Annotated in this window: 52 protein-coding genes (1 of these 52 running past the window's edge); 16 read left to right on the top strand and 36 right to left on the bottom strand. The window is 49.9% G+C overall.

The window, feature by feature from the left end; translation table 11 throughout:
- Positions 1-43: 43 nt before the first annotated feature.
- Positions 44-925, top strand: a complete 882-nt coding sequence (locus tag FDX19_RS12820; protein WP_137383008.1) for an integrase domain-containing protein — start codon at positions 44-46, stop codon at positions 923-925.
- Positions 926-1,086: 161 nt separating this feature from the next.
- Here the strand turns inward: FDX19_RS12820 and FDX19_RS12825 are convergent, their stop codons facing one another.
- The 5 genes from FDX19_RS12825 to nac all read right to left on the bottom strand — a co-directional run bounded on the left by FDX19_RS12825 (position 1,087) and on the right by nac (position 6,955).
- Complete coding sequence (locus tag FDX19_RS12825; RefSeq protein ID WP_137383009.1) at positions 1,087-3,117, bottom strand: hypothetical protein; 2,031 nt, start codon at positions 3,115-3,117, stop codon at positions 1,087-1,089.
- A gap of 2 nt (positions 3,118-3,119) precedes the next feature.
- Positions 3,120-3,596 carry a serine/threonine protein kinase gene (locus tag FDX19_RS12830; protein WP_249357552.1) on the bottom strand — a complete coding sequence of 159 codons (477 nt, stop codon included), beginning with the start codon at positions 3,594-3,596 and terminating at the stop codon, positions 3,120-3,122.
- Between the two features lies 1 nt (position 3,597).
- Positions 3,598-4,653 carry a hypothetical protein gene (locus tag FDX19_RS12835; RefSeq protein WP_249357553.1) on the bottom strand — a complete coding sequence of 352 codons (1,056 nt, stop codon included), beginning with the start codon at positions 4,651-4,653 and terminating at the stop codon, positions 3,598-3,600.
- A 332-nt stretch (positions 4,654-4,985) separates the two neighbouring features.
- Complete coding sequence (gene cbl / locus FDX19_RS12840) at positions 4,986-5,936, bottom strand: HTH-type transcriptional regulator Cbl (protein ID WP_005127780.1); 951 nt, start codon at positions 5,934-5,936, stop codon at positions 4,986-4,988.
- A 101-nt stretch (positions 5,937-6,037) separates the two neighbouring features.
- The gene (nac, locus tag FDX19_RS12845) at positions 6,038-6,955 is read right to left on the bottom strand and encodes a nitrogen assimilation transcriptional regulator NAC (RefSeq protein ID WP_137383010.1); all 918 of its coding nucleotides are present in this window, start codon (positions 6,953-6,955) and stop codon (positions 6,038-6,040) included.
- 1,503 nt (positions 6,956-8,458) lie between these two features.
- Here nac and FDX19_RS25475 point away from each other — a divergent pair.
- Positions 8,459-8,683, top strand: coding sequence for a hypothetical protein (locus FDX19_RS25475; RefSeq protein ID WP_249357554.1), 225 nt, complete (start codon positions 8,459-8,461; stop codon positions 8,681-8,683).
- Between the two features lie 154 nt (positions 8,684-8,837).
- Here FDX19_RS25475 and FDX19_RS12855 read toward each other — a convergent pair whose 3' ends face one another.
- A complete protein-coding gene (locus FDX19_RS12855; RefSeq protein WP_137383045.1) occupies positions 8,838-9,953 on the bottom strand; it encodes a cytoplasmic protein in 1,116 nt (371 codons plus the stop codon).
- A 131-nt stretch (positions 9,954-10,084) separates the two neighbouring features.
- Between FDX19_RS12855 and FDX19_RS12860 the strand changes: the two genes are divergently transcribed.
- The 8 genes from FDX19_RS12860 to FDX19_RS12895 all read left to right on the top strand — a co-directional run bounded on the left by FDX19_RS12860 (position 10,085) and on the right by FDX19_RS12895 (position 22,313).
- Positions 10,085-11,641, top strand: coding sequence for a bifunctional UDP-sugar hydrolase/5'-nucleotidase (locus FDX19_RS12860; RefSeq protein ID WP_137383011.1), 1,557 nt, complete (start codon positions 10,085-10,087; stop codon positions 11,639-11,641).
- A gap of 141 nt (positions 11,642-11,782) precedes the next feature.
- On the top strand, positions 11,783-13,345 hold the full coding sequence (locus FDX19_RS12865) for a bifunctional UDP-sugar hydrolase/5'-nucleotidase (RefSeq protein ID WP_137383012.1): 1,563 nt from the start codon (positions 11,783-11,785) through the stop codon (positions 13,343-13,345).
- Between the two features lie 70 nt (positions 13,346-13,415).
- Positions 13,416-14,297 carry a nucleoside-specific channel-forming protein Tsx gene (locus FDX19_RS12870; protein WP_137383013.1) on the top strand — a complete coding sequence of 294 codons (882 nt, stop codon included), beginning with the start codon at positions 13,416-13,418 and terminating at the stop codon, positions 14,295-14,297.
- A gap of 22 nt (positions 14,298-14,319) precedes the next feature.
- Entirely contained in the window at positions 14,320-15,933 is a 1,614-nt protein-coding gene (locus FDX19_RS12875) for a bifunctional UDP-sugar hydrolase/5'-nucleotidase (RefSeq protein WP_137383014.1), read from the top strand.
- 117 nt (positions 15,934-16,050) lie between these two features.
- Positions 16,051-17,175 (top strand): SPASM domain-containing protein, encoded by a 1,125-nt coding sequence (locus FDX19_RS12880; protein WP_368666075.1) that lies wholly within the window; start codon positions 16,051-16,053, stop codon positions 17,173-17,175.
- Between the two features lie 454 nt (positions 17,176-17,629).
- Positions 17,630-18,946 carry a shikimate transporter gene (gene shiA / locus FDX19_RS12885; protein WP_137383016.1) on the top strand — a complete coding sequence of 439 codons (1,317 nt, stop codon included), beginning with the start codon at positions 17,630-17,632 and terminating at the stop codon, positions 18,944-18,946.
- Between the two features lie 118 nt (positions 18,947-19,064).
- Positions 19,065-20,519 carry an AMP nucleosidase gene (locus FDX19_RS12890; RefSeq protein ID WP_005128994.1) on the top strand — a complete coding sequence of 485 codons (1,455 nt, stop codon included), beginning with the start codon at positions 19,065-19,067 and terminating at the stop codon, positions 20,517-20,519.
- A gap of 15 nt (positions 20,520-20,534) precedes the next feature.
- The gene (locus tag FDX19_RS12895; protein WP_137383017.1) at positions 20,535-22,313 is read left to right on the top strand and encodes an aminopeptidase P family protein; all 1,779 of its coding nucleotides are present in this window, start codon (positions 20,535-20,537) and stop codon (positions 22,311-22,313) included.
- 54 nt (positions 22,314-22,367) lie between these two features.
- Here the strand turns inward: FDX19_RS12895 and ptsG are convergent, their stop codons facing one another.
- The 14 genes from ptsG to yceD form a co-directional block, all read right to left on the bottom strand.
- Positions 22,368-23,801, bottom strand: a complete 1,434-nt coding sequence (gene ptsG, locus FDX19_RS12900) for a PTS glucose transporter subunit IIBC (RefSeq protein WP_137383018.1) — start codon at positions 23,799-23,801, stop codon at positions 22,368-22,370.
- 409 nt (positions 23,802-24,210) lie between these two features.
- Positions 24,211-25,008, bottom strand: a complete 798-nt coding sequence (locus FDX19_RS12905; protein ID WP_137383019.1) for a metal-dependent hydrolase — start codon at positions 25,006-25,008, stop codon at positions 24,211-24,213.
- Positions 25,009-25,018: 10 nt separating this feature from the next.
- The gene (holB, locus tag FDX19_RS12910; RefSeq protein WP_137383020.1) at positions 25,019-26,023 is read right to left on the bottom strand and encodes a DNA polymerase III subunit delta'; all 1,005 of its coding nucleotides are present in this window, start codon (positions 26,021-26,023) and stop codon (positions 25,019-25,021) included.
- Positions 26,020-26,661 carry a dTMP kinase gene (tmk, locus tag FDX19_RS12915; protein ID WP_137383021.1) on the bottom strand — a complete coding sequence of 214 codons (642 nt, stop codon included), beginning with the start codon at positions 26,659-26,661 and terminating at the stop codon, positions 26,020-26,022. The genes holB and tmk overlap by 4 nt, the downstream gene beginning before the upstream one ends.
- Positions 26,651-27,673, bottom strand: a complete 1,023-nt coding sequence (gene yceG / locus FDX19_RS12920; RefSeq protein ID WP_137383022.1) for a cell division protein YceG — start codon at positions 27,671-27,673, stop codon at positions 26,651-26,653. Before yceG ends, tmk begins: the two co-directional genes overlap by 11 nt.
- 2 nt (positions 27,674-27,675) lie before the next feature.
- Entirely contained in the window at positions 27,676-28,485 is an 810-nt protein-coding gene (pabC, locus tag FDX19_RS12925) for an aminodeoxychorismate lyase (protein WP_137383023.1), read from the bottom strand.
- Between the two features lie 130 nt (positions 28,486-28,615).
- Positions 28,616-29,857, bottom strand: a complete 1,242-nt coding sequence (gene fabF, locus FDX19_RS12930; RefSeq protein ID WP_005129014.1) for a beta-ketoacyl-ACP synthase II — start codon at positions 29,855-29,857, stop codon at positions 28,616-28,618.
- An 86-nt stretch (positions 29,858-29,943) separates the two neighbouring features.
- The gene (gene acpP / locus FDX19_RS12935; protein WP_000103754.1) at positions 29,944-30,180 is read right to left on the bottom strand and encodes an acyl carrier protein; all 237 of its coding nucleotides are present in this window, start codon (positions 30,178-30,180) and stop codon (positions 29,944-29,946) included.
- A 155-nt stretch (positions 30,181-30,335) separates the two neighbouring features.
- Positions 30,336-31,070, bottom strand: coding sequence for a 3-oxoacyl-ACP reductase FabG (gene fabG, locus FDX19_RS12940; protein WP_003036255.1), 735 nt, complete (start codon positions 31,068-31,070; stop codon positions 30,336-30,338).
- Between the two features lie 12 nt (positions 31,071-31,082).
- Positions 31,083-32,012: an ACP S-malonyltransferase gene (gene fabD, locus FDX19_RS12945; protein WP_137383024.1), complete on the bottom strand. Its 930-nt coding sequence runs from the start codon at positions 32,010-32,012 to the stop codon at positions 31,083-31,085.
- Positions 32,013-32,027: 15 nt separating this feature from the next.
- The gene (fabH, locus tag FDX19_RS12950; protein WP_005129019.1) at positions 32,028-32,981 is read right to left on the bottom strand and encodes a beta-ketoacyl-ACP synthase III; all 954 of its coding nucleotides are present in this window, start codon (positions 32,979-32,981) and stop codon (positions 32,028-32,030) included.
- 77 nt (positions 32,982-33,058) lie between these two features.
- Complete coding sequence (gene plsX / locus FDX19_RS12955) at positions 33,059-34,138, bottom strand: phosphate acyltransferase PlsX (RefSeq protein ID WP_137383025.1); 1,080 nt, start codon at positions 34,136-34,138, stop codon at positions 33,059-33,061.
- Positions 34,139-34,260: 122 nt separating this feature from the next.
- Complete coding sequence (gene rpmF / locus FDX19_RS12960) at positions 34,261-34,434, bottom strand: 50S ribosomal protein L32 (protein ID WP_003036242.1); 174 nt, start codon at positions 34,432-34,434, stop codon at positions 34,261-34,263.
- Between the two features lie 16 nt (positions 34,435-34,450).
- A complete protein-coding gene (gene yceD, locus FDX19_RS12965; RefSeq protein ID WP_137383026.1) occupies positions 34,451-34,972 on the bottom strand; it encodes a 23S rRNA accumulation protein YceD in 522 nt (173 codons plus the stop codon).
- 197 nt (positions 34,973-35,169) lie between these two features.
- On the opposite strand from yceD, the gene FDX19_RS12970 reads away from it, so the two are divergent.
- Positions 35,170-35,754: a nucleoside triphosphate pyrophosphatase gene (locus FDX19_RS12970; RefSeq protein ID WP_137383027.1), complete on the top strand. Its 585-nt coding sequence runs from the start codon at positions 35,170-35,172 to the stop codon at positions 35,752-35,754.
- 82 nt (positions 35,755-35,836) lie between these two features.
- On the opposite strand, the gene rluC is transcribed toward FDX19_RS12970, so the two are convergent.
- Positions 35,837-36,790 (bottom strand): 23S rRNA pseudouridine(955/2504/2580) synthase RluC, encoded by a 954-nt coding sequence (rluC, locus tag FDX19_RS12975; protein ID WP_170974373.1) that lies wholly within the window; start codon positions 36,788-36,790, stop codon positions 35,837-35,839.
- Positions 36,791-37,489: 699 nt separating this feature from the next.
- Here rluC and rne point away from each other — a divergent pair.
- Positions 37,490-40,777, top strand: a complete 3,288-nt coding sequence (gene rne / locus FDX19_RS12980) for a ribonuclease E (protein ID WP_137383029.1) — start codon at positions 37,490-37,492, stop codon at positions 40,775-40,777.
- A 41-nt stretch (positions 40,778-40,818) separates the two neighbouring features.
- On the opposite strand, the gene FDX19_RS12985 is transcribed toward rne, so the two are convergent.
- Entirely contained in the window at positions 40,819-41,754 is a 936-nt protein-coding gene (locus FDX19_RS12985; RefSeq protein ID WP_137383030.1) for a LysR family transcriptional regulator, read from the bottom strand.
- 111 nt (positions 41,755-41,865) lie between these two features.
- Between FDX19_RS12985 and FDX19_RS12990 the strand changes: the two genes are divergently transcribed.
- A complete protein-coding gene (locus FDX19_RS12990) occupies positions 41,866-43,065 on the top strand; it encodes an MFS transporter (protein WP_137383031.1) in 1,200 nt (399 codons plus the stop codon).
- A 78-nt stretch (positions 43,066-43,143) separates the two neighbouring features.
- On the opposite strand, the gene flgL is transcribed toward FDX19_RS12990, so the two are convergent.
- From flgL to flgB, 11 genes are all read right to left on the bottom strand, one after another.
- The gene (gene flgL / locus FDX19_RS12995) at positions 43,144-44,097 is read right to left on the bottom strand and encodes a flagellar hook-associated protein FlgL (protein WP_137383032.1); all 954 of its coding nucleotides are present in this window, start codon (positions 44,095-44,097) and stop codon (positions 43,144-43,146) included.
- Positions 44,098-44,111: 14 nt separating this feature from the next.
- Positions 44,112-45,770, bottom strand: a complete 1,659-nt coding sequence (gene flgK, locus FDX19_RS13000; protein ID WP_137383033.1) for a flagellar hook-associated protein FlgK — start codon at positions 45,768-45,770, stop codon at positions 44,112-44,114.
- A 64-nt stretch (positions 45,771-45,834) separates the two neighbouring features.
- Positions 45,835-46,785: a flagellar assembly peptidoglycan hydrolase FlgJ gene (flgJ, locus tag FDX19_RS13005; protein WP_137383034.1), complete on the bottom strand. Its 951-nt coding sequence runs from the start codon at positions 46,783-46,785 to the stop codon at positions 45,835-45,837.
- Positions 46,785-47,861 carry a flagellar basal body P-ring protein FlgI gene (locus tag FDX19_RS13010; RefSeq protein ID WP_137383046.1) on the bottom strand — a complete coding sequence of 359 codons (1,077 nt, stop codon included), beginning with the start codon at positions 47,859-47,861 and terminating at the stop codon, positions 46,785-46,787. Before FDX19_RS13010 ends, flgJ begins: the two co-directional genes overlap by 1 nt.
- Before the next feature lie 33 nt (positions 47,862-47,894).
- Entirely contained in the window at positions 47,895-48,593 is a 699-nt protein-coding gene (gene flgH, locus FDX19_RS13015; protein WP_003836756.1) for a flagellar basal body L-ring protein FlgH, read from the bottom strand.
- A 57-nt stretch (positions 48,594-48,650) separates the two neighbouring features.
- Positions 48,651-49,433 (bottom strand): flagellar basal-body rod protein FlgG, encoded by a 783-nt coding sequence (gene flgG / locus FDX19_RS13020; protein ID WP_005129045.1) that lies wholly within the window; start codon positions 49,431-49,433, stop codon positions 48,651-48,653.
- Between the two features lie 13 nt (positions 49,434-49,446).
- Positions 49,447-50,202: a flagellar basal body rod protein FlgF gene (locus tag FDX19_RS13025; RefSeq protein ID WP_048211227.1), complete on the bottom strand. Its 756-nt coding sequence runs from the start codon at positions 50,200-50,202 to the stop codon at positions 49,447-49,449.
- A gap of 20 nt (positions 50,203-50,222) precedes the next feature.
- On the bottom strand, positions 50,223-51,437 hold the full coding sequence (flgE, locus tag FDX19_RS13030) for a flagellar hook protein FlgE (protein WP_137376453.1): 1,215 nt from the start codon (positions 51,435-51,437) through the stop codon (positions 50,223-50,225).
- A gap of 26 nt (positions 51,438-51,463) precedes the next feature.
- Positions 51,464-52,162: a flagellar hook assembly protein FlgD gene (flgD, locus tag FDX19_RS13035; protein WP_137383035.1), complete on the bottom strand. Its 699-nt coding sequence runs from the start codon at positions 52,160-52,162 to the stop codon at positions 51,464-51,466.
- 11 nt (positions 52,163-52,173) lie between these two features.
- Entirely contained in the window at positions 52,174-52,578 is a 405-nt protein-coding gene (flgC, locus tag FDX19_RS13040) for a flagellar basal body rod protein FlgC (protein ID WP_045441655.1), read from the bottom strand.
- 2 nt (positions 52,579-52,580) lie between these two features.
- Positions 52,581-52,997 carry a flagellar basal body rod protein FlgB gene (flgB, locus tag FDX19_RS13045; protein WP_003036189.1) on the bottom strand — a complete coding sequence of 139 codons (417 nt, stop codon included), beginning with the start codon at positions 52,995-52,997 and terminating at the stop codon, positions 52,581-52,583.
- Between the two features lie 157 nt (positions 52,998-53,154).
- Here flgB and flgA point away from each other — a divergent pair, with 157 nt between their 5' ends.
- The 3 genes from flgA (at position 53,155) to flgN (ending at position 54,627) form a co-directional block, all read left to right on the top strand.
- Complete coding sequence (gene flgA, locus FDX19_RS13050; protein ID WP_137383036.1) at positions 53,155-53,814, top strand: flagellar basal body P-ring formation chaperone FlgA; 660 nt, start codon at positions 53,155-53,157, stop codon at positions 53,812-53,814.
- Between the two features lie 93 nt (positions 53,815-53,907).
- Positions 53,908-54,201 carry a flagellar biosynthesis anti-sigma factor FlgM gene (gene flgM / locus FDX19_RS13055; RefSeq protein ID WP_005129057.1) on the top strand — a complete coding sequence of 98 codons (294 nt, stop codon included), beginning with the start codon at positions 53,908-53,910 and terminating at the stop codon, positions 54,199-54,201.
- 3 nt (positions 54,202-54,204) lie between these two features.
- A complete protein-coding gene (gene flgN / locus FDX19_RS13060; protein ID WP_137383037.1) occupies positions 54,205-54,627 on the top strand; it encodes a flagella biosynthesis chaperone FlgN in 423 nt (140 codons plus the stop codon).
- An 88-nt stretch (positions 54,628-54,715) separates the two neighbouring features.
- Here flgN and murJ read toward each other — a convergent pair whose 3' ends face one another.
- The 3 genes from murJ to FDX19_RS13075 form a co-directional block, all read right to left on the bottom strand.
- The gene (gene murJ, locus FDX19_RS13065) at positions 54,716-56,251 is read right to left on the bottom strand and encodes a murein biosynthesis integral membrane protein MurJ (protein WP_137383038.1); all 1,536 of its coding nucleotides are present in this window, start codon (positions 56,249-56,251) and stop codon (positions 54,716-54,718) included.
- A gap of 221 nt (positions 56,252-56,472) precedes the next feature.
- On the bottom strand, positions 56,473-57,396 hold the full coding sequence (locus FDX19_RS13070; protein WP_137383039.1) for a Gfo/Idh/MocA family protein: 924 nt from the start codon (positions 57,394-57,396) through the stop codon (positions 56,473-56,475).
- Between the two features lies 1 nt (position 57,397).
- Positions 57,398-57,671: the end of a YceH family protein gene (locus tag FDX19_RS13075; protein ID WP_048211222.1), read on the bottom strand. It continues 374 nt past the right edge of the window; the window shows 274 of its 648 coding nt (coding positions 375-648); its start codon lies beyond the right edge, outside the window; its stop codon occupies positions 57,398-57,400.

Below are 57,671 nucleotides of genomic sequence, written 5' to 3' on the forward strand. Positions count from 1 at the left end.
CGCCGGAGACTGTTTGTGTTCTCAAAATCGGGGGGATAAGTGTATGGGCAAGTTAGGCGGTGAAATGACGGCGCTGGCAAAACATTGCGGCGGTAGCCATAAAACGGTGAACGATCGCATCCACATTGTGCAGCGTTTCGATCATCACTTGCGGGTGCTGAACGTCCAGATCCAGCGGGTGGCGCAAATTAAGGTTCGCCATATTGAAAGCTATATCCATGAAAGGCTGGCGCAGGGGATCGGCAAACGCACGCTACAGAATGAAATGGCCTCGCTGCGTGCGGTGCTGCAACAGGCCGGGCGTAAGCAGGTGGCAGGGCATGAGAGACTGACAAATAAATCCCTGGGGCTCTCTGGCGCATCCCGCAACGGTACGCGGCAGGCAATTACACCGGAGCATTACCATTATGTGCATGAGTGTGCCCAAATGAAAGATCCGGGGCTGGCTGCGGCGCTGGAGCTGGCGCGGCTGATGGGATTACGTTCGCAGGAAACGGTACAAAGCATGCAGTCGCTGAAAACGTGGAAACAGGCCGTTGAGCGCGGCGATACGCGCTTAACCGTAGTTTTCGGTACCAAAGGCGGACGCCCCCGCGAAACGGTGATTCTCGATGCTGGCGCAGTTAAAAAAGCGCTGAATAATGCATTAGCTGTCACAGAAAGTCGTAATGGCCGGTTGATTGACAAGCCGGATCTGAAAAGCGCGATGGACTACTGGCATAACCAGGCGGTAAGGATTGGCCTCACTGGCGCATATTCCCCGCATTCTCTGCGTTATGCCTGGGCGCAGGATGCCATCCGTCACTATCTGGCGCAGAGGTTCAGCAGGAAAGAGGCGCTGGCAATGGTAGCGATGGATCTGGGGCATGGTGATGGGCGCGGACGGTATGTGGCGCAGGTTTATGGGCAGCGGGAAGAGGAGTAATTTTCTGTTCTGGTGCAATCATGAAGCGAAAGACAAAGGTGCGCTAAGGATTGCAGCGCCAGACCGGAAAGAGCTACACCCCAAAGGGCCGGAACTGGCGCAACTTTATGTATTTTTTCAGTATTTGGTGCAGTCAGGAATTAAGGTGAAAACATGTGACTTTATGCAAATTTACGGATGAGTTTCCCATCAGCTTTTTTAAAAGCACACATCGTATATTTTTCGCCCACCAACGCTTGTACCAGTACATCTTCTTCCTCAGAAGTCGCAAATATAATTTGTCCACCATCAACGGAGGAACGTGCTGCATCCTTCAGAAGTTCGGAGAAACTAAATTTATTAGTTTCCTGCTGTCTTGGCTCATCAAATATGACAATACCGGGATGATTAGTTCCAAATTTTTTCCCAACCATAAACAGGCTTATTAGGTAACCCCATATCATTCTAATACCATCACTGGCCGACACCTCAAAGCCTATATCAAAACCTTCTCTCGTCGGTAAATAGTTCTCATCGGAAATTTCAATTTGTTCAACCTTAAAACTGGAGAAAGTATATTTTTCTAAACGACTTTTCAAGCTTTGATTTAAAAATTTAACTTTTTCAAAATCTTTGACAGAAAGAACGCTTGTTGGTAATTTTTTTCGTTCCCCGGTTAATTGCATATATCTTTTGAATAAAGTCTCCAAATCTAGTTTGATTTGTAATAATTCATTCAATGCTTCATCAATATCATTAATTCCATTCTCCAAGTTTATTTTTTTTCGCAAATAATCTTCTTGGATTGCAATGCTAGGGTTTTTATGACTCTTTAATCTTAGGATATTGCTTCTAAGATTGGCTATTTCAGTCTCTAATTGCTTTTGCTCTGCTTGTTTTATCTGAAGTTGTTTATCACTATCATTTAGTACGAACTCAAATGCTTTAATTTGCTCCTTAATAAAGGATAAGCTATCTTCATATGTCATTACATTATCTTTCGCTGAAAGTTCTAAAAGATTATCTGAAAAACCCGCTCCGCACGTAGGACACTCGTTTATTAGAATACTACTATTTTCAAATGTATTCGAGTCAGCAACTTTCCGAATATCTTCATATTTCCTTTTATCATCCAATAAATTTGAAATTCTTCTTTTCGTTGCAGATATCTGATAATGTATATAACTTCTTTCATCACTGACATTTTGCAACAATATTTCAAGATCTTTTATTTTATCAGTATGTTCACGTATTGACTCAAGAGTCGCCAACTCTAATGAATAATTATCACTAATAGTTTCCTCTAAAGGAGAATATTCTCGTAGTTCATTTTCAAGAGAAGATTTAACATCTATTATGGAAATAACTCTTTCTTCTGTTTTAATCACTATATCAATTTTATAATTATCAAACTTGCTTTCCGGTTGTTCAGGTATACCAGTAACAACTCCCGATACCTTTGCAGAGATAAGATCCGCCTTGCGTTTAATTAATTTCCACTGATATACTATATCGTCGATTTTCGATTTCAGTGAATTTCTTTTCTTAATATTTTCATTAACGTCAAGAGAGAGAACAAATTCGACAGCTCTTTTTTTAGGTTCTTTAATGTTAAAATATGTTGGAGTCGTAGCTTGAATAGAACTCCATCCTTTTTTTTGCTCAACAAACCATGTAGGGAAAATAACAGAAGGGTATAAAGGTGATTCACCTCCATTATGATTTGGAACTAAAGGAATATTCCATCCAGCGAATTTACCAAACCAATAATAAAACCCAAGATCCCGACTCGTATCCCCCTCTCTATGTAAGTAAAGAGGTTTAGGTGAATGTAATGGTACTAGATCAAGTGGAGCCTCAAATACATTTATAATATTATTATCAGTAGCTCCAACTATAGCCCTTTTTAAGGTAACCATATTTTTATCATTTTTTATTTGTAATAATACATATGAAGAAATAATTGAAACTTCTTTACCCTCCTTAGTTAATAACGATTTGGTTAATGATGCTGGAAATGGAGGTCTCGTCCCTGATTGACCCAATGCTCGTTCCATACCCAAAGCATAAGCAATAGCATTCATACATGTTGACTTTCCGTGGGTATTTTCGACCCTTAACAAGAACAATCCAGTTTTAAAAGGAATATCGACTCCATAAACACCATCATTTGTATTAGCAACAATTTTCAGCCTAACTATTTCGATACTCATATTTATCTCACTTGGAATATTTTATTAACATTGGCATCTGTTAATGATTTTTTAAATTTGAGGAGTACGATCTTTTCCAATTCAAAAGCATTAATTAATGTTAGTTTTTTGCTAACTTCCAAGCCCTTATCATTAATTGTAAACTTATCCTCATTCTTAGAAATCATCCCATCTGCTATTAATAACGCCAAGGCGCGATCTAATGTTGGATCCAACCTTACTTCTGGCTTTATACCATGTTGATTTAAAATCCAGAATTCAAACTCAGAAGAGTTCTTTTCAGATTTTATTATCCAATTGATGACATGTATTTTCTTTAAAGAACACGAACCCGCACGGCAAGCTAAATGAATAGAAAGTAATATGAGACTGCATTTCCATAGTGGTCTCATCTCGCACGGAAGTAAGTCAGGTCTACGAGTAAATGTAAAAGGCCGATCAAGAATATCAGAAAGTTGAATAGTTATTTTTTTATTCATTTTAGAAATCCAAAGGGCAACGAATAAGCCAATCAGAAATGACCCCCCATGTAATCTTATCAAGATCACTTTGTTTAAACGATGGTATCTCTTCTGATATCTCATCCTTTAAACCTTGTATTTCATCCTTTATAATCTTTGAAGGAATTGCATCTGGGGAAATCATAAACATGCCAACTAAGTTTTCCTCTCTTCTTTTTATGCTTTTATAGACCACTTGGTATATATCAACCCAATCACGTTTTAAAACATCAAGTAGATTCTGGTACTCAAGATATTTTTGGACCATATAACTCTTATAATGATCGTGTTGACCACTATTTGCATTAATTTTCGGTATTTTTAAGTTCAACTTTTCTAGAAAAACCAGATTGCCATCAATAAAATCTTTTGCTTTTTCATCGGTAATAGAGTCAAAATCAAAGCTTAGTTGAAATTTATCTCTACGTAAAATAGATGCTTCTTGAATATAGTCATGCTCAGTTTTGACCAAAATTTGAAAATCATCATCTATATAGGGAATATTCATCCCTCTGACTTCAAGCGTTTTCTTTGTGCAAAATTGAGCAAGCTTTGCAGATTTATTGTATGGCGTAGCGAGTATCCAGCGTGATATTTTCAACACGCCGAATAATTTTTTGAAATTATCAACATTATCTTCAGTGAATTTTTTAATATCTTTTGATATTTTATTTTTCTGTGCAGTGTATAATTTATCCACATCGCTATACTGCTCAGGTCTATAACACTGAAATACATGACCATTTAATGTATAGCACTCAATCCCGAAATCTCCACCATGTGTATCTGGAATATCACAATAGTTTTCAGTCTTATAATGGAGTTTCACAATATTCTTGAAATACTCTTCCCATGCTTTCGGGTCATTGTGCGGATCTAGTAACATATTTTTTCTCATCCAAGAAAAGCTATGCTCAAGAGTATAACTCTTTGTTCTTTCTGGAGTAAATATCAAAATTATGTGATGAATATCACACTTAACAAGCAGAAAGTATTTTAAGTCGTAATGTTCCACCCAGTTAATATTAGTAATCATTCACTAGCCTCATGAACTGTTTATTTATACAGTATAATCAAGGATAGTATTATCATGTCAACTCCAAAATATGATTATGCACCATAGTGTCGTTATGACAACGTCTGGCATTAAAGCCACCAGACTTGTCTGTTTACTGCCAAAACAACATACTAAAACATGACAAAAATCACATTTTCAATCAGCAATAATATGAGGGGCCTTATTGAGGGCCCCTGTTTAAATCCTAAAAATAAAACCAATATAATTCAATGTGATACCTTAAAATCCGCATCCAGTCAGAGGAGCCAAATTTAAGAAGCCTGCTTAGGAAACTAAGCAGGCTTCTTGCTTTATATCTGATAATCAATCATCACTTCATCAGGCTCCATTGCCTGGCGTTTAATCTCTTCCACAGATAAACCTGCGTTGCATAGCTCGATAAATCGCCAGACGTAATTGCGCTGCAACTGACCGCGCTTGAGTCCCAGCCAAACGGTGTTCGCATCAAATAAATGCCGGGTATCAAGGCGGGTTAACGTCCCCTCCTCCTGCTCGCCACTGGATTGCTCCGCCACCAGCCCGATTCCCAGCCCCAGCGCTACATACGTTTTAATCACATCCGAGTCCTGCGCACTGAGGATAATATCCGGCACCAACCCTTTACGCGCAAATGCCTCATCAATACGTGAGCGCCCCGTAATACCCTGCCGATAGGTAATGAGCGGCCAGTGAGCAATAGACTCAAGCGTAAGCGGGGAAGCCTTAACTAATGGATGATCGTGTGGAACGAGCAGGCTGTGCTGCCAACGAAACCAGGGAAACGCCACCAACAGCGGATCGCTGCTGAGTCGTTCACTGGCAATACCAATGTCAGCGCCACCATTTTGCAGGAGAACGTCAATTTCTTGCGGCGTCCCCTGAATAAGCTCCAGGCGAACCTCCGGGAAGAGCTCTCGAAATGCTTTGATCACCGCAGGCAGACTATAGCGTGCCTGCGTGTGCGTGGTCGCAATGGTCAGCACACCAGACGTGTCATTGGTAAACAGGTCCGCCAGTCGGCGAACATTGCTGGCTTCATTAAGAATACGCTCAGCGATCACCAGCAACGCCTTCCCCGGTTCGGTCATGCCAAGTAAACGCTTACCACGACGAATAAAAATTTCGATGCCAAGTTCATCTTCAAGTTCGCGAATATGCCGACTTACCCCCGACTGCGAGGTATAAAGAATATTCGCGACTTCCGTCAGGTTGTAATCCTGACGGGCCGCCTCGCGGATTATTTTAAGTTGCTGGAAATTCACTTTTCGCTCCGGGTACATCAGACATTACGCTATTGTTAAAGTCTGATGCCCGGCATAACAAATAATAAAAACCTGCATCTTATTCCTGGCTGGAATAAGGTCTAACTCACCAGCTGTAGCTCCCGATTTTCCAGAGCCGGACGGCTAACCAGCGACAACAGGATCTCTTTCACCGCCTGAGCCTGTGGTGTCAAACTGCCCCTGGCTGACATATTAAGCGAGAGGGGCAGATTCATGGAGGGCGTTGTAATCCGCGCCATCCAGCCATTCGCTGCATGACATAATGCCCGGGCTGCTGATTCAGGTAAGACTGTCACCCCCATACCACTGGCAATCGCGGCCGTTAAGGTGGAGATAGAATCAATTTCACCTATTACTTTCGCCGTTAAGCGGCGCAGTGAGAAGGCTTCGTCAACACGGAGACGAACCGCACTGTAATCCCGTGGCAGAAACAAATTCATCTGCGCGACTGCCGTTAAATCGACACTTGGCCCAGGACATTCACGCGTCCCCACCAGGAAAAGATCCTCTTTGAGTAACGGTTGACTGGAAATACCCGCGATCGGCGAGCGCTCGTAGAGCACCGCCATATCTAATTGACCACTGAGCAGTTTATCGTTCAGCACCGCCCCGCTGTTTTCATGCAAATAGACCAGTACATCGGGCAGCTCGGCGCGAACGGTCTGTAATAGCGGCATGGTAATTGATGATGCCGCCGTGCCAGGCGCCAGGCCAATAGCGACGTGTCCACTCAGGGTCTGCCCTACATTATTGACCGCAAGCTGCGCCTGCTCACACTGACGTAATATCGTCCGGGCGTGCGTATACAGCACTTTCCCCGCTTCCGTCGGCGTCACCCCGCGTTTGGTGCGGATCAACAACTGTTGATCCAGTTCCCCCTCCAGCGTAGCAACCTGCTGGCTCAGCGCGGGTTGAGCGATATGCAATACTTCCGCTGCCTGGGTCAGGCTACCAATATCGACGATTTTTACGAAGTATTTCAGTCGTCTGAAGTTCATTTTGCCTCCTGTCGGAATACCAGAACCCATGCTGGCAGTCATGAAACTCAGGATTGCAAGATGCTTGCCAGTTTCATCTGTAGACGAGTATTTAATGTTAAGCTCCCGTTAAGTAAGGGATGGCGCAGGAAAGTGATAGCGTCTACTGATTCCACCTTTTTCCAGGCTGCCCCACAAGAGGTAGACGCGCACCAGAATGGGGCAAATGTCTAAAAAGCATGAAAGATCGCCGCTTTGTTGAATTTGTCAGCAAACGAACACACAATTTCATTTACCCCTTTGACAACCCCCATCACCCTCGCTAATATGCGCCTCGTTCACACGATTCCTCTTCAAAGCAGTCATTCAATACTGATTTAACAAAATACTATGAGCGATTAATGCTTATACTGAACTAGTGATATGCCTGCGTAGCCACCGATGAGCGTGGTTACGGTGTACTCGTTCAGACCAAATCATCTGAAATGGGTTTGTTGGCTGGTAGGGATCAAAATTGGTGGTCATTTTGGTGGTCTTGACAAGCAGGGAATTCAGGTTTAGTTTACTTATTAGTCATTTATTGGCTAAGGCGATCCCAGTCAGAGGAGCCAAATTCCTGTTTTCAGGCGTGCTTATAAGTCCTTATTAACTTAGACTTCAATAAGTTAGCGTGAAAATCTTTCCCNTTTGCTTTCAGACTAACTTATGAATACTGATATGGTCAGTTTTCCATAAGTTAGCGTGAAAAATCTTCCCGCTTCTGATGGTCTGCAGCTACCTGCCAACCCAGCTGGGTTCACGCCTTCGGTATCTCAAAATAGCGCTTAATCAAAAAGAATCCCGTATTTCGCTAGACGAGTATCCGTAATCATCCGGCCGCAGATAATGTGACGCATGAGATTATCTGCGCTGATATGTCGTTCAGCGGTATGACTGCGTGGTGGAAACCCACAAGTACTGCAAAATCGTCACGGGTAATAGCGTTACGGTTACAGCATAATTCCCTTCTGAAACCCGGTAGTCGTTTTGCTAATGGATTACGCCCTCTCCCGCTTGCCCCTCTTATGCATTCTACTAATAAATAGAATTATCAACACCAATAACACATAGATATCATTTTCAACAAATCGATCGACAAAAGTTATTAATTACATTCCGCGTGACATCCATCACAAAATGGGGTCGCTCAACATTTATTATTTACTGCACAGCAAAAGCATATAGTTCTGTTAGGAAAAAACAATCTCATCGACTCTATGCACGACTAACAATAGTGCATTTGCAGAATATATCGATGCTACCGTTGGGAAATCTGTTTTATCTGTCTTTGATAATAGATTGTGTCTTGATACAGATGGAAATCCTATTGTCCGCCCGATCAATGACAATGCAACAACCGATACCTATGTAACAGCTCCAGCTCGCATGCTGTTCTATGCTGTAGACTTAGCAGCAAAAACGGCTGTGTAAATTCAGGCACCTATTGAACTCCCCACAACACCTATCGTCCAATGGACTGATTTTATGGGAAGTGTGTTTGACCATGATGATTATTTCGTTATTTTTACCTGCCATGCCCGTTCATTCTTTATCAGTGATGTGAACGGTAATATGATTGCCACTATTTACGATGTCATTTCTATACCTGATGGTGCGCCTCAATACCCTGGGGAGGGCTATTGTGCACGATTATTTAACGAAACAGAGCTGACTGAATTAATCACTACAGCCTCAATCACTGCAAATTAATATGTCACTATAAAATACAGAGCAATTAACTTAACTGCATATGTATAAAGGGTTCATGTAACTACATGAACCCTTTATAATATCGACCAGCTATGGAGGTCGTGACATCATGACTGGGAAGATTTAGCCGGTACTCATCGCCAGAAGCCGCTATTTAAAGTTTATCGTTATAGTCATGCGCCAGGGAAAGTAAAATTTGCATTACACGTCCTGCAGAGAATTGAGCACTGTGTATAAACTTCGTTTGCTTATATAGCCAGTGGGTAAAATGCCTGCTGGCCGTTAAAGAGAGCATTTTAGCATCACTGATATCACCACCTGTTAACGAGCAAACCATCTTACGGTTTTTTCCCTGTACCCAAAGCGACCACTGACTTTTCCACCAGCCATGGTGTGTTTTCCCCTGAAAATACCAAGGTGTATTCGTATCACTTTCGCTTATATCCTCCTCTACAAACCAAAGTTCAGCCTGTCGTTGGCGAAACAGCTCAGCCCAAACAGTAATAACTGCTCCCCGAAGAAAGCATTCGTGAGAAACAACATGTGTCTTTATATCAGGAAAGAGGATATTCAGTACCCGAAAATGCCCATGGGCCGCGATAACCGGACGCAGAATAACACCTTTGCCGTTACGTTTGAGTACAGCACTTCCATACTGAATTTCATCGAACTGACTGCGGCGTAGAAACTGCATTTCACGCATATCAACGTGTTTTACAATATCACGGCGGTCCAAATCAGGCTCGATATTTCCTCGCCAAAGATAACATAAGCTTTCCCCAACCGGATGCTGAGTAAAATTAGTAGATAAATGAAGAATATTACCTTGTATAGCATCGAAACTGAGCAGGACATACAATTTCTGCTCTGCTTCTCCACCCTGGAACGGCACAATTAAAGGAACCGTTTCAATCCATTCTGGCGATATTAGTTCTCGTGGTAATTGCTGTTTAGGTGTCCAGACTTTTTTGCAGGTGCGGCACTGAACACGCTGTGTACCTTGTGGATTATAACCATAACGAATGATATCTTTGTCATAACATACAGGACAAAAATGGCCACTTTCACAGGCATAAGTGCTTAAGTGAGCTGACAACCATTCATTAAATTGTTGCGCTTCAAATAGAGGGGGATAACTCCCGCATGCCCGGCAGTGCAATGCCGGATAACCCAACCTATAGTTCGGCCAACTGTAATCTTCAGATGTAGCCAACCCTAAATTGCGACACCCAAACGTCTTGCAGGTATTAATTGTAAATAAAGTCGACATGAGCCACCAACGATTTCTAAAGGTTGCTGATTTTGAACTATAACCTCGATTTGATTGTGTGAACAGACGCACATATCAATGCCTTTCGGAATGTAAAATACCCAAAAAAAATGTGAATAAAGGAACGAATTATGAAATTAAAAGTGATTGCTGCGGGTATTTTGTTGACATTGCCATTCTGGGCCTGTGCCAAGGATGTCACCATTATTTATACCAATGATCTCCATGCTCATGTGGAACCTTATAAAGTACCCTATATTGCAGACGGTAAACGAGATATCGGTGGCTGGGCGAATATCACCACCATGGTAAAAGAGGAGAAAGGGAAAAACAAAGCAACATGTTTTTTTGATGCCGGTGATTATTTTACCGGCCCATATATCAGTAGCCTGACAAAAGGCAAAGCAATAATTGACATCATGAATACCATGCAATTTGATGCTGTCACAATGGGAAATCACGAGTTCGATCATGGTTGGGACAATACGTTATTGCAACTTAGTCAGGCGAAATTCCCTATTGTGCAAGGTAATATATTCTATCAAAACAGCGACAAGGCATTCTGGGACAAGCCTTACACCATCATTGAGAAAGATGGTGTGAAAATCGGCGTTATAGGTTTACACGGTAAGTTTGCATTTAATGATACTGTTTCCGCAGCGATGCGCGTAGGTATTGAAGCGCGGGACGAAATTAAATGGTTGCAGAGCTATATTGATGAACTGAAGGGCAAAGTCGATTTGACCGTTCTGCTGGTCCATGAGGGAACGCCTGCCCGTCAGTCCAGCATAGGGGGCACCGATGTGCGTCGGGCGCTGGACAAGGATATTCAGACGGCAAGCCAGGTGAAAGGACTGGATATTCTGATTACCGGACATGCCCATGTTGGCACGCCGGAGCCGATTAAAGTAGGTAATACGCTAATTCTCTCCACCGACAGCGGCGGTATTGATGTGGGGAAATTGGTACTGGACTATAAAGAGAAACCACATCACTTCACTGTGAAAAACTTCGAGCTTAAAACCATTTATGCAGACGAGTGGAAACCAGATCCAAAAACGAAGTCGGTGATCGACAACTGGAATAAGAAACTTGATGAAGTGGTGCAACAAACAGTAGGACAGTCGCCAGTTGAATTGACACGCGCATATGGAGAATCGGCCCCACTGGGGAATCTGGCTGCGGATGCTTTGCTGGCGGCAGCAGGCAAAAATACACAACTGGCTTTAACTAATTCAGGTGGTATCCGCACTGAGTTACCAGCGGGCGCGATTACTATGGGTGGAGTCATCAGTGTGTACCCGTTCCCCAACGAGCTGGCAACGATGGATCTCACCGGTAAACAATTGCGTGGTTTGATGGAACATGGTGCAAGTTTAAGTAATGGAGTGTTGCAGGTCTCAAAAGGCCTGGAAATGAAATATGACAGCAGTAAACCCGTTGGACAGCGGGTCCTGGAACTGACACTTAATGGTAAAGCGATTGAGGATTCGGCGGTTTATCACATTGCTACCCAAAGCTTCCTTGCTGATGGTGGTGACGGCTTCACTACATTTACCGAGGGTAAAGCGCATAACACAACAGGTGGGTATTACGTTTACAACGCAGTGATCGATTACTTTAAAGCAGGTAACACCATCACCGATGAACAACTTAACGGTATGCGCGTTGCTGACGTAAAAAAATAATTTTTTTGCCGCATTGTGTTCTGTAACGTTGTCATCAGCCGAATATGGAGGCATTTGTGTAAATTAATAGAAACATGCAAACATCTGCATGAGCTCTTGACTGAAATATATAATTTTTCATAAAACTGAAAGGATTTTGTTATGAAGAGAAGAATAAAGTGTAGTTTGATTACATTGTGCTTGTCTGCAATGTTATCCCCATCAGTTACTGCAAAGGATGTGACGATCTATTACACCAATGATTTACATGCTCATGTATCTCCAGGGAAAATTCCGGCCGTCGACAAAGAACGTATGGTAGGTGGTTTTGCGAATATAGCAACCATCGTTAATGATGCTAAGAGAAAAAGCAAAGATGTATTTTTCTTTGATGCAGGCGATTATTTTACCGGGCCCTATATTAGCACCTTAACAAAAGGTGAAGCAATTATTGACATCATGAACACCATGCCATTTGATGCTGTCTCTGTGGGGAACCACGAATTTGACCATGGTGTTGATAATATGGTTAAGCAGTTATCCAAAGCGAAATTCCCCGTTTTACTGGGTAATGTTTTTTATACCAACAGTGACAAACCCGTCTGGAACAGACCATGGACGATTATCGAAAAAGATGGCATAAAAATTGGCGTAATAGGTATACATCAGAAATTTGCGTTTTATGACACTGTTGCTGCTAAGGCTTATGCGGGTTCAGAAGCCCGTGATGAAGTCCCTTATATTCAAAAAGGTCTTGATGCTTTAAAAGGTAAAGTGGATATCACTGTGCTGCTTATCCATGAAGGTACGCCAGCGCGTCAATCAAGTTATGGCAATAAAGACGTAGCCAGAATGCTGCAAGCCGATATCGATACCGCAAAGAAATTTAAGGGTATCGATGTGTTAATTACAGGACATGCTCATGTGGGCACACCTGAGCCAATTAAAGTTAATGACACGCTTATTGTTTCAACGGATGCGTATGGTACTGATATCGGTAAATTAGTATTGGATTTTAACCCGCAGACTAAAAAAATTGACGGCTATGACGGTAAATTAATCACTGTATTTGCAGACGAATATAAACCAGACCCTATAGTTCAAGCCAGGATTGATGAGTGGAATGCTAAGCTGAAAAATATCACCGATCAAATCATTGGGTCAACAACCGCACCCTTCACCCGCTCTTATGGTGAATCATCACCTGTTGGTAATTTAGTTATTGACGCTATGATGGCCAAAGCGCCGGACGCCGTCTTAGGATTACAAAATAGTGGAGGCTTGCGTGCTGATTTGCCACAAGGGAATTTACGATATGGTGATGTAATTACTACCTTCCCATTTAATAACGAACTTGTTGAAATGGATCTCACCGGTAAAGACCTCATCAATTTAATGATCCACGCAACTAATCTCACCAATGGGGTTTTGCAAGTGTCAAAAGGCGTTCATGTTGAATACGACAGTAAAAAACCCTTGGGTGAGCGAATCATTAACTTCACGATTAATAATCAAGAAGTAGTTCCAACCAAAACATATCGGGTTGTTACACACTCATTTTGTGCGACGGGTGGTGATGGATTTGACGCGTTCTTAAAAGGAACGAATGCCAAAACTATCAACAGCACCACCTCTGCCGAGTCAATTATTGATTATGTCAAGACTCATAACCCATTGGAACCCGACCTTGAAATGCGAGTGGTCGACGTAAGCACAGCTAAATAGTTTTAACTTTATATTTTAAATTGTATGAGTTGTCTTTATTAACAAATCTCTGTGGAAGGAATCCCTACGTATGAAAAAAATAACAAGTATACTATCTGGCGTATTTATGCTGTTACCCACGGTAACATTGGCAGACTCTTTAGATAATGACTATCTCTCAGACTGGTGGCACCAAAGTATTAATATTGTAGGCAGCAACTCAACTCGTTTTGGGCCGCTAAAAAGGGCCGACTTATATCCTGAGTATCGCGCATGGGCTCATGTAGATTGGTTTGATTTCTATGGCTACGCGGACTTGCCTAAGTTTTTTGGTATCGGCAATGATAATGATATCGGTATTTGGGACAACGGTTCTCCGTTTTTTATGGAGATAGAACCGCGCTTTAGCATCGACAAGTTAACGGGTCTCGACCTAAGCTTTGGTCCATTTAAAGAATGGTATTTTGCCCACAACTATATTTACGACGCGGGTACAAATTCCGGACAGCGTCAGAGCACCTGGTATATGGGACTAGGAACAGATATTGATACCGGGCTACCGATGACATTATCTGCTAACATCTATGCTAAATATCAAGGGAATAACTATAACGCTGCCAATGAAAACGAGTGGGATGGCTATCGCTTCAAAGTAAAATATGTCATACCTCTTACAACATTGTTTGGTGGAAAACTAATTTACGTCGGCTTTACCAATTTTGACTTTGGTTCAGACCTAAAAGAAGAATCAGGCGGAGAGCAACAATTTTACTCCCGTACAAATAGTTCGATAGTTTCCACCAACGTGCTCAGTCTGGTTTATTCTCACTGGAATTATGGTGCTACTCTTCGTTATTTCTATCATGGTGGGCAATTTGAGGAAGGTAGTAAAGCATTTAACAGCGATGGAAATATCACCACTATCGACTCAACGGGGTGGGCATACTATTTAACTGTTGGTTACACTTTTTAAATATAACTACAAGGAACTGGCCATGAAAATAAAATTGATTTCCGCAGGTATTCTGTTGACGTTACCTCTATGGACGAGCGCCAAAGATGTCACTATTATTTATACCAATGATCTTCATGCTCATGTTGATAGTTACAAACTCCCCTATGTCGCAGACGGTAAACGTGCAATTGGTGGATTCGCTAATATAACCACTTTAGTCAAGCAGGAAAAAGCACAGAATAAAGCCACATTTTATTTTGATGCCGGTGACTATTTTACTGGACCCTATATCAGCAGCCTGACTAAGGGTCAGGCCATTATTGATATTATGAATACCATGCCTTTTGATGCAGTATCAATAGGTAATCATGAATTTGACCATGGCTGGGATAATCTCTTGCGGCAGTTGAGCAAGGCGAACTTCCCTGTTCTGTTGGGGAATGTATACCATAAGGACAGCGAGATACCATTCTGGAACAAACCCTATACCATCCTGGAAAAGGATGGCGTAAAAATTGGCGTTATTGGGCTGCACGGTGTGTATGCGTTTAATGACACCATTTCAGAACTCTCGATCCAGGGGCTCGATAATGATAAAAATAACCGCTTTGATAAATCAGCCGCTGCCCTCAAGAACCAGGGGATTGAAGCTCGCGACGAGGTGAAATATCTGCAGCATTATCTGGATGAGTTGCGGGGTAAAGTTGATGTCACCGTTGCGCTCGTTCACGAAGGCGTTCCGGCACGTCAGTCCAGTATTGGTACGACAGACGTCAGGCGTGCACTGGATAAAGATATTCAGACCGCTAGTCAGGTCAAAGGGCTTGATATTCTCATCACCGGACATGCTCATGTTGGAACACCGGAACCTATCAAAGTGGGAAATACGCTAATCCTTTCTACTGACAGTGGTGGTATCGATATCGGAAAGTTGGTACTTGATGTTGAACCAGGGGCGAATACCAAAAAAGTAAAAAGCTTCGAGCTGAAAACACTTTTTGCTGATGAGTGGAAACCTGATCCAACAACACAAAAAGTTATCGATGGCTGGAATAAAAAACTCGCGGATATTGTGCGTCAGCCAGTTGGTGAGTCCCCGATCATGTTAACCCGTGCCTATGGCGAATCATCGCAACTCGGCAACTTATTTACAGATGCAATGCTCGTCGCTGCACCGGATGCACAGATCGCACTGATTAACTCCGGTAGTTTACGTGCTGATCTCAACGCGGGTCCCATTACCTTTGGTGACATTACCAGTACTTTCCCCTTTAAGAATGAGCTTACTGAGATGGATCTTAACGGTAAAGATCTGCGCAATCTCATGGAACATGGGGCATCTCTCACCAATGGCATACTTCAAATGTCAAAAGGTGCTGAAATGCGTTACATGCCGCAGAATCCAGTCGGGCAGCGCATAGTATCGTTCACAATCAATGGCAAAGCGATTGATGATACGCAGACTTACCATGTTGCAACCACGACCTTCCTTGCTTTGGGAGGCGATGGTTTTCTGGCATTTAAAGAAGGGAAAAATGTTCAAGTCCGCGCCGGGAATAATATGTCTGATGTCGTGATTAATTATCTGAAATCGGGGCACAAAATCGTTCCTCTGGAAGTTAACGAAATGCGTGTTGAAGTGAGTAAAAAATAAAAAATTCAGGTGACGCCATTTATTTTATAGATGGCATCACCTGCCTCTCACATATTACAAAGAAATAGCATAATAAATTTATGAGGGTAAATGATAATGAAAAGTTGCCATGTGAAGATGAAAAACACAATTCCATTATGTCATTTACATTGTAAGGGTTGTTTTTGCATTAATAACGCGGAACGCTCCCCAGAATGCAGTACGTACTGTATGGACGATACAACACTTCAGCAATTTATTCGTCGAAAAATTGATACTGATGAAGCTAGCGATGTGGTTTTTACCTGGCATGACGGTGAATCAATGCCTGGCAGACGTCATTTCTTTGAACGAGTCATCGAGCTACAACAGCAATATGCGCAAAGTAAAAACATTATTAATATATTTCAAACCAATGGAATTCTGTTAGATGACAACTGGTGTGAGTTCTTCAAGGAAAACCAGTTTATGATTTGTATTTCAGTGGATAGCGATGTTTCACTACATGACAATGTCCGCGAAACGATTTCTGGAAAATCAACAAACTATCAGATTGAAAGCACTGCGAGATTATTGCGAAAATATGATATTGAATTTAGCACACTGACGGTCGTTAGTGCCGTGAATAGCCAGTATCCGCTGAGGATTTACCATTATTTAAAAAGTCTGGGTAGCCGCCATATGCAGTTTATTCCCTTACTTAAACCGCTTGTACAAGGTGGTGTAGATGAACGAAGTCTTGGGCCCGCCGCACTGGGAATTTTTTTGAAAACAATTTTTTATACCTGGGTGCGTCTGGACATTGGGACGATTAAAATCCCCATCTTTGAGCATGTGTTTGCTGCATGGTGCGGGTTATCTGTGCCAACATGTGTTTATGCTTCATATGATGATAGCGCGTTAGCGCTGAAAATAAGCGATGATAATTATCATTGTGACCGTTTTGTTAATTCGAAATATTATATGAGTGACAGCAATCAGACTATTGCAACCACGATGCAGCAAAACTCAACGAACCAGAAAGTGGCACTATCCAAACCGACACTGTTAGAACCATGTGCGAGTTGCAAAGTAGAATTTGCCTGCCACGGCGGTTGTGCAAAAGATCGCATAGTACTTTCCCAATATGGTGTTCCGCAGCTTAATTATTTTTGCGAAAGTTATCAGGCTTTTTTTACTTATGTTGAACCCTATATGTTGATGATGAGGGCGTTGTGGGAACATAACTATGCGCCTTCCGATATTCGTCAGTATTTGACCTGACATAGTTCTCCGTACAAGCTAATGAATAAATTGGTCGCGCCGATTGTCGCTGAAATACCAAGACTATTTTAGTAGTCTGAGATTTGGACACAAAAATCAATAGATTCGTTGCACGACGCAGCTCGTTGCGCTTTACCTGGCATTAGCAGCATTCTTGAGATCTCGAGTAAGTCTCGTGAGCCACTGGGCATCGCGCTCAGTGCGCTTAACCTCTCATTCATACGCGCAAGCATTAGCGTACATTGACGGTAGAATGTGCCTTTCAAGGGCACTAAACAGGATTTTAAATTTCTTCAATCGTCTTATTTTTCATCTTGCCCTCCCGTAAGGGATAAAAACGTTTTATCTTCGCGTCTGTCGCGGTAGTCTCATTACAGTCGTTTATATCTCGACTGCAATGTGCGTAACCTAACTCCAATACTAATAATTAAAAAACAGTACAGACAGGATAACTATGGATTCCACCCTCACCTCCACGGGTCCCCAGCAGGACACCACATCGCTTAACCGTGCCCGACGCGCCGCTCTCGGCAGCTTCGCGGGTGCCGTGGTCGACTGGTATGATTTTCTGCTTTATGGCATCACCGCCGCGCTGGTTTTTAATCGCGAGTTCTTCCCGCAGGTCAGCCCGGCGATGGGTACACTTGCCGCATTTGCCACCTTTGGCGTCGGATTTTTGTTCCGTCCGTTAGGCGGGGTAATCTTCGGCCACTTTGGCGATCGCCTGGGCCGCAAACGTATGTTGATGCTTACCGTCTGGATGATGGGGATTGCCACTGCGCTGATTGGTATCATTCCCTCTTTCGATACCATCGGCTGGTGGGCACCTGTCCTGCTGGTGACGCTACGTGCCATCCAGGGTTTCGCCGTTGGCGGCGAGTGGGGTGGCGCGGCATTACTCTCTGTTGAAAGTGCCCCAAAAAATAAAAAAGCCTTCTACAGTAGCGGCGTTCAGGTCGGTTACGGCGTCGGGCTACTGCTCTCTACGGGGTTGGTGTCGTTGATTAGCTCGCAAACAACCGATGAACAGTTCCTGAGCTGGGGCTGGCGTATTCCGTTCCTGTTCAGCATTGTGCTGGTTCTGGGCGCGTTATGGATGCGCAACAGAATGGATGAATCGGCTGAATTCGAGCAGCAAAAACAGGAACCCCAACTGGTGAAAAAACGGCTGCCGGTTATCGAAGCACTCACCCGTCACCCGGGGGCATTTCTGAAAATTATCGCCCTGCGTCTGTGTGAGCTCCTGACGATGTACATCGTTACCGCGTTTGCTCTCAACTACTCCACGCAAAACCTGGGGCTGCCGCGCGAACTGTTTCTGAATATCGGGTTACTGGTGGGTGGGCTGAGTTGTTTGACCATCCCCTGTTTTGCCTGGCTTGCCGACCGCTTTGGCCGTCGGCGCGTCTATATTACCGGAGCGCTGGTCGGCACACTCAGCGCCTTCCCGTTCTTCATGGCCCTGGAAGCGCAGTCTATCTTCTGGATAGTCTTCTTCGCGATTATGCTGGCCAACATTGCGCACGATATGGTGGTCTGCGTACAACAGCCTATGTTTACCGGCCTGTTTGGCGCAAGCTATCGCTACAGTGGCGCGGGCGTGGGTTATCAGGTTGCCAGCGTTGTCGGCGGTGGCTTTACGCCTTTTATTGCCGCTGCATTGGTGACTTTCTCCGGTGGCGACTGGCACAGCGTTGCCATTTACCTGATGGCCGGATGCCTTATTTCGGCCGTCACCGCAATGCTGATGAGAGATAAGCAACACGCGTAAACCTTTATGCGAAGGCCATAGGGTCTTCGCATAATCTTCCTCAACGTCTGACTTTTGTTTCACATTCCTGTGACATACTATCGGGAGAGCAGTACATCTGTGGAACAAGGAGACAGACATGAACAATAAGGGCTCCAGCCTGACACCCGCTCAGGCGCTGGATAAACTGGACGCGCTGTACGAGCAGTCGGTAAAGGCTCTGCGTAGCGCCATTGGTAAGTATATTGAAACAGGGACGCTCCCTGACGACATCGCCCGCCAAAACGGTCTTTTTGTTTACCCATCGCTTTGTGTCACCTGGGATGGCAGCGCCACAAACCCACCGAAAACGCGCGCATACGGACGTTTTACCCATGCAGGCTGCTATACCACAACCATCACCCGCCCGTCGCTTTTTCGCCCTTATCTTGAAGAACAACTGACGCTGCTGTATCAGGATTATGATGCGCATATTTCTGTCGAGCCATCACAGCATGAAATCCCCTATCCGTATGTGATTGACGGTTCTGAGTTAACGCTTGATCGTTCGATGAGTGCCGGGCTAACGCGCCATTTCCCTACTACCGAACTCTCACAAATTGGTGACGAAACGGCAGATGGTACCTATCATCCGGCGGAATTTTCTCCGCTGTCGCACTTCGACGCCCGTCGGGTTGATTTCTCGCTGGCGCGACTGCGTCACTACACGGGAACGCCGGTTGAACACTTTCAGCCCTTTGTGCTGTTCACCAACTACACCCGCTACGTCGATGAGTTCGTACGCTGGGGCTGCAGCCAAATCCTCGACCCGGACAGCCCGTATATCGCGCTGTCATGCGCGGGTGGGATCTGGATCACTGCAGAAACCGAAGCACCGGAAGAGGCCATCTCCGATCTGGCGTGGAAAAAACACCAGATGCCCGCCTGGCATTTAATTACCGCCGACGGTCAGGGGATCACGCTGGTTAATATCGGCGTCGGCCCCTCTAACGCCAAAACCATTTGCGATCATCTGGCCGTGCTGCGTCCTGACGTCTGGTTAATGATTGGCCACTGTGGTGGCCTGCGCGAAAGTCAGGCAATTGGTGATTATGTTCTGGCTCATGCCTATCTGCGCGATGACCATGTACTGGATGCCGTACTGCCGCCGGATATTCCGATTCCCAGCATCGCCGAAGTTCAGCGCGCACTGTATGACGCCACCAAAGAAGTCAGCGGCATGCCAGGCGAAGAGGTTAAACAGCGGCTGCGTACCGGCACCGTCGTCACCACCGACGACCGTAACTGGGAATTGCGTTATTCCGCTTCTGCGCTTCGTTTTAACCTCAGTCGTGCCGTCGCTATTGATATGGAGAGTGCCACCATTGCAGCCCAGGGCTACCGCTTCCGCGTCCCATATGGCACGTTGCTGTGTGTTTCCGACAAACCACTGCATGGCGAGATCAAACTGCCAGGTCAGGCCAACCGTTTTTATGAAGGGGCCATTTCTGAGCACCTGCAAATTGGCATCCGGGCTATTGACCGACTGCGTGCCGAAGGCGATCGGCTGCACTCCCGCAAATTACGTACATTCAACGAACCGCCGTTCCGTTAAGGCCTGAAGGTAACTATGCACAACTCAACTCCCCTTTCCGCTCTGCGCAGTCTGCTGTTAGCGCAGGGACTGGATGGCATGATTGTCCCCCGCGCCGATGCGCATCAGAGCGAAGATTGCACACCGCACGACAATAAACTGGCCTGGCTCACCGGCTTTAGCGGTTCCGCGGGCCTTGCATTGGTACTTCGCGATCGCGCGCTGATGTTTGTCGATGGGCGCTATCAGGTCCAGGTGCGTAACGAAGTCTCTCTCGATGATTTTGAAATCCATCATTTGCACGATGAACCTCTGGCCGACTATTTGCAGACTTACGTCACCTCTGGTGCGCGTATCGGCTTTGAACCTCTGCTGATGGTCAACAGTCAATTTGAAGCTCTGTCGGCTACTCACTGCAAACTGGTTCCGATGGAACGCGATCCCTTCGACCAGATCTGGCTCGACCGTCCAGCTGCCCCCTGTGGTGTTATTCGTGAAATGCCCATTGAGATAAGCGGTGAAAGTAGCGCGCATAAGCGCGTACGAATAGTGGAGCAACTGACTCAGCATCAGGCCGACGTGCTGGCGATCACGCTACCGGATAACATCGCCTGGCTACTCAATATACGTGGAGCCGATCTTGCGATGGTTCCGGTTCCTTTTTCGTTTGCCCTGCTCCATCGCAGCGGCGAACTGGAGTGGTTTGTTGATAATAATAAGACGCAGCAGCTGCCTGCCTCATTGCTGGAGACGGTCACGCTGGCTCCGCAAGAAAACTTTCTCCCTCGCTGCCAGCAACTTGCCCAAGGAAAGCGTTTCCTGGTGGATAAAGACTATGCGCCAGTCGCGCTGCGGTTCGCCATTGAACAAAACGGGGGAGAGGTTATTTGGGCCCCCGATCCCATCACATTGATTAAAGCTCATAAAAATGATGTTGAACTGGCAGGGTATCGGGAATGCCATGAACAGGATGGCACCGCATGGGTAAACTTTCTGGCCTGGCTGGCGCATGAGGTCCCGCTGCGCGAGGCAGCAGGTAATCCCGTCACTGAACTGGAAGCCCAAGCCAAACAGCTGGCGTTTCGCCAGCAGCAGCCAGGATTTATAGAGCAGAGTTTCAGTACTATTTCCGCCTCTGCCAGCAATGCAGCGATGTGCCATTACCATTCCAGCGAGAAAACAAACACGCCCATCACCACACAGGCAATGTACCTGAATGATTCCGGCGGCCAGTATCAAAATGGTACTACGGATACAACAAGAACACTCGCCTTTGGTCCACAGGATCCGCAGCGACGACTGCATTACACCGCCGTGCTGAAAGGGTTTTTATCACTGATCTCATTGCAATTCCCCAGCGGCACGCAGGGTCATCAATTGGATGCGTTTAGCCGTCGGGCACTTTGGGAGTTGGGTCTGGATTTTGATCACGGCACAGGACACGGCGTGGGCCACCAGCTACTGATCCATGAACAACCCCATCGTATTGCCAAAAAAGTAAATCCCTGGCCTTTGGTAGCGGGTAACATTATCACCATCGAACCGGGCTATTATCTGGCTGGGCAATATGGGATCCGTATTGAAAATCAGGTGGAGATTATCAACAGCCGACCCGGTTTTTGCCGCTTCTCTAGCCTGACGCTGGTCCCCATCGATCTGAACCTTGTTGAATTGCATCTGCTGAGTGATGCAGAGAAACAGTGGATTGATGATTATCATCAACAAGTAAGAGAAACGCTATCGCCACGCGTGGGCAGCGACGCACGTCCGTGGCTGTTCGCTGCGACGGCGCCGATTCGCGTTCAGGCTAATTAAGGCATAAAAAAGGCAGCCCGCAGGCTGCCTTAGTTCTCCCCAACATCTTACTGCTTAGCTGTTACGGATGTACTCATCCATTTCAGTTTTCAGGTTATCGGACTTGGTACCGAAGATCGCCTGAACACCAGAACCCGCGACCACAACGCCCGCCGCACCCAGTTTCTTCAGGCCAGCCTGATCCACTTTGGCAACGTCAGCAACGCTGACGCGCAGACGCGTGATGCACGCATCGAGGTTAGTGATGTTTTCTTTACCGCCGAACGCGGCAACCAGGGCCGGAGCCATTTCGCCAGTCGCGCCCGCTTTGTTGTCTTCAGTCGCATCTTCACGGCCCGGCGTTTTCAGGTCCAGCGCTTTGATCAACACACGGAAAATGGTGTAGTACACGATCGCATAACCGATGCCGACAATCGGGAACAACCACAACTTGCTGCTGTTACCGGACAGAACGATAAAGTCGATCAGACCGTGGGAGAACGATGTACCGTCACGCATACCCAGCAGAATACAGATTGGGAATGCCAGGCCAGCCAGAATCGCGTGGATGATGTACAGGATCGGCGCCACGAACATGAAGGAGAACTCGATCGGCTCGGTGATACCGGTCAGGAACGAGGTCAACGCAGCGGAGATCATGATACCGCCCACTTTCGCGCGGTTTTCCGGTTTAGCAGAGTGCCAGATTGCAATAGCAGCAGCAGGCAGACCGTACATTTTAAACAGGAAGCCACCGGACAGTTTGCCCGCAGTCGGGTCACCTGCCATATAGCGAGGGATGTCGCCGTGGAATACCTGACCCGCAGCGTTGGTGTATTCACCGATCTGCATCTGGAATGGAACGTTCCAGATATGGTGCAGACCAAACGGCACCAGGCAGCGTTCGATGAAACCATAGATACCGAATGCAACGACTGGGTTCTGGTACGCCGCCCACTGGGAGAACGTCTGAATAGCAGTACCGATCGGCGGCCAAATGAAGGACAGGACCACACCCGTGAAAATGGCAGCCAGACCAGAAATAATAGGAACAAAGCGCTTACCGGCAAAGAAGCCGAGGTACTCAGGCAATTTGATTCGGTAGAAGCGGTTGAACATATACGCTGCGATCGCACCGGAGATAATCCCCCCGAGAACACCCGTATCTGCCAGGTGTTTCGCTGTGATCTCTTCAGCAGGTAAATGCAGAACCAGCGGCGCAACAACAGCCATGGTCTTGACCATGATGCCGTAGGCAACAACTGATGCCAGAGCAGATACGCCGTCGTTGTTGGTGAAGCCTAACGCAACACCGATAGCGAAAATCAGCGGCATGTTCGCAAAAACAGAACCGCCTGCTTCTGCCATTACGTGCGATACAACGGCTGGCAGCCAGCTGAAGTTAGCGGAACCGACACCCAGCAGGATACCTGCAATCGGGAGTACGGATACCGGCAGCATCAGCGATTTACCGACCTTTTGCAGGTTAGCAAATGCATTCTTAAACATAATTAGGAGTGCTCCTGAGTATTTGTGCTTTTATACACTTCATCCTGCAAACCGCCTCGGCGTTGGCTGCGTTCATTCACCCCAGTGACTTACCCTGGCGATTCACTCACTTGCCATCGTGACGCAGCTTGCATGATATTGTGTATTTCTACGTTCTCACGCATTGGCGAGGGGGGAGAACCTCGCCGTGGACAGGGTATCTAAGTACCCTTTATTTATTACACAGAGTAAAATAATTCAGCTCATTTTTGTTTGACGGCTATCACAATTCAGCTGCGGATGGCCGAAAAACTCGCACATTCCGATTAAATGAGTATCTGAATGTTTCCAACTGGTTATTCACCGCCCATTTAATGGCGGTGAACTTTACTCGCTTTATTTATTAATTACGAGCTTTAAAAAAACTCAGTTAGCGGACTGATTGCAGGCGAGAAGCGTCGATGTGAAACAGGCGGGCAAAGTTATCTGTGGTGATTTGCGCCAGTTCTTCAACGGCAACACCTTTCAATACGGCCATGTACTCTGCGACATCACGAACCATGGCTGGCTGATTCTCTTTTCCGCGATGCGGCACGGGCGCAAGGTATGGGGAATCAGTCTCAACTAACAAACGATCCAGCGGAACATAACGCGCAGCATCACGAAGCTGTTCGGCATTACGGAACGTGACGATGCCAGAAAAAGAGATATAAAATCCGAGATCCAGCAATTTACCCGCGGTTTCCCTGTCCTCTGTAAAACAGTGTAGTACGCCGCCACAATCCGTCACTTTTTCTTCGCGCAGAATCGACAGCGTATCGGCACGCGCATCGCGGGTATGAACGATAACTGGCTTGTGTAACTCACGGCCAATCTGGATATGGTGGATGAATGATTCCTGCTGGCGAACTTTCGTTTCCGGGGTGTAAAAATAGTCCAACCCCGTTTCACCCATCGCAACGACGCCCTCTTCGGCGGCAAAACGACGCAAATCCTCGACATCATAGGTTTCATCCTGGTTTAGCGGATGAACACCACATGAGAAAACCACATTGTTACGCTCACCAACCAGTTCGCGCATACTGCGGTATCCCGGTAGCGTGGTGGCAACGGCAAGACAGAACTTCACATCACGCGCGGCCGCTTTCGCCAGCACGTCATCCACGTCCTTATGCAGAGATTGATAATCCAGACCATCAAGATGGCAGTGTGAGTCGACTAAGAACATAATGTCTCTCTCAAAGATGGGGAACAGGCAGTATGGCGCCTGGTTGCAGATAATGCTCAGTACGGAGAATAAGATCGGTTAATACCAGTTCACGGTTTACGCCGGTCACGTTAAGCAATTGCTGACGACAGTGACAAACATCACCGAGTATCGCCTGTATCTGCGCGACGGATAACCGCTCAGCGATTGACGATATCAACGCCAGCGCATCAGGATTAGTTAAATGGGTCACACCATACGGGCGTTTGAGGGCATCTGTAAGCAGCGTTGCCAGCCAGTGTAAACGGGTCGCAGCTTGCTCATGATTGAGTGCCGCCAACAGGATATACCCGTCGTCGGATTGCAATGTGTTCGCCAGTGCCGTACAGAAGTCGGTTCGGTGCGCCCAGCTTTCGGCTTGTAGCAACGTTAATGCCGCACCAGGCGATCCGGCACTCAGCCGTAATGCGCTCAGTAGCGCCTCCTGAGATGCCGTCACTTCGCGGGCAAGCCAGGAAATGGCATACGTTTCAGGCGGGGGAGCAAGATGATGTAACCGACAACGGCTACGTAGCGTCGCTAACAATCTAGCCGGTTCTGTGCTGGCGAGGAAAAACCAGGTCTGCGCCGGTGGTTCTTCCAGCGTTTTTAGCAAGGCATTGGCGGCGGCATCGGTTAACTGAGCGGCATCCGGGATCCACACCACCTTTGCCCCTCCCAGACGTGAGTGCTCGTAGAGCTTCTCACTGACTTCACGTACCGCATCAACACCCAGCGTACTTTTGCCTTTTTCCGGCAGCAATGAATAGTAGTCAGGGTGTGTACCTGCCTGCATCAACTGACAGCCACGGCAGTGCCCGCAGCTTTTGTGTCCTTCCGGCTGCTGGCACATTAAATAACGGCTAAGCGCATAAATCAGCGCGTCGTCACCCATTCCGGGTAACGCCTGAATCAGTAGCGCATGGTGACCACGACCCGCCTGGTAGCTGGCTACCAGTTTTTCAAAATCCGGTCGTAACCATGGGTACCATTTCATGCGCCCTGCTCCTTCACCCACTCGGTGATGGTATTGCGGATATCCGCCATCACGACATCAAGCGGCTGTGTTGCATCAATTGTACGAATGCTGGCGTCTTTGGCAGCCAGTTCAAGGTAGCGTGCGCGGGTGCGATTGAAGAAATCGAAAGACTCCTGTTCAATACGATCCAGTTCGCCACGTGCTCGAGCGCGTTTTAACCCGACCTCAGGCGTCACATCCAGATACAGCGTCAGGTCAGGGCGAAAATCGCCGAGCACGGCATCACGCAGTGTTGCCAGCATGTTTTGATCGATGCCACGGCCGCCGCCCTGGTAGGCCTGGGTTGACAGATCGTGACGATCGCCAATAACCCAGCGGCCTTTTGCCAGCGCTGGCTTAATCACGGTTTCAACCAGTTGTACGCGTGCGGCATAAAACATCAGGACTTCGGCTTTATCGGTAATCACTTCATCGCCGACCGATTTGATGTCCAGCACCAGACTTCTTAATTTCTCCGCAAGCTGGGTCCCACCGGGTTCGCGGGTAAATACCATGTCGCGAATCCCGAGTTGCTCAAGTGTCTCAACCACTACGTCACGCGCAGTGGTTTTTCCGGCGCCTTCCAGGCCCTCGATGACGATGTAATTACTGCCCATTTTTTTCCTTAAGCACTTTCAGATAATCCTGCACGGAGCGGTTGTGGCTGACAAGATTAGTGTTAAACGTGTGACCGCCTTTACCGTCAGCCACGAAATAGAGATACGGGGTCTTTGCCGGATGTGCGGCCGCCTGCAGCGAAGCCTCACCAGGCATGGCAATCGGACCCGGTGGTAAACCTGTGATGGTATAAGTGTTATAGGCGGTCGGCATTTCCAGATCCGCACGCGACAATTTGCCATTATACCGTGTCCCCATACCGTAAATCACGGTCGGATCGGTCTGTAAGCGCATACCAATACGTAAGCGGTTAATAAAGACCGAGGCCACCTGGTCACGCTCGCTGGCAACGGCGGTCTCTTTCTCAATAATTGAGGCCATCGTCACCAGTTGATTTTTGTCTTTATACGGCAGGCCGTCAGCACGCCCTTCCCAGACCGTATCCACGGCTTTAACCATCTTTTGATTCGCACGCTTCAGCAACGCCACATCGGTAGTATTCGCGGTATACATCCAGGTATCTGGCCAGAACCAGCCTTCCACCCATTCCGGGTTTTCCAGCTTCAGTGCCCTGGCGACGGTTTCGTAGCTATCATCGCTCAGCGTATGCTTGATATACGGCGCATCGCGCAATTGTTTCAGGTAATCGCTCAGGCGCATCCCCTCGACCAGACGTAACGGAAACTGTGCTTCTTTGCCGCTTTCCAGCAATTGCAGCATCTCGCGCACGGTCATATCAGGCGTTAAACGGTAGGTTCCGGCTTTGAAATGCGAAAGTTCGGGTTCAACACGTAACAACCACTGGAATACCCGCGGACGATTAATAACCTTGTCCGTATACAGCTGTTCCCCCAGCGCCAGACGGCCCGTCCCCGCTTTCAGCGTAAAAATCGTCTCTTCTTTGATCAATAACTTACTGTCCGCCAGATGGCGAACTTTCCACATTCCCACTCCCGCGGCAATGCCCAGCACAACCAGCAATAACAGGACAACGAGTAACAATTTTTTCATGACTAATTTGGGTGCTCACAAAGTGGGGCTAAAAAATTGAATAACAAACGTGAAGACAACGGCCTGTCGTCACAGGTACGCACGGGGAGAACAGGCATTAATGCATTGCAGACGACGATTTCCTCAGCCTGCATAACCTCCTCCAACCCGGCATACACTTCGACAACCCGGAAAGGCGATTGTGCCAGCATACGTATACAGAATTGTCGCATAATGCCATTCACACCAGCCTGATCCAGCCGCGGCGTATAAACCACGTCGTTTTTTCGCCAGAACAAATTAGCCGCACAGCATTCCGTAACCCATCCCTCGCTGTCAAGAACCAGCGCCTCATCGGCGTCCGTCTGTTCAAGATGAGAGCGGATCAGCACCTGCTCCAGCCGATTCAGATGTTTAAGCCCGGCAAGCATCGGATTGCGCCCCAGACGAACAGGACTTAACGCCAGCACGATGCCTTGCTTTCGCCAGCTATCATAATGTGCAGGGTAAACAGAGACGGAGAGGATACGAGTCGGCTCATGACAGCTTGCCCCACTGTAACCACGACCGCCACTACCACGACTGATAATCACTTTCAGTACGCCACGTGCATGCCCTGCAGCCAGTTTTTCCATTTCAGCTTGCAGTTCTGACCACTTATCGAAGGGGATAAACAATGTTTGGCATGCGTCCTGTAAACGCTGGAGATGCGCTGCAAAAAAGCAAATTTTGCCATCGGTTATACGCGCAGTGGTAAAGCAGCCATCACCAAACTGCGTCGCCCGATCGCTTGCAGCCAGCATTTCCTGCTCACGGCCATTAATTAAGAACATAGTGGCTCCTTATTCGTGGTCCGCTAGTTTGGCAGGATGAGTCACCCAGGACAAGGACTGAAAACTGAATAAAAAAAGACCCGACAAGCGGGCCTTTTCTCTTAGAGCCTGGTAAGTCACCTGCTGGTGTTTAGATCTTTTTGAAGATCACCGAACCGTTGGTGCCACCGAAGCCGAAGGAGTTGCACAGTGCGTATTCCATGCCGCTAACCTGGCGCGCCTCGTGCGGAACGAAGTCCAGGTCACAACCTTCATCCGGGTTATCCAGGTTGATGGTTGGCGGAACTGCCTGATCGCGCAGCGCCAGAATAGAGAAAATAGACTCTACCGCGCCCGCAGCACCCAACAGGTGTCCGGTCATGGATTTGGTTGAACTGACCATCACGCTACGTGCAGCATCACCAAACACCGATTTCACGGCCTGGGTTTCTGCTTTATCACCTGCTGGAGTGGACGTCCCATGCGCATTGACATAGCCAATACGACCAGGTTCAATCGCCGCATCACGCAGAGCATTGACCATCGCCAGTGCAGCACCTGCACCATTTTCCGGAGGTGATGTCATATGGTAAGCATCGCTGCTCATACCAAAGCCAACCACTTCAGCATAGATTTTTGCGCCACGTGCTTTCGCATGCTCGTACTCTTCCAGTACCACCATACCAGCGCCGTCGCCCAGCACAAACCCGTCACGCTCTTTATCCCACGGACGGCTTGCCGCTTGCGGGTTATCGTTACGCGTAGACAGCGCACGTGCTGCGCCAAAACCACCCACACCCAGCGGTGTACTGGCTTTTTCTGCTCCACCCGCAACCATCGCGTCTGCATCGCCGTATGCAATGATACGCGCGGCATGACCGATGTTGTGCACGCCTGAAGTACAGGCCGTGGCGATGGAGATGCTTGGCCCTTGCAGGCCGTACATGATGGTCAGATGACCCGCCACCATGTTAACAATCGTCGACGGAACGAAGAACGGGCTGATCTTACGCGGTCCACCATTTACCAGAGAGGTATGGTTTTCTTCGATAAGACCGAGACCGCCAATACCGGAGCCGATAGCGGCGCCAACACGGTGAGCGTTCTCTTCCGTAATTTCGAGGCCAGAATCCTGCATGGCCTGAACGCCAGCGACAATTCCATATTGAATGAAGGCATCCATCTTGCGCTGTTCTTTGCGCGAGATAATGTCGTCACAGTTAAAATCCTTTACTAAGCCAGCAAATTTCGTTGCATAGGCGCTAGTATCGAAATGGTCGATCAGGCTGATGCCACTCTGACCGGCAAGGAGAGCTTTCCAGGTAGACTCTACGGTATTGCCGACAGGAGACAACATGCCCAGTCCGGTCACAACTACACGACGCTTAGACACGGTTGTCCTCCAGGGAGGGAAAAATAATTCAAGTGGGAAAAAAAGATAAAACTCAGGCGGTCGAATGACCGCCTGGAGATGTTCACTTACGCCTGGTGGCCGTTGATGTAATCAATGGCAGCCTGAACGGTAGTGATTTTCTCAGCTTCTTCGTCCGGAATCTCAGTATCAAACTCTTCTTCCAGAGCCATTACCAGCTCAACGGTGTCAAGAGAATCCGCGCCCAGGTCTTCAACGAAGGAAGCATTGTTGGTAACTTCTTCCTGCTTAACGCCAAGCTGTTCGCCGATAATTTTCTTAACGCGTTCTTCGATAGTGCTCATACTCTTAAATTTCCTATCAAAACTCGCTTTCGCGATGGTTTTCGTAGTGTATAAAATGTTGAAAAATTTGCAACTAAATCCCGGCAGGTCTTACCACGATTTTACGTTATTTTGAGGCCATTCGCCCTAATAACGCAAATATTTTTCAATCGTGGTTAAACCATGTACATCCCGCCGTTGACGTGCAAAGTCTCACCAGTGATGTAACTTGCTTCGTCGGAAGCTAAAAATGCAACCGCGCTGGCGATTTCCTGAGCGCCACCAAGGCGACCCGCAGGAACCTGCGCCAGAATACCCGCACGCTGATCATCAGACAGCGCACGCGTCATGTCCGTTTCAATAAAGCCCGGAGCAACAACGTTTACAGTAATACCACGAGACGCGACTTCACGCGCCAGTGATTTACTGAAGCCGATCAGACCCGCTTTCGCCGCAGCGTAGTTAGCCTGACCCGCATTTCCCATGGTACCAACCACAGAACCGATAGTGATAATACGACCATGACGCTTTTTCATCATAGCTCGCATTACCGCTTTTGACAGACGGAAAACAGATGACAGGTTGGTTTCGATGATATCGTTCCACTCGTCATCTTTCATGCGCATTAACAGGTTATCACGAGTAATCCCGGCATTATTGACCAGGATATCGACTTCACCAAATTCTGCACGAATATTTTCCAGAACAGATTCGATAGATGCAGGATCGGTCACATTCAACATCAGACCTTTGCCATTTGCACCTAAGTAATCGCTAATGGCCTGCGCGCCGCTTTCGCTGGTTGCAGTACCGATAACTTTCGCGCCACGGGCAACGAGTGTCTCAGCAATTGCGCGGCCAATGCCACGGCTTGCACCGGTAACCAGCGCGATTTTTCCTTCAAAACTCATGGTTTTCCTCTTTTATTGCTCTAGCGCCGCAGACAACGCCGCCGGCTCATTCAGTGCCGAAGCAGTCAGGGTGTCAACAATACGTTTCGTCAAACCGGTGAGAACTTTACCCGGACCGACTTCATACAGGTGCTCTACGCCCTGAGATGCCATAAATTCAACGGTCTTAGTCCACTGAACCGGGCTGTAAAGCTGACGAACCAGCGCGTCGCGGATAGCATCGGCGGTGGTTTCGCACTTCACGTCAACGTTGTTCACAACGGAAACAGTCGGCGTGTTAAAGGTAATTTTCTGCAGTTCAACAGCCAGTTTCTCGGCTGCAGGCTTCATTAGCGCACAGTGAGATGGAACGCTAACCGGTAACGGCAACGCACGCTTAGCGCCAGCAGCTTTACAGGCCGCGCCTGCACGCTCTACCGCTTCTTTGTGCCCGGCGATAACCACCTGACCCGGTGAGTTAAAGTTTACCGGTGAAACCACCTGACCTTCAGCAGACTCTTCGCACGCTTTCGCGATAGCGGCATCATCCAGACCGATGATAGCAGACATGCCACCAGTGCCTTCCGGAACGGCTTCCTGCATAAATTTGCCGCGCAGTTCAACCAGGCGCACGGCATCAGCAAAATTGATAACACCTGCACACACCAGCGCAGAGTATTCACCCAGGCTGTGACCTGCCATCAGCGCAGGTGTTTTACCACCCTGCTGTTGCCATACGCGATACAGCGCGACAGATGCCGTTAACAGCGCTGGCTGCGTCTGCCAGGTTTTATTCAGTTCTTCTGCCGGACCTTGCTGAGTCAGAGCCCAAAGATCATAGCCCAGCGCCGCTGAAGCTTCAGCAAAAGTTTCTTCAACAATTGGGTAGCTTGCTGCCATATCAGACAACATTCCAACGGTTTGAGAACCCTGACCAGGGAACACAAATGCAAATTGCGTCATGTTAAAATCCTTATACTAGAAACGAACCAGCGCGGAGCCCCAGGTGAATCCACCGCCGAAGGCTTCAAGCAATACTAACTGCCCTGCTTTAATTCGCCCGTCGCGGACGGCTTCGTCCAACGCGCACGGTACGGAAGCAGCGGACGTATTGCCGTGTCTGTCCAGCGTGACGACGACATTATCCATCGACATACCCAGTTTTTTCGCTGTTGCACTGATAATGCGAAGGTTTGCCTGATGCGGCACCAGCCAATCCAGCGCAGAACGGTCGAGATTATTTGCTTCCAGCGTTTCATCAACGATATGAGCAAGTTCGGTAACCGCAACTTTAAAGACTTCGTTACCCGCCATCGTCAGGTGAATCGGGTTTTCCGGATTCACGCGATCGGCATTAGGCAGCGTCAGCAGTTCGCCATAGCTACCGTCAGCGTGCAAATGGGTGGAGATAATACCTGGCTCTTCTGATGCACTCAGTACAACCGCACCCGCGCCATCACCAAAAATAATGATCGTCCCGCGATCGGTGGGATCACACGTGCGCGCCAGCACATCCGATCCGACAACCAGCGCATGTTTGACTGCGCCAGATTTTACATACTGATCGGCAACGCTAAGCGCATAGGTAAAACCAGCGCAGGCAGCTGCAACATCAAACGCCGGACAGCCTTTGATCCCCAGCATACTTTGGATCTGGCATGCCGCGCTTGGAAATGCGTGGGTTGATGACGTGGTAGCAACCACAATCAGACCAATTTGTTCTTTGTCGATGCCGGCCATTTCAAGTGCACGGTTAGCGGCGGCAAAGCCCATCGTCGCAACGGTTTCATTTGGCCCAGCAATATGGCGTTCGCGGATACCTGTACGAGAGACGATCCACTCATCAGATGTCTCGACCATTTTTTCCAAATCGGCGTTAGTACGCACTTGTTCAGGCAGATAGCTGCCAGTACCAATAATCTTCGTATACATGTACGCTCAGTCACTTTTTGGTTATATACCGCCACGAGCAAATCACTGGTACGTTGACAGCACCCTCAGTCGCACTGTTACCTGTGCACTCGTGAGTTGATACTTTCGTCACCGTCCAGCAGTTCGAATCCAGCTGGGTATACAGATTCCAGGCGAGCGGCAATTCGCTGAGGAACTTGTCGCTGCACCGCCTGCACTGCCTGTTCAATCGCGACTTCAAATGCTCGCTGATTGGCAGCACCATGACTCTTAATCACCGTGCCGCGCAATCCTAACAGACAGGCGCCATTATACTGGTCGGGGTTGAGGTGACTAAATCGCCTTGTCAGGCTTTTTTGTAACCAACGTTTTAATAACAGCAGCCACCACGACCGTTTTTTGCCCTCACCCTGAGATTTCAGCAGTGAAAGGAACATTCTGACAACACCTTCCATCGTCTTTAATGTGACATTACCTGTAAAGCCGTCACAGACCAACACATCCGTTTTGCCAGTCAGCAACTCATTGGCTTCAAGATAGCCGATATAATTGATAGAAGGGATTGTTTTTAGCACAGCAGAAGCATCCCGAATACTGTCGAGACCCTTAGTTTCTTCTTCGCCGATATTGAGTAACGCAACGCGAGGATTGGCAATCCCAACCACCTCTTCTGCCAACACGGAACCCATGACGGCAAATTGCACCAACATCGTACTGTCGCAATCCACGTTGGCACCCAAGTCCAGTACCACCGTTTTGCCCTTTTGCTGATGCGGTAGAACCGTGACCAGCGCAGGACGCTCAATACCCTCAAGGGGTTTGAGCAAGAGTTTCGCAAGACCCATTAGTGCGCCCGTATTACCAGCGCTGACACAGGCTTGCGCTCGACCTTCTTTCACGAGCTCCAGGGCGACACGCATTGAGCTTCCACGACTGGCGCGGATTGCTTGCGAGGGCCGGGCATCACTGGCAATAACTGACTGAGCAGGGATAATCTGCAGACGTGAACGTTGTTCGAAGTCAGCTTTGGCAAGTGATGGCGTGATTGTATCGGGATCCCCGACTAAAAGAAGAGTGAGTTGCGAATTAGAATTCAGTGCCTGCAATGCTGCAGGCACTGTCACGGTAGGGCCAAAATCTCCCCCCATGACATCTAACGCCAGGGTTAGACGTGTCAAGGTATCGTCGCTGCCCGGTTAGGTATTTCCCCAGTTACCCGGGGAAAGCCTCACTAAGCTTCATCACGCTTGTACTCTCTGTCTTTCTCACCGAAGTGGGAAATCCATTGAGTCATGCGTGATTACTTAGCGATTACCTTACGGCCACGGTAGAAACCGTCGGCAGTGATGTGGTGACGCAGGTGTTGTTCACCAGAAGTTTTGTCTACAGACAGGCTGGTGACTGCGGTCAGAGCGTCATGAGAACGACGCATGCCACGTTTGGAACGGGTTGGTTTATTCTGTTGTACGGCCATGGACCTTACTCCTCAATTACTTACGCTTTAAGCTGGCTAATACGGCAAATGGGTTTGGTTTTTGCGCTTCATCAGGCAATTCGCCAAAGACCATGTCCGCCTCGGACACTTCACAGTGTTCAGAATCATGCACCGGAACTACCGGCAAGGAGAGGATAATCTCATCTTCAACCATTGCAAGCAGATCGATTTCACCGAATTCGTTAACCTCAATCGGCTCATACGCTTCCGGGAGTGCTTCAGCCTGCTCGTCAGAACGGACAGGACTAAAACAATATGTTGTGTGAACATGAAGTGGGAACGGTTTCCCGCAACGCTGACACGCGAGCGTAACCGAAACCTTTGCATCACCGGTTATAACGGCAAGGCGCTGGTTATCGATAGCGAACGACATGGAGCATTCCACATCACTGTCCACACTGACTACAGAATCGGCGACGCGCTCAACCAGATCAGAAGTATAGATACCTTCATAATCGAGGCGTTTTTGAGCCGTACGAACCGGATCAAGAGTCAGGGGTAATTTTACCTTTTGCATAGGGCGCGCATATTAACTTTGTAACGTCATAGAGTCAAAGAAAAAGGCAGCCTGTGGTTGCCTTTTGCCAATAATTCGCACACATTGCGGGTCATCGACTTAAAATCGATCACGACAAGCCATCGCAGCCAGCTTGAAGGACGAAGTCCATAGTTTAAAATGGCTCTCATCATTACGCTATATGCGGGGGAAAAAATATGCCTCAACTTATTCTTGCGTCCACCTCTCCCTGGCGTCGCGCTTTGCTCGAAAAATTGGCCATCCCGTTTGAATGCGCAGCCCCAGAGGTCGATGAAACCCCCTTACCCGGCGAAACACCCCGGCATTTAGTGTTACGCCTGGCACAGGAAAAAGCGCAATCTCTTGCCCATCGGTTTCCAACACATTTGATAATTGGGTCTGATCAAATTTGTGTTCTTGATGGTGAAATAACCGGCAAACCGTTAACGGAAGAAAACGCCAGACAACAATTAACGAAAGCCAGTGGCAATATTGTCACTTTTTACACCGGACTGGCGCTTTATAATTCAGCGAACGGTCACCTACAAACCGAAGTTGAACCGTTCGATGTCCATTTCCGCCATTTAAGTGAAATGGAAATTGAAGATTACGTACGTAAAGAACGCCCGTTACATTGCGCTGGAAGTTTTAAAAGTGAAGGATTAGGTATCGCGCTCTTTGAGCGTCTGGAGGGCCGCGACCCGAACACACTGATTGGCTTGCCGCTGATCGCGTTGTGTCAGATGTTGCGCCGGGAAGACATGAACCCGTTAAAAGCCTAGTTAATTTTCCTGATGGCGACGCGGGGCGTCTTACCAGGCCTACGGCGCATTGCGCGATGGTAGGCCTGGCAAGCAACGCGCATCAGGCTTTGCTGCGTAATACCTCAAGGCAGCGTTTCAGCTGATTATCCATCGGTGCTTCAATACGCATAACCTCACCCGTACCGGGATGGGTAAACTTCAACGCAGCAGCGTGCAGAAACAGACGGTTCAACCCCGTACCCGCCAGTTGCTTATCGAACTCACGGTCGCCATAGCGGTCATCAAATGCAATCGGATGCCCGGCAAATTGCGTATGTACACGGATCTGGTGAGTACGACCAGTTACCGGGCTACAACGTACCAGCGTGGCAAACGCATAGCGTTCTTCCACTTTAAAACGGGTTTCCGACGGTTTCCCTTCCTGATTCACCCGCACGATACGCTCACCGCTTTGCAGAATGTTCTTTAACAAAGGAGCCTGCACAGTTTTGACATGCGATTGCCACTGACCCCTTACCAGCGCCAGATAGTCTTTTTGCATCCCTTTTTCACGCAATTGTTCATGCAGTGAACGCAGCGCCGATCGTTTTTTGGCGACCAGCAGCACACCGGAGGTATCGCGGTCCAGACGATGCACCAGTTCAAGGAAACGCGCTTCCGGACGTAAAGCACGTAAACCTTCGATCACACCAAAGCTTAATCCGCTTCCGCCATGAACGGCAGTGCCAGAAGGTTTGTTAAGCACCAGAATATGGTCATCTTCATACAAAATGACATCAGTCAGCGCAGCGACCTTCTGCAAATTCGGAGAAATCGCTTCTTCTTCACGCTCAGCGACACGCACAGGCGGAATACGCACAATATCCCCGTCTTCGAGTTTGTACTCGGGTTTGATGCGTTTTTTATTCACCCGCACTTCGCCTTTACGCAAAATGCGATAAATCATACTTTTCGGCACGCCTTTGAGCTGGGTGCGCAAAAAGTTGTCGATGCGTTGCCCTGCTTCATCGGCAGTAATGGCAACTATTTTTACGGCTGGAGTCTCTGTTTTCATGGGGGCCGATTTTAAATAGCCATCAAGATTCGCGCCACACATTTTTCTATGCTTATATTAACTGCTATACCCGATGACTTAAGTTTGACATAACCGATTTGGTGGTTATTAAAGCAATCACCAGGCGGAAGTGTAAAAACTGTGAGTAACCGGGTGATAAATGGCAAAAGTCATCTTGCTATAACAAGGTTAGCAGTGGAATAATGAGCTTGTTTCCGTGTTGAATCTTGTTAAAACAAGAACTTTTCCGGAATGACCCAATTTTGCCCGACCGATCATCAACGCAGCAATGGCGTAAGACGTATTGATCTTTCAGGCAGTTAGCGGGCTGCGGGTTGCAGTCCTTACCGGTAAGTGCTCTATGGATTTCGCGTTGTAGGAAGGCGGCAAGTCTGGGAACCCCCAGAAGCTTACTCCTGTAAGTGTCTGGGGTGAGAAGATGAAGCCAACGCACCAACAGCGTGAAAGACGACAAGCACAATGGAAGCTTCTCTGGAGAGTAATACCCAGACTGTTCCCCTGATAATTGCGCTGTGTTTCCGTATGAAATACAGGCAACCGACACTCTGCGCCTCTTTGAGCTGACGATAACCGTGAGGTTGGCGACGCGAATAGACACGAGGCCATCGGTTCACACCCGGAAAGGCATTTCTCTGCCCGCAGCTTAGTCGTCAATGTAAGAATAATGAGTAAGTTACGATGAAAAGAATGTTAATTAACGCGACTCAGCAGGAAGAGTTGCGTGTCGCCCTTGTAGATGGGCAGCGTCTGTACGATCTGGATATCGAAAGTCCTGGACACGAGCAGAAAAAAGCCAACATCTATAAAGGTAAAATTACCCGTATTGAACCGAGTCTGGAAGCTGCTTTTGTTGATTACGGCGCTGAACGTCACGGTTTCCTCCCGTTAAAAGAAATTGCCCGCGAATATTTCCCCGCAAACTACAGTTCCCACGGCCGCCCCAACATTAAAGATGTGTTGCGTGAAGGTCAGGAAGTTATCGTTCAGATAGATAAAGAAGAGCGCGGAAATAAAGGCGCAGCACTGACAACCTTTATCAGTCTGGCTGGCAGCTATCTGGTTTTGATGCCAAACAACCCGCGTGCGGGCGGCATCTCTCGTCGCATTGAAGGCGACGACCGTACCGAATTAAAAGAAGCGCTGGCAAGCCTCGAACTGCCTGATGGCATGGGGCTTATCGTGCGTACCGCGGGTGTCGGCAAATCCGCCGAAGCGCTGCAGTGGGACCTGAGCTTCCGTCTGAAACACTGGGAAGCCATTCAAAAAGCAGCTGAAAGCCGCCCTGCCCCGTTCCTGATCCACCAGGAAAGCAACGTCATCGTTCGTGCTTTCCGTGACTATTTACGTCAGGATATTGGTGAAATCCTTATCGATAACCCGAAAGTGATGGAGATGGCGCGTCAGCACATCGCCGCGCTGGGTCGTCCGGATTTCAGCAGCAAAATCAAACTGTACACCGGTGAAATCCCGCTGTTCAGCCACTACCAGATTGAATCGCAGATTGAATCCGCCTTCCAACGTGAAGTGCGTCTGCCTTCCGGCGGCTCAATCGTTATCGACAGCACTGAAGCGCTGACTGCTATCGATATCAACTCCGCACGCGCAACCCGCGGCGGCGATATTGAAGAAACGGCGTTTAACACTAACCTTGAAGCTGCCGATGAAATTGCGCGTCAGCTGCGTCTGCGTGACCTTGGTGGCCTGATCGTCATCGACTTTATCGATATGACCCCGGTTCGCCACCAGCGTGCGGTAGAAAACCGTCTGCGTGAAGCCGTCCGCCAGGACAGAGCGCGTATTCAGATCAGCCATATTTCTCGCTTCGGTCTGCTGGAAATGTCCCGTCAGCGTCTGAGCCCGTCGCTGGGTGAATCCAGTCACCACGTCTGCCCGCGTTGCTCCGGCACCGGTACCGTGCGTGACAACGAATCGCTGTCGCTCTCCATTCTGCGCCTGATCGAAGAAGAAGCGCTGAAAGAGAATACCCAGGAAGTTCACGCGATCGTCCCGGTACCCATTGCGTCTTATCTGCTCAACGAAAAACGTACTGCGGTCAATGCCATTGAGACGCGTCAGAATGGTGTACGCTGTGTGATCGTGCCAAACGATCAGATGGAAACGCCGCACTATTCCGTACTGCGTGTACGCAAAGGGGAGGAAACGCCAACCCTGAGCTATCTGCTGCCGAAACTGCACGAAGAAGCGATGGCGTTGCCGACGGAAGAAGAATACGTCGAGCGTAAACAACCTGAACAACCAGCACTCGCCACCTTCGCGATGCCTGATGTTCCGCCTGCCCCGTCGCTACAAGAACCCGTTGCTAAACCTGTCGCTGCGCCAAAAGTTGCCGCAACAGCTGCCGCAACAGCCGCACAGCCTGGTTTGATTAGCCGTTTCTTCGGCGCGCTGAAGTCTATCTTTAGCGGAAGCGAAGAAGTGAAACCGGTGGAGCAACCTGCACCGAAAGCCGAAGAAAAAACGGAACGTCAGCAGGATCGTCGTAAGCCGCGCCAGAACAATCGCCGCGACCGCAACGAACGCCGTGATAACCGCGACAACCGTGGCGATCGTGACAACCGCAACGAACGTTCAGAAAACGGCGAAAACCGCGATGAAAATCGTCGTAATCGTCGTCAGGCGCAGCAGCAGAATGCTGAAACGCGTGACAACCGCCAGCAGTCCAGCGATGTGGCAGATAAAGCGAAATCCGGTGACGAGCAGCAGGCTCCACGTCGTGAGCGCAACCGCCGTCGTAACGATGATAAGCGTCAGGCGCAGCAGGAAGTTAAAGAGCTGAATCTGGCTGAACAGCCTGCGCAGGATTCTGAGCAGGAAGAACGCGTGCGTCAGCCGCAGACTCGTCGTAAACAGCGTCAGTTGAATCAGAAAGTTCGATTCACCGACAGCGCGCCGGTTGAAGCCGAAGTGGCCACTGCAGTCATGGTTGCTGAAACCGTCATTGCTCAACCGGTTGAACAGTCCGCACCGGCTCAACGTACCGAACTGGCTAAAGTCGATTTACCTGCAGTCGTTGCACCAGAGCAGGAAGACAACAACGAAGCACGTGATACCAACGGTATGCCTCGTCGCTCGCGTCGTTCTCCTCGCCATCTGCGCGTAAGCGGGCAGCGTCGTCGTCGCTATCGTGACGAACGTTATCCGGTTCAGTCGCCGATGCCGTTAACGGTTGCCTGTGCTTCTCCTGAATTAGCATCCGGCAAAGTCTGGATTAGCTACCCTGTTGCCCGTACTCAGGACATGCAGGTTGAAGAACAGCGCGAGCAGAAACTGGAGCTGGAACAAAACGCATCTGTGGCGGTAGAGCCTCAGATCGCTGCTGCTGTCGTTGAGCACATTGCGGACGCCCCTGCGCCAGTTGAAGCCGCTAAGCCAGAGGTGACCATTGTTGAACCTCAGGCCGCAGTTGTTGAAACCGCACAGGTTGAAACCACGCATCCGGAAGTTATAGCTACTCCGGTTGAGGAACAACCGCAAATTATCGCTGAGTCTGACGCACCCGTTGCCGAGGAGACCGCTGCGAAAGCCGAACCTGTCTCTGAAGCCGTGATTGCGCCGGTTGTCGAGGCGCCTGCGGAAGAAGTTATTATTTCTCAGCCAGAAGTGGTTGCAGAGACTGCAGAAGTTGTGGAATCAGCGCCTGTTGTTGAAACCGTGCCAGTTGTTGAAGAAGTTGCAGCGCCGAAAGAAGTTGTTACAACGCCTGTCGTTGAAGCCGCAGTCGTTAAGGCTGAAGTTATCGCAACCAGCGCTGATGCGGAACATCTTCACAGCCATGCGACCGCACCGATGACTCGTGCACCAGCACCGGAATATGTACCAGAAGCGCCGCGTCATAGTGACTGGCAGCGCCCTGCTTTTGCCTTTGAGGGTAAAGGTGCAGCAGGCGGACACAGTGCCAGCCATCAGGCAACCGCGCCAGCAACGCGACCGCAGCCTGTTGAGTAAGTCATAGGCAATGAAAAAGCCGACCTCAGGGTCGGCTTTTTTTATACGTCGTGAACGCCCCGCATCCCCGTTACCTGTGGCATAACATCTTTCATCAGCGCCAGAAATTTGCGTAAGCGGGTTGGATAATAACGAGCCCAGGGATAAACCAAATGCACGGGCAATGACGACGCATGCCAGTCAGGTAATAGCGTAATCAATCTTCCGCAGGCGATATCGTCTTCAACCATCCAGCTTGAGACAAGCGTAACGCCCAGCCCCGCAAGTGCAGCATTTCTGGCGACATAAATACTGTCGGTACTTAATCTGGGAGAAATATTCAACGTGATAGCGTCGTTACGCCGGTGGTGAAGTAACGACACGCTGTGCTGATAAAATGTATTTACCGCGATCCAGGGCAGCGCTGATAGCTGTTCAGGGTGAGTCAAAATTCCACATTGTGCGAGAAGCTCAGGGCTTACCACCATACTTCGCGGGACTTCAGCCAACAATACCGAAACCGTTGCCGGATCGACCTCAGCCCCAACCCGAATTGCGCAGTCGATATTGTCGCTGAGAAAATCAACGGTCTTATCATTCAGCATCCACTCAACGGATAACTGTGGATAGCGGGAAAGGAACTGCAGAAGCGGTTCAAGGAGTTGCTGTTGGCCGAACGCATGCGGTGCCCGAACCCGCAACGTCCCCACCGGTTCATCCTCCGTGATGTTCAGTCCGTCCTCCAGCGCCAGCCAGGCATCAATAATGTGTTTGGCATGCTGATACCCGCGTTCACCATCATCAGTCAACTTCATTGCATGGGTGGTACGCATAATCAGCTTAACGCCCAACAGCGTCTCAAGGGATTGTAACCGCCGACTGACGGTTGCCTGGGTGGTACCCATTTGCTTTGCCGCCGCGGAAAGCGAACCAGCCTCGACGATACGCACAAACGTGCGCATCAATTCCACCCTATCTATACGTTCAGTTTTTATCATTTAGTCATTGTTCATACGTGTAACGTATAACTGTTTTACCACTGCGCTCGCTACCGTGCTACCGGTTGAAGGATAAAAATAGCCGCACATCCCGTGATTGAGGAATCATTTGTGAACACACACACCACACTTTCCCGTTGGGTTATTTTTGTTCTGGCACTGGGCGCTGGATTCAGCGTTGCCGCAATCTATTATGCCCAGCCTCTTTTACCTTTAATGGGCCAGGACCTGGCCTTAAGCATCACCGGCATGGGGCTGGTGCCAACGCTCACCCAGGCAGGATACGCACTGGGCATTTTGTTTTTGTTGCCGCTGGGCGACCGCTATGACCGCCGGACATTAATCCTGCTTAAAAGCGTCTCTCTTGCCGCATTGCTGTTGGCCTGCAGCTTTACCGGGCAGTTGCATTCACTACTGCTGGTGAGCTTATTGATGGGAATGGCAGCGACCATGGCTCAGGATATCGTGCCAGCCGCAGCCATCCTTGCGCCTGAAGGCAAACAGGGAAAAACAGTGGGTACCGTCATGACTGGTCTTCTGCTGGGGATCTTACTCTCACGGACCATCAGCGGGCTGGTAGGTGAAGCCTATGGCTGGCGGGAAATGTATCAACTTGCCGCCGTCAGTATTGCCGTGATTGCCGTACTGATGTGGAAAATGCTGCCCCGCTTTACGGTCCATTCCGCGCTGAGTTATCCGGCATTAATGTTCTCCATGGCGCAACTGTGGCGACGTTATCCTGCACTGCGCCGGGCGGCGTTGGCGCAGGGCTTTCTGTCCATTGCCTTTAGCGCCTTCTGGTCAACACTGGCGGTTATGCTCTCTGAGCATTACCACATGGGCAGCGCGATGGCGGGAGCATTTGGTATTGCAGGGGCAGCCGGAGCGTTGGCAGCCCCTATGGCAGGCCATCTGGCAGATAAAGTAGGTGCCGGGCGGGTAACACAGTTGGGCGCGCTGTTAGTCACGCTTTCATTTGCACTGATGTTCTTGCTTCCGGCCCTGCCAGTACAGGGGCAGTGGCTGCTGATTGCCTTGTCGGCGATAGGCTTTGATCTCGGACTGCAATCCAGCCTGGTCGCCCACCAGAACCTGGTTTATAGCCTGGAGCCTCAGGCAAGAGGTCGTCTGAACGCGTTGCTATTCACCATGGTGTTTATCGGCATGGCGCTGGGTTCTGTACTCGGAAGTCAGGTCTATGCGCTGGCAAACTGGGAAGGCGTGGTGACACTGGCCACTTTCAGCGGCGTTGTTGCGCTGGTAATTAGACTGACCGGTAAATTACCTGTTAGCCAGACAACTGCAGCCTAAAAAAATGCCCGCTCCGGGGTGTATGTGGAGCGGGCTGACAAACATATCCAGTTTCATGATATGTTTCAAAAAGGGTCGTTACCGGTTGAGCTGGAACAGTGACATTCCCTGCATATCGGTAAACGTTTTATACGATGCCTGTAGCGCAGCCTGCTGCATCACATACGAAGAAATCGCCGCATTCCAGTCAACATCAACCAGATTGCTCATCTGTTGCGTTTGGCCCAACGCGCGATCGGCACCCAACGAGTCCAGAGCGCTAAGTTCACTGAGTTGCGTACCGAGTTCAGCACGAACAGACAGCACATTATTCAGTGAGTTCTTCAGACCACGGTTGGATTTATCGATGGCGGCTTTGGCTGCATCTTTAGCCGCATCATCGCCTTCAATCGGCGTTTTCAGGGCTGCAATAGCGGTATCCAGCATGACGAATAAGTTCGTTTCTGACTTGCTTCCATCTGGCTCTGGAACCGCGTTGCTGGTCACCGAGTTAAAAATCTTATCCCCGGTATGACCAATCACCATTGAGCGAGCGGCATCGACCTGTTGGGTGATATTTTGCGTTCCACCACTATAGGTACCATCAGTCTTGGCAAATGGCGGCGCTTCCGTTTTGTAGCCGCCAAAGATATAGCGACCATTACCGTCGGTGCTGTTCGCCAGATTCATTAACTGATCGCGGATCCCTTGCAAATCAGTTGCCAACGATGCCCGGTTATCATCACTCAATGTACCGTTGCCAGCATTGACAATTTTTTCCTGTGCCGCGGTAATCGCGGTCGTCGCCCGGCTTAACACGTTCTCTTCCAGTGACACTTTTTGCGTCGCGAAAGTACGCGCCAGCGTATATTGGCTGTTCTGCGCCTGAGCCTGTGAAAGCACCACAGCCTGTGATGCGGCAATCGGATCGTCAGACGGGTTGTTCACGCGTTTCCCCGTTGACATCTGCTCGCCAAATTTCAACCATTCAGCCTGAGAGTTGGTGATGCCGCGCATATTCTGCTGGTACATCATCTGAGTACTGATACGCATTGAGTTCCTCTCCCTTAGCGAATATTCAGCAGTGCATCAAAGAGCGAATTCGCCGTTTGCAGTACCTGAGCGTTGGCCAGGTAATACTGCTGATAACGCTGCAAATTGCCGTACTCTTCGTCGAGGTTCACCCCGGAAATAGACTGTTGCTGATTTGAAAGCTGCGTGACCACGTTGTTTTGCGTGGTGCTGCTGGTTTTTAAGGTCGCCGTTTTGTTCCCGACATCGCTCACCAGCGTAGCGTAAGCATCGTTAAAGGTTTTATTCCCGATGGTTGCCTTGGTTTGCAGATCCAGCAGTTTCTGGCCGTTACGGTTATCGCTTTTTCCTTTATCAACATCGGGATCAGCGTCATTTTTGGACACTTCAGCCATGGCGATTTTCGACTCATCGGTCACCGCCACTTTCATATTAATAATGGCGTCCCCCACGGGTTTCACCGTAAAGCTGTCATTTGCCACCGCACCATTTTTGACGGTGATTTCCAGCCCATCAAACGACATTTTTCCGCCAGTGACCGTCGGCTTAAAGCTGGTATTGTCAGCCAGACGGGTTACCTGCCAGTCAGTACCATCAAACGTAATTTTATAGTCGGTTGCCTGCACCGACGAGCTGTCCGTCATTTTAACATCAAGCGCACCGGTCCCTTTATTCTTCGTATTGCTAAGGACTGCCGGGCCACCAATATCGAAAAAGTTTTTGCCCGGGTCGCCGTTGGCATCAAAACCTTCTTTGTGCTGCGTGTTAAACGCATCAGCAAAGGCGAGGGCCAACTGACCAAGGGTATTACGCGTCTGGTCGAGTTCCTGCGAACGGAACGTCAGCAGCCCGCCCAGCGAACCGGTCGTGATCAACTTTTCCGGGATGGCAACTTCTCCGGCCACGCCGTCAACATAAGCGACGGTCGTGCGAGAGGGATCATCGCTGGAAGGTACAGCGGCCAGTTGGCGAGCATTGCTGCCTTGCACCAGCGAATAGCCATTCGCCATGGTCACGTTATAGGTGCCGCCGTCCTGAATGCTGACTTCCACACCGACAATCTTGTTCAGATCACTCACCAGTTGATCGCGCTGATCGAGCAGATCGTTCGGTGATGCACCTGCGCCAACGCCTGTCAAACGGGAGATTTGGTCGTTAAGGCTGGCAATTTGCTTCGAATAGTTATTGATCTGATCGACGCTGGCCTTAATCGCAATATTGACCTGCTTATCCTGATCGCGCAGATATTGGTCCGTCGTTCTGAACTGATTGACTAAGCCATCAGCTTTACCGATAAGTGCCTGACGCGCCGCCGGATCTTCTGCGTTACTCACCAACGTCTGCAGGCTGGTAAAAAAGCCCTGCATCGACGTTGAGATCGAACTGGTTTTGCTGGCGAGCAGGTTGTCGATTTTTGACATTTGCTCATAACGTGTCGTCAGACCGCTGCTCTGGTTCTGCGCCGCACGTAACTGATTAGTAATAAATGAGTCATACTCACGCTGTACGCCAGAAACATAGACACCGTTGCCGACCCAGCCCCCCGCACCCAGCGTGCTGTTCGCTTGCGCCATAATTGTCGTTTGTCGGGTATAGCCGGCAACGTTATAGCTGGAGATGTTATTACTGGCAGTGTTCAACGCGGCCTGCGCTGCGCTGAGTCCACTCATCGCGTTATTAATCAAGCTGGACATGGAGGTTCCTTGTAATCCTTCAATACTCGGTATTATCGGCAGCAGGTCAGCAGACTTGAGCTATTTAAAAGAGATTATCGAGATTCGTGCTGTAGGTTTTACTCACCTTTTCGCTCATCGATTTTAGCTGCTGGATCATGCTGGTTAATTTGCGCGCATAGTTAGGGTCAGTGGCGTAACCCGCATTCTGCAATGCCTGGGCACCCTGCTCAGCGGTCGCGGCACCGGTCACCGCGGCGTAACGCGGATTGCGGGATATCAGACCGACATAATCCGACAGTGCTTCAAGATAGGAGCTATAAACACGGAATTTCGCTTTCACTTTTTTCGCCTCACCGTTTTCGTATTCGGTGGTGGTGATTTCAGTGGTCGGCCCTTTCCAGCTTCCCGAGGCTTTCACCCCAAAAATGTTAAAGCTCGGCTCGCCGTTCTCCCGTCGAATTTGTCGTTGCCCCCACCCGGACTCCAGCGCCGCCTGCGCCAGAATCAGATGATGCGGCACCCCGCTTTGCTGACTCGCCAGCTTAGCCGGCAGCGATAGCTGAGCGAGGAAATCTTTACTGTCACCTGACAGCGGCTCATCATTGCTTTCCGTCGCCCGGGGAATGGCTTTACGCACCAGTTGCGTCAGCGCCTGATTTTGATAGCTGGTCACCGTTTCCAGCGAGAATTTCATCGGCACCTGCGGCGCATCATCCGCAGGTTGCCCCTGCCCTTGCGTCATCTGCTTGACCATCATTTCTGCCAGTCCCAGACCTTTTCCTGCCGTCATCTGCTGGGCGATCTGTTGGTCATACATACTGGTGTATAAACGCGTGGAGTCGCTGCTAAACACACCGTCTTTTGGCAACGCCTCGCGCATACTTTTCAGCATCATCTGCACGAACATCCCTTCAACCTGGCGGGCGACCGGGCGGATATTTGCCGCCGGGTCCTGACCCGCTTTCGCTTTCAGTTCGTTCAGTGATTGTGCATCCCAGGCTGCGCTGGTCAGCAGTTTGCTATCACCAATCATCAGATGATTTCCAGTTTGGCGCGCAGACAACCCGCACTTTGCATGGATTGCAGGATAGACATCAGATCCATCGGTGTTGCCCCCAGCGCATTCAATGCACGTACGACGTTGTTCAGGTTGGCGCTGGAACGAACGCTCTGCAACGACCCACCGCTCTGGCGCAGATCGATCTGCGTTTGTGGCGTCACCACGGTTTGTCCACCACCAAACGGGGTATCCGGCTGGCTGACGTTCGCCTGGCGGTTAACCGTAATCGACAGATTGCCTTGTGCAACAGCGCAACTATCCAGCGTCACTTCACGGTTCATTACCACCGATCCTGTACGGGAGTTAATAATCACCTTCGCGTCCTGCGGCGTGACGTTCACTTCCATATTCTGGATATCCGCGAGGAAACGTACCTGCGAGCTATTGCCACTCGGAACGCGTACCTGGATCGTGCGTGCATCCAGCGCAGTCGCACTGCCAAATCCGCGAGAGCGGTTGATGGTGTCGGTTATCTGCTGCGCCATGGTGAAATCTTCATTATTGAGCTGCAGATTAATGGTGTTACCGCCACCAAACTGGGTAGGCAACTCGCGTTCAATAATGGCACCGTTGGTGATACGCCCACCGTTGAGCTGGTTCACCTGGACACTACTCCCCCCCGCTGCGGCGCCTGCACCACCGACCAGAATGTTCCCCTGCGCCAACGCATACACCTGGCTATCGACCCCTTTCAGCGGCGTCATCAGCAACGTCCCGCCACGCAGGCTTTTGGCGTTACCCATTGAAGAGACCACCACATCGATGGTTTGTCCCTGACGCCCAAACGCCGGGAATGACGCGGTAACCATCACTGCCGCCACGTTTTTCAACTGCATATTGGTGCCCGTCGGCACGGTAATACCCAGCTGCGAGAGCATGTTATTCAGCGTTTGCGTGGTAAACGGTGTCTGGGTGGTCTGGTCACCCGTACCGTCCAGCCCCACCACCAGCCCGTAGCCTATCAGCGAGTTTTCACGCACCCCCTGAACACTGGTCAGATCACGAATGCGATCGGCATGCGCAAAGGTGGTAGCCAGTACCAGTACCATTCCAACAAGAGTTTTAAACACTGGATACCTCGCTTACATCGGCGATAAATTAAGGAAGAAACGCTGCAACCAGCCCATATTCTGCGCCTCATTGATATAGCCGTTACCGACATATTCAATACGCGCATCCGCAACCTGCGTTGACGGTACAGAGTTGCTGCCGCTAATGGTGCGCGGGTTAACAACCCCAGAGAAGCGAATGAATTCAGTGCCCTGGTTAATGGCGATCTGTTTTTCACCCACGACATGTAAATTGCCATTCACCAGTACCTGGTCAACCGTCACGGTCAACGTACCACTGAAGGTGTTCCTGGCGTTCGCGCCACCTTTACCATTAAACGAGTTGCCGCCAGAAGCCTCTACGTCGGCACGCTCGTTGCCAAACAGCCCCTGCAGGTAACGGGGTACCGTGTCAAAACCAAAGTTAGTTTTGCCATCACGACTGGCATTCGCCGAGGAGCTTTTGCTCGCACTGACGTTTTCCTGCAATACGATAGTCAGCGTATCGCCAATATTGCGCGGACGGCGGTCTTCAAATAACGGCTGGTAGCCATAATTAATCGGCTGCGCAGACTGAAATATTGATCCATTCGCCACCGGCGTCGGGCCTGGAACGGGCTGGGCAGTCGTCGCACCCTGCACGAGCGGAGTCGCCGGGATCCAGGCACATCCTGTCAGTGAAACCACCAGCAGGGCCAAAATCGGGTATGGGTGAAGCGCGTATTTTCGCATTGCCTTCATCTTCAAAATCAGTGCGCCGGTGAGGCTTTCACCCCACCGGACGTCACTTTAGAGTTGCGTCAGTTTCTGCAGCATCTGATCGGTGGTCGATACCGCTTTACTGTTGATTTCATAAGCACGTTGAACCTGGATCATGTTAACCAGTTCTTCCGCCACGTTGACGTTTGAGGTTTCCACATAACCCTGGTACAACAGGCCCGCGCCGTTCAGCCCCGGCGTGCTTTCGTTCGGTGCGCCGGACGATTGCGTTTCGGTGTACAAATTCTCACCAATGCTTTCCAGACCGGTGTCATTCATGAAGGTCGTCAGGTTGAGCTGTCCCACCTGAACAGGCGCAGCCTGGCCCTGCTGAGTCACACTGACAATACCGTCTCGTCCAATGGTGATGCTCAGCGAGTTCGCCGGGATAGTGATTGCAGGCTGCACCTGAAAACCACCCGCCGTGACCAACTGACCGTTCTGATCCACCTGGAAAGAACCATCACGTGTATAGGCTGACGTCCCATCCGGTAACATGACCTGGAAAAAGCCCTGGCCTTTAATCGCCACATCTTTGCTGTTATTGGTCTGCGACAGATTACCCTGGCTGTGCAAACGTTCGGTCGCAACCGGACGCACACCAGTACCAATCTGCAAACCAGACGGCAGCGTCGTCTGTTCAGAAGACTGAGCCCCCGGTTGACGAATCGTCTGGTACAGCAGATCTTCAAACACCGCACGCTGGCGTTTAAAACCATTCGTACTGACGTTTGCCAGGTTGTTGGCAATCACATCCATGTTGGTTTGCTGCGCGTCCAGGCCGGTTTTGGCGATCCATAATGAATTGATCATAAAATGTCCTGTATTAACTCATCGACAGCAGTTGGTTGGCGCGGCCCGCGTTATCATCCACGCTACTGATAATCTTCATCTGCATTTCGAAGCGGCGAGCGCTGGCAATCATATCGCTCATCGCCGCAACGGGTTTGACGTTACTGCCTTCCAGTACGCCCGACATCACGCGGATGCTGGGGTCGGCTTGCAGTGTCGGTCCCCGGGTAGCCTGCGCGGCCGCACTCAGACGGAACATCCCGTCATCGCCACGTTGCACTTCACTTCCCGTCGCTTTAACCAGCTTCAGACGTCCTACTGGCGCCACCGTATTCGCGGGATCGCCTGGGTTGAGCGCCGAAATCGTTCCGTCTGCGGCGATAGTCACTTCCGACCCTTCCGGTACCGCTATCGGCCCAGCTTCGCCGATCACCGGATGTCCCTGAATAGTCAGCTCACCGGTTGGACTCACCTGAATAGCGCCATTGCGGGTGTATCCTTCGCTGCCATCAGCGGTCTGCACAGCCAACCAGCCATCCTGCTGCAAGGCCACATCCAACGGGCGGGAGGTATAATCCATCTGGCCTGGCGTCATATCGGCCCCAGGCGTGGAGGCAACCACCAGCGTACGCGTCGGCAGTGAAAGCCCTTCTACAGGAACCGCGCGCAGCGCGTTGAGCTGAGCACGAAAACCCGGTGTGGAGGCATTTGCCAGGTTGCTGGCCGTCACCGCCTGTTGATTCAGCGTCTGACTGGCCGCGCCCATGGCGGTATATATTGCGTGATCCATTAAGCCATCCCGTCAGGCGCTTAGCGCAGGTTGACCAGTGTGTTAAGGATCTGATCCTGGGTTTTGATGGTCTGCGCATTCGACTGATAGTTACGCTGAGCGACGATCATATTCACCAGTTCTTTACTCAAATCCACGTTAGAGGCTTCCAACGCACCGTTGGTCAGCTTGCCGAAGTTACCCGTACCCGCGGTACCCAGCAGCGCCACACCGGAGGCCTGAGTTGCTGCCCAGACGTTATCACCCTGAGACGCCAGACCTTCGTTGTTGGCAAAGTTTGCCAGCACGATCTGTCCCAGAACCTGTTTCTGTTCGTTGGAGTAGTTACCAACTACGGTACCGTCATTGTTAATCTGATAGCTCACCAGATCGCCTGGTTTGTAGCCGTCCTGGTTAGTGGCAACAATGTTGTTTGCCCCAGTGTTCTGCTGCATGGAGTTCTGGAAACTCATTGCGAAGGTGACGGCCGGGGCGCCATTGAGCGCGGCGGTAGTGATATCGAATGTACCGCCGCCGATTAACGCGCCATTGGTATCAAATTCCAGCGTGGACGTCGGTGCGGTTGGCACCGCAGCCTTAGGATCGCTGCTATCAATGGTATAGACAGCCCATTTGTTATCAGGCTGCTTTACAAAATAGGCGTTAACTTCGTGGGCATTGCCCAGGCTGTCATAAACGGTGACAGGGCCTTTTTTGTTATAGCTGTCAGCATCTTTCGGATCGAACTTTGTCGTTGTCGGGATTATTTTATCCGATGAGTTCAGGTTGATCTGCATTGAGGCCTTGCTGGTTGCCTGTGCCGCCATCAATGTATTGGGGATCGTGATCGGCCCCGGGTTCGCACCCTGCTGAACGGTCGGCGGCGTACCGGTCGCCGGATAGCCCGTCAGTTTCAGTCCCTGCATGTTAACAATGTTGCGGTTTTCATCGAGTTTGAACTGACCGTTGCGGCTGAAGAAAACGGAACCATTGCTGTCAACCATACGGAAAAAACCGTTCTGGCTGATAGCCACATCCAGCCCACGTCCGGTGTTGGTGGTGGTACCATCGGTAAAGTCCTGGGTAATACCCGCAACTTTAACGCCCAGACCCACTTTAGAACCGGCGAACATATCGGCAAAGGATGCCGTACCGGATTTAAAACCGTAGGTGGCGGAGTTGGCGATGTTGTTACCAATGACATCGAGGTTGGTCGCTGCAGCGTTCAGACCGCTGACCGCTTGTGAAAAGGCCATGACTTACTCCTGATAAGTGTGAAGGCTTAAATTATCTGCCGTACTTCGTCGAGGGTGGTGGTTCCATAGGTGCCCAGATCCAGTGTGTTACCGCCGTTACTGCGGATAACACCCTGCACCAGCGCAAACTGTAGAGGCTGCGCCACAAGCTGCGTTCCGGCGTTGCTGGCCGCAATCGAGACGTTATACGAACCGCTCGGCGCATCCGTGCCGTCCGTCATGGTGCCATCCCAGGTAAAGGTATGAACGCCCGCTTTCAACCCGCCAATATCAATGGTGCGTACCACCTTGCCGTCTTTATCGGTAATGGTTGCGGTAACCTTATCTGCCGGCTGCTGCAGCTCAACGCCAAACGGTGTCGTGGTCGTCGTGGCCCCTTCTTCGGTACCCTTACCGGTCAGAATCGTGGTCCCCGGGATCATGACGCCATGACCAATCAGCGTACTGGCCTGCAACGACTGGCTGCTATCGATCTGTCCGGAGATCGATCCCAGCGTGGTATTCAATTTTTCGATGCCGCTTACGGTACTGATTTGCGCTAACTGGGTAGTCAACTCATTGTTTTGCAGCGGGTTGGTTGGGTCCTGGTTTTTTAGCTGCGCGACCAGAAGCGTCAGAAAGCTGCTTTGCAGATCGGCCGCGTTGCTCCCGGTCAGCGAACTTTTGCCAGTGGCAGCATTAACACCCGACGTACTCGGGTCATTCATTTTTACAGCAACGGACATATGCGCCTCCTTTACTGGCCCAGCGTCAGCGTTTTAAGCATCAAGCTTTTCACGGTATTGAGCACTTCAACGTTTGCCTGATAGCTGCGTGAAGCAGACATGGTGTTAACCATCTCGCCAACCACGTCGACATTCGGCATTTTTACGTAGCCATTCGCATCCGCCAGCGGATTGCCCGGTTCATAAACCAGCTTGTCCGGCGCCTGACTCTCAATGACGTCAGCGACTTTTACGCCACCGGTTGCTGCGCCTGGCGCTGCATCGACCTGAAAAACAACCTGCTTCGCGCGATACGGCTGACCATCAGGTCCGGTCACGCTATCGGCGTTTGCCATGTTGCTGGCAGCCACGTTCAGACGCTGAGACTGAGCCGTCAGCGCAGAACCTGCGATATCAAAAATATTGAGCAACGCCACGGTTAGTTCCCTCCTTGCAGCACGTTCATCATGCCCTTGATTTGCCCACCTAACGCGGTAAGCCCCATCTGGTACTTCAGGCTGTTATCCGCAAACTGCGTACGCTCCCTGTCCATATCCACCGTGTTGCCATCCAGAGACGGCTGGTCAGGAATGCGATAGAGCAACTCCGTAGAAGGAGCCGAGACAGTCTGGGCAGGAATGTGTTGTGCAGAGGTCAGCGTCAACGAAACACCGCCTGTTTCTTCCCGCCCGCGCACCATGACTTTTTTTAATTCACTGGCGAAATCCAGGTCACGCGCCTGATACCCTGGCGTGTCGGCATTGGCAATGTTGGCCGCTAATATTTCCTGGCGTTGGGCGCGCAAATTCAGCGCTTCCTGTTGAAAACGTAAGGCGGCGTCGAGCTTATCGAGCATATCTCCTCCGCAAATGACAAAATTCAGCCGACAGCTTAAATCCCATCACGCGCGCGTTATCGCCGGAATAAACGCAAAATGCGTCGCTATTTGTTGCGTTGATGACTGCGTCACACAGGTAGAATCCTGCCACTACCTGAAAAAGCGCGAGGTTTTGATGCAAACGTTTAAACGTGGAATAGTCGTGGCAGCACTGCTGTTCAGCCCTATGACGCTGGCACAAGACCTGAATTCGCAGTTAACCGCGTGGTTTTCCCAGCGCCTGGCCGGGTTTAGCGATGAGGTGGTCGTCACTGTCCGTACGCCGCCAAACTTGCAGCCCAGCTGCGATCAGCCTGCGCTGAGCGTGTCCGGCAGTGCGAAACTGTGGGGTAACGTGAACGTGCTGGCCCGCTGCGCCAATGAAAAACGCTATCTGCAGGTCACTGTGCAAGCCACCGGCAACTATGTTGTCGCAGCGGCCCCTGTTGCCCGCGGAAGCGCACTGAACGCGGCCAGCGTAACGCTAAAACGTGGTCGTCTGGATCAACTGCCGCCACGCACCGTACTGGACATTAACCAGGTTCAGGATGCCGTGAGCCTGCGCGACCTGGTTCCCGGTCAGCCAATCCAGCTCACAATGTTGCGCCAGGCATGGCGGATAAAAGCGGGTCAACGCGTGATGGTTATCGCCAACGGAGACGGCTTTCGGGTCAATGCCGAAGGTAAAGCGCTCAACAATGCAGCCGTCGCGCAAAACGCACGAGTGCGGATGATTTCTGGTCAGGTGGTGAGTGGAATCGTCGATTCTGATGGGAATATTCTTATTAACCTATAATAGGTTAAAGATTTTTTAGCGAGTGCCGATAGATAATCAACCAATGATTAAAGCGGGTCGCTATAGCGTAACCCCTCGATGAGGATAGAAAAAATGAGTATTGATCGTACCTCACCATTGAAGCCAGTAAGCACTGTCCAGCCACGCGAAACCAGCGACTCGCCGGTACAAAAAGCGCGGAAAGAAAAAACAGCGACGACAAACAGCACCAGCGTAATGCTGAGTGACGCTCAGGCCAAACTGATGCAGCCCGGCACCAATGACATCAACATGGAACGCGTCGAAGCACTGAAAACCGCGATCCGTAACGGCGAGCTGAAAATGGATACCGGAAAAATTGCCGACTCGCTGATCCGCGAGGCACAGAGCTACCTACAGAGTAAATAAAGTATGACTCGTTTGTCAGAAATACTTGATCAGATGACGACCGTCCTCAATGACCTGAAAACGGTGATGGATGCTGAGCAGCATCAGCTTTCTGCAGGGCAGATCAACGGTAGCCAGCTACAGCGAATTACAGAAGAAAAAAGTTCTTTGCTGGCCACCCTCGATTATCTGGAGCAGCAGCGCCGCCTGGAAAATGACGCCACGCGCAGCGCCAATGATGAGATTGCCGAGCGCTGGCAGACAATCACGAAGAAGACACAGCATTTGCGCGATCTCAACCAGCACAATGGTTGGCTGCTCGAAGGGCAAATCGAACGCAATCAACAGGCAATTCAAGTGCTGAAACCGCACCAGGAGCCGACGCTGTATGGCGCGAACGGCCAGACCTCTGCAGCACATCGCGGCGGGAAAAAATTCTCTATTTGATCGTTGCCTGATGGCATTGTGCTTATCAGGCAACGCTATTCTGTTGGCCGGATGCGGCGTAGTACCGCCATCCGGCATAGGATGTCCATTACGCCGTCCGGCGAACGAACTCTTTCACTTTAAAGCCCAGCACAGCAAGAGCGGCGAAGTAGGCAACGATTCCCACGACCACCACCGCCAGCAAACGCATCACACGCCACACCATTGTCCCTTGTGACCAGTCCGGCATCATGTAAAGCATCCCTACCAGCGCAGCAGACATCACCAGCACTGAAATCACCAGACGCGTCAGGAACCAGGCCCAGCCCGGCTGTGGGGTGAATATTTTCTGTTTGCGCAGTTGCCAGTAGAGCAGTGAAGCATTCAGACACGCCGCCAAACCGATCGACAACGACAATCCAGCATGCTTCAACGGCCCGATAAACGCCAGGTTCATCACCTGGGTCAGAATCAGCGTCACAATGGCAATTTTGACCGGCGTTTTAATATCCTGACGCGAGTAAAAACCAGGCGCCAATACTTTCACGATGATAATGCCAATCAGACCGACCGAATACGCCACCAGCGCACGCTGGGTCATCGCCGCATCAAACGCGGTAAATTTTCCGTACTGGAACAGCGATACCGTCAGCGGTTTTGCCAGGATACCCAACGCCACGGCACTGGGTAACGCCAGCAGAAAGCACAGGCGCAGCCCCCAGTCCATCAGACGGCAATACTCATCATGATTACCACTGGAAAAACTTTTGGACAGTGACGGCAGCAGGATTGTCCCCAGCGCCACCCCCAAAACACCGGACGGAAACTCCATCAGACGGTCAGCATAGTACATCCATGACACCGAGCCGGAGGCCAGAAACGAGGCGAAGATCGTGTTAATAATCATGGAAACCTGGCTGACGGAAACCCCAAGGATCGCCGGCCCCATTTGCTTCACGACGCGCATCGCACCTTCATCGCGGAAGTTGACACGCGGCAGTACCAGCATGCCAATTTTCTTCAAATGCGGAAGCTGATAAACCAGTTGCAGCACCCCGCCCACGGTGACAGCCCACGCTAGCGCCAGCACCGGCGGATGGAAATAAGGCGCGGCAAACAGCGCAAAACCAATCATGCTGATATTCAGAAACGTCGGCGCAAACGCTGGAATGGAGAAGCGATTCCATGTGTTAAGGATTGCACCTGCCAGTGAGGCCAGCGAAATCAGCAGTATATAAGGAAAGGTTATCCGCAGCAGTTGGGTGGTCAGTGTGAACTTATCGGCAGTATCAGCAAACCCTGGCGCGGTGACCATGATCACCCACGGCGCAGCAAGCATCCCGGCCACCGTGACGACGGCCAGTGCCAGCGTCAATAGACCAGAAACATAGGCGACAAACACGCGGGTGGCGTCTTCGCCCTGCTTACTTTTGTATTCGGCAAGAATCGGTACAAACGCCTGGGAGAACGCACCCTCAGCAAAAATACGGCGCAGCAGGTTAGGAAGTTTGAATGCCACAAAAAAGGCGTCGGTCGCCATCCCTGCGCCAAAGATTCTGGCGACAATCGCGTCACGCGCAAAACCCAGCACACGTGAGAACATCGTCATCGAGCTGACGGCTGCCAGTGATTTTAATAAATTCATCTATGTTGTATTCCAGACTCTGAGGCAGAACCCCGCATAGCCAGTCCATTGGCCGGAGAAGGCATTGAGCCCTCATCCGGCAATGTTGCAGAGCCTGATGCCGACGCTCAAGCGTCTTATCAGGCCGACAAACTGGTTTATAGCTTGAAAAGAGGTGTTTTTTGAGTGGGCATATAGTACCTGGATTACCGTGAATTACTACCGCCAGATGTTACAGGGGGTTATTCCGCCATCGCCTCCCGCCACAGTTTTTCAACCACACGCTGTGCCAGAATCGCCTGCTCGCCCGCCGTCTCAGGAACCGTCTGATTTTGTACGCAGGCTATAAAATGACGTGCGCATCCGGCAAACCCACGTTGTTCTAACGTCGTTTGCCATCCTGCAATGGGCTTATGTACCACCCCCTGCCCGCGTTCCTCGCGCCATTCCCGCATATCCGTCACATCAATCAAGCCCCCCTCCGTCACGGCCTGGATACACTCGCGCTGGCTACCAGCACGGCGGTGCATACTGGTGGTTATCTGTAGCTGGTCGGCAGAAAAATGATGTTCCGCATAAAGCATCTCACCGGTGTCATTTGTTAACAGCGTGCCGCCATTAAGTTGAACCTTTCCTCCTGCCAGCCACAGCGCGGTGTCTACCACGTGCAGATAATCATCCAGCAGCGTAAAACGCAGATCGTGCGGCCCGACGCTGTCCGTACGGTGCTTGTCCATACGAACAGACGCCGCATTGCCCAACTGCGCCTTTAGATCCTGATACAACGGCGCAAAGCGACGATTAAACCCAACCATTAGCGTCAGTTTTTTCCGCGCCGCCAGCTCCACCAGTTGTTCAGCTTCGCGCAGATTTTCTGCCAGCGGCTTGTCCACGCAAACGTGAACGCCGGCATTCAGCAACTCACTCACTACAGCGTAGTGGGTGGCGGTACTGGAATGAACGAAAACGGCATCGCAGGTTGCCGCTAAATTCTGTACGGAATCAACGTATGGCATTCGCCAGGTTTCACAAATACGCAGCGCTTTTTCCCGCGAGGGCGACCATGCACCCTGCAGCGTCCAGTCCGCAGATGCGCCCAACACAGGCAACCATGCCTTTTGCGCGATGCCCCCTAACCCGACCACGCCAATACGCAATTTTCCCACGTCAGTCTCCCAGGTGTGCCAATAATGAATCGAGCCGCTGTTTCAACTCTGCCACTTCGGTTTCCAGCGCTTCAACACGCGCCTGCAAATCTCCAGACGCCGCCTGCGGCTCATCTGCCGCAGCGAGTGACTCATCAACCTCGCCACAAAACAGGTGCATATAACGACTTTCTCGCTTTCCAGGTTCACGCGCCAGGCGGACCACATAAGGGCCATCTTCCCGGGTAGCCAGTTTCTCCAGCGTCGACTCCACTTCCGCCATATCGCTGAACTCA

The organism is Citrobacter sp. wls619, from assembly GCF_005281345.1.
In the GTDB taxonomy this organism is placed as follows: Bacteria; Pseudomonadota; Gammaproteobacteria; order Enterobacterales; family Enterobacteriaceae; genus Citrobacter.

What these genes read in the sequence shown, in the direction of transcription:
- FDX19_RS12820 (WP_137383008.1), top strand. Translation starts at nt 44, where the DNA reads ATGGGCAAGTTAGGCGGTGAAATGACGGCGCTGGCAAAACATTGCGGC.
- FDX19_RS12825 (WP_137383009.1), bottom strand. Translation starts at nt 3,117, where the DNA reads ATGAGTATCGAAATAGTTAGGCTGAAAATTGTTGCTAATACAAATGAT.
- FDX19_RS12830 (WP_249357552.1), bottom strand. Translation starts at nt 3,596, where the DNA reads ATGAATAAAAAAATAACTATTCAACTTTCTGATATTCTTGATCGGCCT.
- FDX19_RS12835 (WP_249357553.1), bottom strand. Translation starts at nt 4,653, where the DNA reads ATGATTACTAATATTAACTGGGTGGAACATTACGACTTAAAATACTTT.
- nac (WP_137383010.1), bottom strand. Translation starts at nt 6,955, where the DNA reads ATGAACTTCAGACGACTGAAATACTTCGTAAAAATCGTCGATATTGGT.
- FDX19_RS25475 (WP_249357554.1), top strand. Translation starts at nt 8,459, where the DNA reads ATGGGAAGTGTGTTTGACCATGATGATTATTTCGTTATTTTTACCTGC.
- FDX19_RS12855 (WP_137383045.1), bottom strand. Translation starts at nt 9,953, where the DNA reads ATGTCGACTTTATTTACAATTAATACCTGCAAGACGTTTGGGTGTCGC.
- FDX19_RS12860 (WP_137383011.1), top strand. Translation starts at nt 10,085, where the DNA reads ATGAAATTAAAAGTGATTGCTGCGGGTATTTTGTTGACATTGCCATTC.
- FDX19_RS12865 (WP_137383012.1), top strand. Translation starts at nt 11,783, where the DNA reads ATGAAGAGAAGAATAAAGTGTAGTTTGATTACATTGTGCTTGTCTGCA.
- FDX19_RS12870 (WP_137383013.1), top strand. Translation starts at nt 13,416, where the DNA reads ATGAAAAAAATAACAAGTATACTATCTGGCGTATTTATGCTGTTACCC.
- FDX19_RS12875 (WP_137383014.1), top strand. Translation starts at nt 14,320, where the DNA reads ATGAAAATAAAATTGATTTCCGCAGGTATTCTGTTGACGTTACCTCTA.
- FDX19_RS12880 (WP_368666075.1), top strand. Translation starts at nt 16,051, where the DNA reads ATGAAAAACACAATTCCATTATGTCATTTACATTGTAAGGGTTGTTTT.
- shiA (WP_137383016.1), top strand. Translation starts at nt 17,630, where the DNA reads ATGGATTCCACCCTCACCTCCACGGGTCCCCAGCAGGACACCACATCG.
- FDX19_RS12890 (WP_005128994.1), top strand. Translation starts at nt 19,065, where the DNA reads ATGAACAATAAGGGCTCCAGCCTGACACCCGCTCAGGCGCTGGATAAA.
- FDX19_RS12895 (WP_137383017.1), top strand. Translation starts at nt 20,535, where the DNA reads ATGCACAACTCAACTCCCCTTTCCGCTCTGCGCAGTCTGCTGTTAGCG.
- ptsG (WP_137383018.1), bottom strand. Translation starts at nt 23,801, where the DNA reads ATGTTTAAGAATGCATTTGCTAACCTGCAAAAGGTCGGTAAATCGCTG.
- FDX19_RS12905 (WP_137383019.1), bottom strand. Translation starts at nt 25,008, where the DNA reads ATGTTCTTAGTCGACTCACACTGCCATCTTGATGGTCTGGATTATCAA.
- holB (WP_137383020.1), bottom strand. Translation starts at nt 26,023, where the DNA reads ATGAAATGGTACCCATGGTTACGACCGGATTTTGAAAAACTGGTAGCC.
- tmk (WP_137383021.1), bottom strand. Translation starts at nt 26,661, where the DNA reads ATGGGCAGTAATTACATCGTCATCGAGGGCCTGGAAGGCGCCGGAAAA.
- yceG (WP_137383022.1), bottom strand. Translation starts at nt 27,673, where the DNA reads ATGAAAAAATTGTTACTCGTTGTCCTGTTATTGCTGGTTGTGCTGGGC.
- pabC (WP_137383023.1), bottom strand. Translation starts at nt 28,485, where the DNA reads ATGTTCTTAATTAATGGCCGTGAGCAGGAAATGCTGGCTGCAAGCGAT.
- acpP (WP_000103754.1), bottom strand. Translation starts at nt 30,180, where the DNA reads ATGAGCACTATCGAAGAACGCGTTAAGAAAATTATCGGCGAACAGCTT.
- fabG (WP_003036255.1), bottom strand. Translation starts at nt 31,070, where the DNA reads ATGAGTTTTGAAGGAAAAATCGCGCTGGTTACCGGTGCAAGCCGTGGC.
- fabD (WP_137383024.1), bottom strand. Translation starts at nt 32,012, where the DNA reads ATGACGCAATTTGCATTTGTGTTCCCTGGTCAGGGTTCTCAAACCGTT.
- fabH (WP_005129019.1), bottom strand. Translation starts at nt 32,981, where the DNA reads ATGTATACGAAGATTATTGGTACTGGCAGCTATCTGCCTGAACAAGTG.
- rpmF (WP_003036242.1), bottom strand. Translation starts at nt 34,434, where the DNA reads ATGGCCGTACAACAGAATAAACCAACCCGTTCCAAACGTGGCATGCGT.
- yceD (WP_137383026.1), bottom strand. Translation starts at nt 34,972, where the DNA reads ATGCAAAAGGTAAAATTACCCCTGACTCTTGATCCGGTTCGTACGGCT.
- FDX19_RS12970 (WP_137383027.1), top strand. Translation starts at nt 35,170, where the DNA reads ATGCCTCAACTTATTCTTGCGTCCACCTCTCCCTGGCGTCGCGCTTTG.
- rluC (WP_170974373.1), bottom strand. Translation starts at nt 36,790, where the DNA reads ATGAAAACAGAGACTCCAGCCGTAAAAATAGTTGCCATTACTGCCGAT.
- rne (WP_137383029.1), top strand. Translation starts at nt 37,490, where the DNA reads ATGAAAAGAATGTTAATTAACGCGACTCAGCAGGAAGAGTTGCGTGTC.
- FDX19_RS12985 (WP_137383030.1), bottom strand. Translation starts at nt 41,754, where the DNA reads ATGATAAAAACTGAACGTATAGATAGGGTGGAATTGATGCGCACGTTT.
- flgL (WP_137383032.1), bottom strand. Translation starts at nt 44,097, where the DNA reads ATGCGTATCAGTACTCAGATGATGTACCAGCAGAATATGCGCGGCATC.
- flgK (WP_137383033.1), bottom strand. Translation starts at nt 45,770, where the DNA reads ATGTCCAGCTTGATTAATAACGCGATGAGTGGACTCAGCGCAGCGCAG.
- flgJ (WP_137383034.1), bottom strand. Translation starts at nt 46,785, where the DNA reads ATGATTGGTGATAGCAAACTGCTGACCAGCGCAGCCTGGGATGCACAA.
- FDX19_RS13010 (WP_137383046.1), bottom strand. Translation starts at nt 47,861, where the DNA reads ATGGTACTGGTACTGGCTACCACCTTTGCGCATGCCGATCGCATTCGT.
- flgH (WP_003836756.1), bottom strand. Translation starts at nt 48,593, where the DNA reads ATGCGAAAATACGCGCTTCACCCATACCCGATTTTGGCCCTGCTGGTG.
- flgG (WP_005129045.1), bottom strand. Translation starts at nt 49,433, where the DNA reads ATGATCAATTCATTATGGATCGCCAAAACCGGCCTGGACGCGCAGCAA.
- FDX19_RS13025 (WP_048211227.1), bottom strand. Translation starts at nt 50,202, where the DNA reads ATGGATCACGCAATATATACCGCCATGGGCGCGGCCAGTCAGACGCTG.
- flgE (WP_137376453.1), bottom strand. Translation starts at nt 51,437, where the DNA reads ATGGCCTTTTCACAAGCGGTCAGCGGTCTGAACGCTGCAGCGACCAAC.
- flgD (WP_137383035.1), bottom strand. Translation starts at nt 52,162, where the DNA reads ATGTCCGTTGCTGTAAAAATGAATGACCCGAGTACGTCGGGTGTTAAT.
- flgB (WP_003036189.1), bottom strand. Translation starts at nt 52,997, where the DNA reads ATGCTCGATAAGCTCGACGCCGCCTTACGTTTTCAACAGGAAGCGCTG.
- flgA (WP_137383036.1), top strand. Translation starts at nt 53,155, where the DNA reads ATGCAAACGTTTAAACGTGGAATAGTCGTGGCAGCACTGCTGTTCAGC.
- flgM (WP_005129057.1), top strand. Translation starts at nt 53,908, where the DNA reads ATGAGTATTGATCGTACCTCACCATTGAAGCCAGTAAGCACTGTCCAG.
- flgN (WP_137383037.1), top strand. Translation starts at nt 54,205, where the DNA reads ATGACTCGTTTGTCAGAAATACTTGATCAGATGACGACCGTCCTCAAT.
- murJ (WP_137383038.1), bottom strand. Translation starts at nt 56,251, where the DNA reads ATGAATTTATTAAAATCACTGGCAGCCGTCAGCTCGATGACGATGTTC.